Below are 56,201 nucleotides of genomic sequence, written 5' to 3' on the forward strand. Positions count from 1 at the left end.
CCGCGAGACGGTCCGCACAGAGCCGGCGAGGGATCCTGTCCGCCCGGGCAGTGCCCCCGCCCCTTGCCGCCCTCCGGCGACGACCCATCGCCCACGGCGAGACCGCGGCCAGGTCCTTCGTCACCGCCGGTCATCCCCCGAAGGGCCCTCACCCGCGTGGCCGCCGAGAACAGGCCTCCGGCCGTCGCCGCCCGCCAGGATGCGGCCATGGGTATACGCATGCTCCACCGCCGCAAGGCCCACGCACGCGTTCACGCCACGGCCGCCGACGACACCCGGGCCGCACCCGGCACGGCGCCCCGGAAGCGTCCACGCCCCGCCCGCGCGCCCCGCGCCGCCACCCCCCGCCTCCCGAGAACGCCCGCCACTGCTCTGCGCACCCCCGCCAGGATCCTGCGCACGGCCGCCGCGCGACTGCCCCGGCCCGCCCTGGTCCGGCTCGTCCTCGCGCGGCTGCTCCCGCTCGCCCGCCGGGGAGTGCCGAGGAGCGACGCCCTGCGCCGTTGGGCCGAGGCGGTAAGCGGCCGGCTGGCCGCGCCGGCCCGTGCCGTCGTCGGCCGGCTCCTCGGACCCCGCACGACCCGCCACCTCCCCGTCTTCGTCGCGACCGCGCCGCCTCTCACCGAACGTCCGGACGGCTCCGCCGCCCACTGACCGCCTCCGCCTCTGCCTCGCCCTCCGCCGCGGGGTCCGTGTCCGGCCCCGGTCCCGGCCCGGGACCCGTGTCCGGCTGTCCGGCGTACCGGGCCCGGGCGGCCGGCCGCCACAGCCGCACGGCGACGGCGTACAGCAGCACGCCCAGCGCCAGCCCCGCGCCCGCACCGAAGCACAGCGTCGGCACGAGCTCCCACGGCCCGGCCTCGCGCGCGCCCCGGTACTCCCACCAGCGCGTCGCCCGCCGCGCGGCGGCGACCAGCGCACAGCCGCCGATCAGGGCGACCGCCCACCACCGGTCCCGGGCCGAGAGCACCGCCACCCCCGCCGGCTCGCCGTCGGGCGCCCGGCGCAGCGCGTACGTCACGAACGCGGCGATCACGGCCGCGGCCACGGCCGAACCCCCGTACTGCAGGTACCAGTACAGCGGCGACCCGGCGATCCGCTCGCCGAGGACGGGGAACAGGCGCATGCCCCAGCGGTCGAGGTGTGTGAACGCGTCCCACACCACGTGCGTCAGCGCGCCCAGGGCCGCGCAGACGTACCACCGAAGGACGACCGGCGGCCGCACACGCGCGCGTGGCGCGCCGCACCGGGTCAAGGCGGCCACCCGGCCCTGCCGGCCCCGCGGCAGCAGCGCCACCAGCGGTTCGCGCACCAGCAGCCACAGCCCCGCCGACGTCCAGGCGATCAGCACGTCGACCGTGAAGACTCCGGCGAAGGAGTGGGTGACGTCCCCGAACTCCATCGCCCGCGGCAGGACGCTCGCCGCGTAGTAGGTCATGTCCGGAGCGAACGACCCCGCCACCAGGGCGGCCGGTACCAGTCGCCCGCGGCCGGATCCGTCGGCGCGCACGGCGGGCAGCACGGCCGCGGCATGACTCAACGTGAACGGCAACGGTGCTCCCGGGGGCGGACGTTGAGGGCCCGAGCGGCCCGGCGGTCGACGACGTCCAGTATGCGGGGCACGGTTCGGGACGACGGCCCGTGAGCAACCGGTGAAAACGACGCCCGAACGGGTGCCGGTCAAAAAGAAGTTGTCGTAGGGTCACCTGGGTCGCGGTGCCCCGGAAGCGTCTGACAAAGGCGCAAAACCAGGGCAAACCGCTTGCGGATGCAACCTCCGTGGCGGGTGGACCGTCCCATCAGTGGCAACGGCAACCGGCAACGGTGACCAGCGCACCAGCGGCACCACGGCAGTACGGCTACACAGCGACGACAACGGCTCGACGACAAAACCAGAACAACGGCACAGCAGTGCAGGCGAAGACGGGCGTTCGGCGTCCCACGGGAGGGTTTCACTTCATGTCGGCGCATTTCGGCACGAGACTGCGCAAGGGAGCGGTCAACACGACGGTGGCCGCACTGGCCGTCGCGGCTCTGGCCGCGTCCCAGGCATCGGATGTCACGGCCGACAGCCAGGGCAGACAGACCGCCGCCGACACCCCGTCCGCCGAGGCCGGCGCCGGCACCGCGGCCGGCGCCACCGGTAACTCGCCGTACTACACGGACCTCCCGCCGCTGAAGAGCCCCGCCCCGGCGCCGACCGGCGGATCGCCCACCACCCCGGTCGCCACCGGCGCCACCGAGGCGGGCATCCCGGCGACCGTCCTGGACGCCTACAAGAAGGCCGAGGCGGCGCTCGCGCAGGCCAAGCCCGGCTGCAACATGCCCTGGCAGCTCCTCGCCGCCATCGGCAAGGTCGAGTCGGGCCACGCGAGCGGCGGCAACGTCACCGCGGACGGCACGACCGTCACGCCGATCCTCGGTCCGGTCCTCAACGGCGTGGGCTTCGCCGACATCAAGGACACCGACAACGGCGCCTACGACGGCGACAGCACCTACGACCGCGCCGTCGGCCCCCTGCAGTTCATCCCCTCCACCTGGGCATGGGCGGGCCGCGACGGCAACGGCGACGGAAAGAAGGACCCCAACAACATCTACGACGCCGCGCTCGCCGCCGGCCATTACCTGTGCCGTTACGACTGGAACATGGCCACCCCGGCCGGCATGCGCAGCGCGATCCTCAGCTACAACAACTCGACGGACTATCTCAACACCGTCCTGTCGTGGCTGGAGTACTACCGCAAGGGCACGCACGAGATCCCGAACGGCACCGGCGCCGTCCCCGTCGACCGCAGCGACGACTACCCGAACACGCCCACCACGCCGTCCGCCCCGTCGACGCCCGGCGCCCCGACCACGCCCGCCGGGCCGGCCACGCCGACCAAGCCGACGCCGCCGAGCAAGCCGAAGCCCCCCACGACGCCCCCCACGCCCGGCAAGCCCACTCCGCCGGCGCCCACGCCGACCGACACGGTCGACCACCTGGAGGACGCGGGCACCGCCGCCCTCACCGCCATGGCGGGCGACACCTACGCCGAGCGGATCGGCACCCGGGCGGAGACCGCGGCCGGCAAGGCCGTCGCCAAGGTCCGGGTCCGCTTCACCATCGTCGGCGACACCGACGCCGTCTTCGCCGGCGGCGAGAGCGTCGCCGTGGTCGCCACGGACGGCAAGGGCGTCGCCCTCGCGCCGGCGCTCACCGCCGGCGAGAAGACCGGTGAGTTCACCGTCCGCGCCACGCTCGCCGGCCGCACCCTCGCCGCCTTCGACTACCGGGCCACCGTCACCGCGCGCGCCGCCGACGCCCTCGCCCGCACCGGCGACACCGCGCTCACCTGCGTGGCCGGCGGCGAGTTCGCCGACCAGGTCGAGGTCAAGGCCACCTACCGGGGCGCCACCGCGGGCAAGGTCGCGGCCACCGCCACCCTGGTCAAGTCGGCCGACGACCCGACCGCCGCCGACGAGGGTCCCTACTTCAAGGACGCCGCCGGCGCCCCCGTGCGCGCCCTGGACCTCCAGACGGACGCGAAGGGCCTGCTGCACCTGCCCAAGCTCTACGCGGACGACACCGCCGGGACGTACCTGCTGCGCATCACCACCACCGGCGGCGCGACCCTCACCGTCGAACTGACCGTCACGGCCGCCACGACCACGTCCCCGAGCCCCGAGCCCAGCGAGTCGCCCGCCACGGACTCCGACTCGTAACCGTCCTGCGCACCACCGCGACGGCGCCCCCTGCTCGACGGCAGGGGGCGCCGTCGTCGTGCACGACGTGTTCTCATCTCGCGCCCGCGTTGCTACGGTGCCGCACCTGACGACCTGTCAGCTCCGCTGTCGGATCCCTGGCCGGTTCCGACAGTCGATGTCCGTCGCCGTCGCGCAGGGAGGCCCGTATGCGCGCCCTCATCGCCGCCGCGACCGGTCTCGCCGTCGCGCTCGCCCTCGTCCTCACCCTCACCGCGCTGGGCGCCCCGACCGGCGAGACCTCCCCGAAACCCCTGCTGACGACGGTCCCCGCCCACCCCTGACCGGCGTCCCCTGGCCGGCATGCACCCCCTGACCGGCGTGCCCGCCCCTGACCGACGCACCGCCCATGCCCGCCCCGCCCGCCGGAACCGTCCGCCAAGGAGGCCGCGATGCGCCGCACAGCCGGCCTGGTCCTGCTCGCCCTCGCCGTGTTCTTCGCGGCGCTCGCCCCGCTGCTGCGCTGGTACGCCTACCCGCGCCTGGCCAAGATCCCGGCGAACGAGTACCAGACGATGGTGTTGGAGGCGAAGAACGCCACCCTCCTCGACTACGGCACCATGACCGCCCGCACGGTCCCGAAGATCACCGTCGTGCAGACCCTCAAGGGCGACGTGGAGGCCTCCGAGAAGATCGAGAAGACCGCAGGCCGGGACGTCGTCGTCTGGAACGGCCTGTCGTACATCCAGGGGCCCGACGGCAAGATGGTCTCCAAGGTCCCCGAGCGCTACATCTTCGACGCCCACACACAGGAGCCCGTCCACGCCACCGGCGAGATGGTCGACGGCGACCCGGTCCGCCGCACGGGCATCGAGTTCAAGTGGCCCTTCCTCACCCAGAAACGGGACTACGAGTACTTCGACGCCCAGACCCGCACCACCGCCCCCATCCACTACCGGGGAGTCCGCGACTTCCGCGGCCTGAAGGTCTACTACTTCGAACAGACCGTCCCCTGGACCCAGGTCGCCATGCCCAAGACGATGCCCGTCCAGGGCATCACCCCCCGGACCATCGCCAAGACCGGCACCACCCGCTGGTACACCACCGTCCGCAGGTTCTGGGTCGAACCGGTCACCGGAGCGCCCGTCTACGGCGAGGAGATCCACCAGGAGGAACTGCGCGGCGGCACCCTCCTCGGCGGCCGCGCCAAGGTCACCGCGTTCGCCGGACACGTGAAGATGCGCGAGGACTACATCGAGCACACCGTGGCCCTGGTCAAGTCCAACCGCACCCTGGTCCTGCTCCTGACCGCCTACCTGCCCCGGGGCTTCCTCCTGCTCGGCGTCCTGCTGACGTCCCTCGCCCTCTACCTGGAGGCGCGCTCCCGCCGCCCCCGCCGGCCGGCCCCCGCCGAGCCCCCCGAACCCGCCGCACCGCAGTCCGTCACCGCCTGAGTCGCGCGTTGGTGAACCGGGTCGCCTCCGCGCTCGCCGGATCCTCCGGCCAGGGATGCTTCGGATACCGGCCCCGCAGCTCCGCCCGCACCCCCTGGTAGCCGTCCCGCCAGAACGACGCGAGATCGGCCGTGACGGCCACGGGCCGACCGGCGGGGGACAACAGATGCACGACCAGCGCCGCCCCCGCCACCCGCGGCGACTCCTGCAACCCGAACATCTCCTGCAGCTTCACCGCCAGCACCGGCCGTTGCGGATCGGCGTAGTCGATCCGGATCCTCGACCCGCTCGGCACGGTGATCCGCTCGGGGGCCAACTCGTCCAGCCGGCCCGCCTCGCCGGACGCCCACGGCAACAGCCGGCCCAGCGCCTGCCCGGCGTCGATCCGCCCCAGATCGGCCCGCCGCCGGGCGCGGCTCAGCTCCGGCTCCAGCCATTCGTCCACGCGCGCGTGCAGCGACGCGTCACCGACGTCCGGCCACGGATCCCCCAGGCGCGACCGCACGAACGCCAGCCGCTGCCGCAAGGCGTCCGCCGCGGGCGACCACCGCAGCAGCCGCAGCCCCTCCTGGCGAAGCCCTTCCACCAGCGCACCGCGCACGAGCGAGGCGTCGGCGTCCCGCAGCGGACGCACCGTCAACTCCACCGCCCCCAGCCGCTCGACCCGCCGCGCCACCACGTCACCGTCGGCCCAGTGGACCTCGTCGCGCTCCTGGAGCAGCACACCCGCGGCGAGACGGGCCACCATCTCGTCCACGACCGCCGCGAGCTGCACACGCGCGTGCCCCCGACCCACCGGCCGGTCGGCGACCGCCACGGCGAGCCAGGGCGCGCCCCGCAGCCGGGTGCCCGGGCCGGCCTCGGCCCGAGTCCCGGACACCATGAGGTAGGAACCGCCGTCGGCCTTGGCGAGCCGCTCGGGGAACGCCAGGGCGACCACCAGCCCCACGAGAGCCTCGACGTCCCCCTCCGCGTCCCCCTCCGCGTCCCCCTCCACCGCAGCGGGGAGCGACGCGGCCGCCCCGGAGACGTCCCGTGCCCCGACGCCCTTCACCCCCACGCCCTGCGCCGAGACGTCCTGGGCGACGACGGCCCGCAGCCGCCGCACCTCGGCCCGCCACCGCCCGGCATACGCGTCGCCCCCGCGCCGCGCCCGCCGCAGCGCGTCGGCCAGATCGTCCCCGTACTCCCGCGGAGCCTCCTCGCTCAGCAGCGCCACCACCTCGACGGCCCGCTCCAACCCCACCGACGCGGCCCCGTCCAGCAGCGCCCGCCCCAGCCGCGGATGCAGCCCCAGCCGGGCCAGCCGCACCCCGCGCTCGGTGGCCGCGCCGGACGCGTCCACCGCGCCGATCGCCGTCAGCAGCTCCCGGGCCGCCGCCATCGCCCCCGCCGGCGGCCGGTCCGGCAACGCCAGCCCCGACGCCTGCGGATCCCCCCAGCAGGCCGCCTGAAGGGCGAACGAGGACAGATCGGCCACCTTGATCTCCGGCGCCGGAAACAGCGGCAGCCGCACGTCCTCCGCCTCCGCCCAGCACCGGTACACCACCCCCGGCGCCTCGCGCCCGGCCCGCCCCGCCCGCTGCCGGCCCGCCGCCCGCGAAGCCCGCACGGTCGCCAGCGCGCTCAGACCCCGGGCATGATCCACGCGCGGCTCCCGCGCCAGCCCCGAGTCCACGACCACCCGCACCCCCGGCACCGTCAACGACGACTCCGCCACGGACGTCGCGAGCACCACCCGCCGCCGCGCCCCGGGCGCCAGCACCGCGTCCTGCACGGCCGCCGGGGCCCGCCCGTGCACCTGGAGCACGTCCACCCCGGCCGGCGCCCCGAGCAGCCCCGCGACCCGCGCGATCTCCCCGACGCCCGGCAGGAAGCACAGCACGTCCCCCGACCGCTCCGCCAGTGCCCGCCGCACCACCGACGCCACATGCGACAGCAACGCCGGATCCACGCGCATCCCGTGCGGCGGCCGCACGCCACCCGGCGGCGGCGCCCACACCACCTCGACGTCGAAGGCGACGGCCGCGGCCTCCACCACCGGCGCCCCGCCCAGCAGCCGCGACCACCCGGCCGTGTCGGTCGTCGCCGAGGCCGCCACCAGGCGCAGATCGGGCCGCAGCGTCTCGCGCACGTCCCACAGGAACGCCGCTGACGTGTCCGCGTCCAGATGCCGCTCGTGGCACTCGTCCAGCACCACCACGTCCACGCCCGTCAGCTCCTGATCACGCTGAAGACGTTGCAGCAGCACGCCGGTCGTGACGACCTCCACGCGCGTGTGCCGCCCCACGACCCGCTCGCCGCGCACCGTGTAACCGACGGCCTCCCCGGCCCGCTGCCCCAGCAGCCACGCCATCCGCCGGGCCGCCGCCCGCGCCGCGATCCGCCGCGGCTCGGCCACCACCACCCGCCGCGCGGACCCCGCGCCCAGCAGCCCGGCCAGCGCGAGCGGCACCAGCGTCGTCTTGCCCGTGCCGGGCGGCGCGGCGAGCACGGCGGCGCCGTGCCCCTCCAGGGCGTCGTTCAGAGCGGGCAGGGCCGCCCGCACGGGCAGCGCGTCCAGAGCGTCGTCACGGAGAATCACGCCCCCAGTGTCGTACGCCGCCCGGCACGCGCCCCCACAGGCGTGCGTCACCGACCGACGCCGCCGCACACGCGCGTGCCAGGACCCGAGCCCTCGGACGAAACCGGGCCTGGCCGGGCGACAGGCCCCCTGGCCGGCTAGTCCCGCTCGCAGACGAAGACGGCCGTCCCCGGGATCAGGCTGCCGCGCAGCGGCGACCAGCCGCCCCACTCCGAGGAGTTCCAGGCCGGCCACTCCGGCTCGACCAGATCCACCAGCCGGAAACCGCCCGCCACCACGTCGCGGACGCGGTCGCCGAGCGTGCGGTGGTGCTCCACGTACACCGCCCGGCCCTGCTCGTCCTGCTCCACATAGGGCGTGCGGTCGAAGTAGGACGACGACACCGTCAGCCCCTCCGGGCCCGGCTCGTCCGGGAACGCCCACCGGATCGGATGCGTCACGGAGAACACGAAGCGGCCGCCCGGCCGCAGCACCCGCCGCACCTCCTTCAGGACCAGCACCGGATCGGCGACGAAGGGCAGCGCCCCGTACGCCGAACACGCCAGGTCGAAGGAGGCGTCCGCGAACGGCAGCGCGCCCGCGTCGGCGCAGACCAGCGCAAACGGGCCGCCGATGCGCAGCGCGTGCTGGAGCTGGCGGTGGGAGATGTCCAGAGCGACCGGCAGCGCGCCCTGCGCGGCGAGCCAGCGCGCGCACTGGGCCGCGCCGGCGCCGATCTCCAGGACCGCCCTGCCCTTCAGCTCCTCCGGCGGGCCGAGCAGCTCGGCCTCCACCTCGTCCAGACCCTCGGGGCCCCACACGAAGCGGTCGTCGCCGAGGAAGGTGCCGTGCTCGACCTGGTATTCGTCCGCGTTGCGGTCCCACCAGCCCCGGTTGGCCCGGGTGCTCTCGGCGACGTCGGCGTCACGTCGGGTGGCTTGCGGCTCGAAGGCCGTCTCGGACGATGCGGACTCTTGGATGATCGGCTCCCTCGTCGTACTCTTCCGTGCAACCCGCCCGGACGGTGCTGGTCAGGCGTCACCGAAGGGGCTTCCTGCGGCCTGCGTGGCCTCGGGAGAAAGGTTGTGTGCCGGGTATGCGGGGATCCGCCCCGGGTGTGCGCCTTCGCGCATTGACCCTGCCCGGCTGCCCCCGTATGCTACAAGTTGCGCTGCGGGCCTGCGCACCTCAGACCTAGCAGGTTGCGCTCGCATCTGTTGTAGTCCCCTCGGTTCTCGAGGCGTCACCATCGGTTCTCCGGTGTGGCGCTTCCTTGGCTGTCCGGCTTCTTCAGAGCGACACGGGCTCCCGGCGTAGCAGTACCTACGACTTTCTGTCCGTAACCGGAGCCCTTTCCCACATGACGAGCAGCACCGAGACCACCGCCACCACCCCGCAGGTTGCGGTCAACGACATCGGTAACGAGGAAGCTTTCCTCGCCGCGATCGACGAAACGATCAAGTACTTCAACGACGGCGACATCGTCGACGGCGTCATCGTGAAGGTCGACCGGGACGAGGTCCTGCTCGACATCGGTTACAAGACCGAAGGCGTGATCCCGAGCCGCGAACTCTCCATCAAGCACGACGTCGACCCCAACGAGGTCGTCGCCGTGGGCGATGAGATCGAGGCCCTCGTCCTCCAGAAGGAGGACAAGGAAGGCCGTCTCATCCTGTCCAAGAAGCGCGCTCAGTACGAGCGTGCCTGGGGCACGATCGAGAAGATCAAGGAAGAGGACGGGATCGTCACCGGTACCGTCATCGAGGTCGTCAAGGGTGGTCTCATCCTCGACATCGGCCTCCGTGGCTTCCTGCCGGCCTCCCTCGTCGAGATGCGCCGCGTCCGCGACCTCCAGCCCTACGTGGGCAAGGAGCTCGAGGCGAAGATCATCGAGCTGGACAAGAACCGCAACAACGTGGTCCTGTCCCGCCGCGCCTGGCTGGAGCAGACCCAGTCCGAGGTCCGCCAGACGTTCCTCACGACCCTGCAGAAGGGTCAGGTCCGCTCCGGCGTCGTCTCCTCGATCGTCAACTTCGGCGCCTTCGTGGACCTGGGCGGCGTCGACGGTCTCGTCCACGTCTCCGAGCTGTCCTGGAAGCACATCGACCACCCCTCCGAGGTCGTCGAGGTCGGCCAGGAGGTCACGGTCGAGGTCCTCGACGTCGACATGGACCGCGAGCGCGTCTCCCTGTCGCTGAAGGCGACCCAGGAAGACCCGTGGCAGCAGTTCGCCCGCACGCACCAGATCGGCCAGGTCGTCCCCGGCAAGGTCACCAAGCTGGTTCCGTTCGGTGCGTTCGTCCGCGTCGACGAGGGTATCGAGGGCCTGGTCCACATCTCCGAGCTGGCCGAGCGCCACGTGGAGATCCCGGAGCAGGTCGTCCAGGTCAACGACGAGATCTTCGTCAAGGTCATCGACATCGACCTCGAGCGTCGCCGGATCTCGCTGTCCCTCAAGCAGGCCAACGAGTCCTTCGGCTCCGACCCGGCCTCGGTCGAGTTCGACCCGACGCTGTACGGCATGGCCGCGTCGTACGACGACCAGGGCAACTACATCTACCCCGAGGGCTTCGACCCCGAGACCAACGACTGGCTCGAGGGCTACGAGACCCAGCGCGAGGCGTGGGAGGGCCAGTACGCCGAGGCGCAGCAGCGCTTCGAGCAGCACCAGGCCCAGGTCATCAAGTCCCGCGAGGCCGACGAGGCCGCTGCCGCCGAGGGCGGCGAAGCCGCCGGTGCGGCTCCGGCCGCGGGCGGTAGCGGTGGCGGCGGTTCGTACTCCTCCGAGGGCGCCGACACCTCCGGCGCGCTGGCCTCGGACGAGGCGCTCGCCGCGCTCCGCGAGAAGCTGGCCGGCGGCCAGAGCTGACCAGCTGACCTCCCCGGCGGGGTCCCCTCACCGGGGACCCGGCCGCTGAGGCCGGGCAGGCAGTAAGCCGGTTCAAGCAGTAATCGAAGGCCCGCACCTTTCGAGGTGCGGGCCTTCGGCGTCGCTGCCTTCGACGTCATGGCAGGAAGCCGCCCCGCGGTCCCGCGGAGGCCGATCGCAAGAGCCCGCCGATCTTGAGCGTCCGACGGGAATGCCCACGCCGCCCAGCGCGTTCTCCTCCAAGAACACGAGGAGGAGCGGTCCAAGTGCTTGATCCGCAGGGTTTGTACGCATGGGAGCCGAAAGGCCTGGCAGTCGTCGACATGGCGTTGGCCCAGGAATCGGCCGGACTTGTCATGCTCTACCACTTCGACGGATACATCGACGCGGGCGAGACCGGCGACCAGATCGTCGACCGGCTCCTCGACTCGCTGCCCCACCAACTCGTCGCGCGCTTCGACCACGACCGGCTCGTCGACTACCGCGCCCGCCGCCCGTTGCTGACCTTCAAGCGCGACCGGTGGACCGAGTACGAAGAGCCGACCATCGAAGTGCGCCTCGTGCAGGACGCCACCGGAGCCCCGTTCCTGCTGCTCTCCGGCCCCGAACCCGACGTCGAATGGGAACGCTTCGCCGTCGCCGTGAAGCAGATCGTCGAGCGGCTCGGCGTCCGCCTCTCGGTCAACTTCCACGGCATCCCCATGGGCGTCCCCCACACCCGCCCCGTGGGCATCACCCCCCACGGCAACCGCACCGACCTCATGCCCGGCCACCGCAGCCCCTTCGACGAGGCCCAGGTCCCCGGCAGCGCCGAGGCGCTGATCGAATACCGGCTCATGGAGGCCGGCCACGACATCCTCGGCGTCGCGGCACACGTCCCCCACTACATCGCCCGCTCCACCTACCCGGACGCGGCCCTGACCGTCCTGGAAGCGATCACCGCGGCCACCGGACTCGTCCTGCCCGGCGTCGCGCACTCCCTGCGCACCGACGCCCACCGCACGCAGAGCGAGATCGACCGCCAGATCCAGGAAGGCGACGAGGAGCTCACCAGCCTCGTCCAAGGCCTGGAACACCAGTACGACGCGGCGGCCGGCGCCGAGAGCCGCGGCAACATGCTCGCCGAGCCGGTCGACATCCCCTCCGCGGACGAGATCGGCCAGGAATTCGAACGGTTCCTCGCCGAACGCGAGGGAGAGGGCTGACCCGCCCCCGAGGCCCCGCCCCCGAGGCCCCACGACCCCAAGGGCCTGCCGGACGCGATGTCACCGGCAGGCCCTAAGCTTCCCGTCATGCTGAAGGTGGGCCTGACCGGCGGGATCGGCGCCGGCAAGAGCGAAGTGTCCCGACTGCTCGTCGAGCACGGGGCCGTACTGATCGACGCGGACCGCATCGCCCGCGAAGTCGTCGCCCCCGACACCCCGGGCCTCGCGGCCGTCGTCGACGCCTTCGGCGAGGACATCCTCACCGAGGACGGCAGCCTCGACCGGCCCCGGCTCGGCTCCATCGTCTTCGCCGACCCCGGGAAACTCGCCCTCCTCAACTCGATCGTCCACCCCCTGGTCGGCGCCCGCTCCCGCGCCCTGGAGACCTCCGCCCCCGACCACGCCGTCGTCGTCCACGACGTCCCCCTCCTCACCGAGAACGGCCTCGCCCCCCTCTACGACCTCGTCGTCGTCGTGGACGTCCACCCCGACACCCAGCTCGACCGGCTCGTACGCCTGCGCGGTATGACGGAGCAGGACGCCCGCGCCCGCATGGCCGCCCAGGCCACCCGGGAACAACGCCGCGCGATCGCCGACATCGTGATCGACAACGACGTACCCCTCCCCGAACTGCGGCGGCGCGTGCACGACGTGTGGACCGACCTCGCCCGCAGAGCCCGCACACCGCGCGAGACCTCCCCGGAATAGGGCCCCCGGCCACGCGCGTTGAACCCTCCCAGCAAGGGAAGGATTTCGCCGTGCCCGATACCGCAGGTTCGACCGGACGTACTCCGGAGACACACGTCATCGACTTCCGCGCCGCCGAGCGACTGCTCGCCGCACGGGACCCGCGGGGCGCGGTGAAGCTGCTCGACAAAGTCGTCGCCGCGCACCCCGAGAACACCGCCGCCCGCCTGCTGCGCGCTCGCGCCTTCTTCGCCGCCGCGCAACTCCGGCCCGCCGAACTCGAGTTCACCGTGGTCCTGGAACGCGAGCCGGACAACGCGTTCGCCCACTTCGCGCTCGCCCGCACCTACGAACGACAAGGACGCGGCGACCAGGCCAAGCGGCACTTCCGACTGGCCGCGGCACTCGACCCTAACCCGCAGTACCTGAAGGCAGCCCGCTTCGAGACCTGAGGGCGGTGCCCGAACCACACACCCGCCCTGCCCGTCCCTCGGGGGACGCGGACTCCTCTCAGGGGCGCCGCCGGTCCGGCGGCCGGTACGGCGGAATGTCGCGGCCCGGCTGATAGTGAGGGCCCTGCCGGATATGCCGGATCACCAGCGTCAGATCGACGGTGACCACCGCCCCCAGCGCTCCGCACGCCACCGCCCACCCCGGACGCCCCGCCACGGCGAACGCGACCGTCCCGAAGACCGCCCAGGCCAAGCCCCACAAGGCCAGCCCCAGACGCAGCCGCAGCGCACTGCGCGCGGTCGTCGGCTCACTACCCGTACGCATCCCCAAACACCGCTCCTGCCTGAAACGTACTCCTCGCCTCGGACGTTCTCCACAGGGATCCGGCGTCCGACGACCAAGGGGGACCTACAGTGCTGCCGAACACCGACGAACTGGCCGCTGCGTCGCCTGGCACCGGCGATGGCACGGCACCGCCCGTCCGTTCGAAAGGCATGACGCCTCACATGCGAGAGGTTCATCCCGTCACTCGTTCTACGGTGGAGACGTGAACGCCCCCGTCTCTCCCGAGCCCGCGCACATCGGCTCTGCTCTGGTCGAGCTCGACCGGCGGGTCGCGGGGTGCAGGGCGTGTCCTCGCTTGGTGGACTGGCGTGAGGAGGTCGCGCGCACCAAGCGGGCGGCTTTCGCGGACTGGACGTACTGGGGGCGACCCGTGCCCGGGTTCGGTCCGTCCGACGCCCGGCTGCTGATCGTCGGGCTGGCTCCGGCCGCGCACGGAGGGAACCGTACAGGCCGGATGTTCACGGGTGACCGTTCCGGAGACGTGCTGTATCAGGCGTTGTACGACGTGGGCCTGGCTTCGCAGCCGACGTCCGTCTCCGCCGGCGACGGCTTGGAGCTGTACGGGGTGCGCGTCACGGCGCCCGTGCACTGTGCGCCGCCGGCGAACAAACCCACCCCCGGGGAGCGGGACGCCTGCCGGCCCTGGCTGGTGCGGGAGCTTCGGCTGTTGCGGCCGACGCTGCGGTCGGTGGTGGTGCTCGGCGGCTTCGGTTGGCAGGCCGCGCTGCCCGCGTTCGCGGAGGCGGGCTGGAGTGTGCCCCGGCCGCGGCCGGCGTTCGGGCACGGGGTCCGGGTGTCGCTGGACGACCCGGGCGGTGGTGACGGTGTGGACGTCTTCGGCTGCTTCCATGTCAGTCAGCGCAACACCTTCACCGGCCGGCTCACCCCGGCGATGCTGAGGGACGTACTGCGCACGGCTTCCGAGGCCGGCGGAGCCGTGAGGCGGTAATTGCTGCGACGGCGGCGCCGCCGGGGTGCGCGATGGGCCTGTATCCGGTTCAGGTCCTCACACCCGGGTCGTCGTACCCAGGGAAGCGCGCACCCCTGACAACGGCCCTGCGCGGCGGACGACCGGTGGACGGTCCCGGGCTTTTCACGCGGGCCTGGAGCCGGCGCGGAGCGGATAACCATTGGTACGAGGGGAGCCGCCGTTGTTACGGTCCTTCCCGTGGCGAAACTCAATCAGATCATCGCAGTCGAGAAGGGTGTCAAGTCCAAGGCCCACCAGGACCTGACCAGCGCCCAGCACGGCCTGCAGAAGCCCGCGCTGCTGGCCGGCATATCGCGGACCTACCAGCCCAAGGACGAGGAGGGCGAGCAACTGCCGCCCGAGTCGACCCGGGTGCAGGTGCAGGCGGAGGACGTGCTGCGGGAGACCGCGGCCACGCTGACCCGGCTGTTCGACGTGACCGCCACGAAGGACTGGGCCAACTGCACGGCCCGCGCGGACGTGAAGGTGGACGGGCGGGTCCTCGTCGCCGACGTGCCCGTGTCCTACCTGCTCTTCCTGGAGAAGCAACTCGTCGACCTCAGCGCCTTCGTGCGCAAGCTGCCCGTGCTCGACGCCTCCGAGTCCTGGGTGCAGGACCCCTCCACGGACGCGTGGAAGACCGAGCCGGTACGGACGTTGCGCACGAAGAAGGTGCCCCGCAACCACGTGAAGGCGGAGGCGACCGACAAGCACCCGGCGCAGGTCGAGGTCTACTACGAGGACGTGCCGGTCGGTTACTGGACGACCGTGAAGTTCTCCGGCGCCCTTCCCGCCCGCCGCGTCAACGAACTGCTGGCGCGGCTGGAGAAACTGCAGCAGGCGGTGAAGTTCGCCCGGGAGGAGGCGAACGGCGCGGACGTCGTCGACCAGCGCGTCGGAGACGCCGTGTTCGGCTACCTGTTCGGGTAGCCTTCGAGACTCCCCGGTCCCTGGTGACCGGGGTGCGCGAGGAGCGCAGACTGAAGCTGAAGCTTGTCGTGACGAGCGAACCGTACCCGCCGAGTAATCCAGGGACGGACCGCGTTGAATCTCAGACTCTCGCTCCAGATTCAGCATTCGCCGCCGATCGCCGGAGCGACCGGGCCCAGGCCCCCGGACGTCGAATTGCCGGTTCAAGTCCGGCCCGCGCAGCTCGATGCGCGGTGGTCCAAAGGCAGGACGCGACGACATCACGACTGACCTGGGTCCTCAAGTGCACCGGTGTGCGACATGGGCGGCTCGCCAGGGGCCGGGGGCAGGCTACGCCCCCGGTCCCGCTCCCGTTTCCGGGCTCGGGTGGCGCCGATTCGCCTCCGCGTGCCCCGTTTCCGGGATTGCGTTCATAAAGAACCCGGAATTCGGCGGGCTCGTCACCTCGCCGAAACGCGACCGTCCCGTTCCGCACGGGCCCGCCGTCTACCGTGGACACCACAGCCCAGCGCTGTCCGCCCCGGCCACCGTCGCCCGAAGGCGCACCCCGCCCTCGTCACGACAGGAGCTCCGTGTCCCCGCGCCCGCACCTTCCCGCTCGCGCACGCTCCGTCCTGCCGCCCTGGCTCGCCCACGCCCTGCGCGCCCAGCGCGGGCCCGTCCCCTGGGCCGCGGTCACCCGCGGGGCGCTGGCGGCGGGGCCCCTGCTGCTGGTCGCGCTGCTCGTCGACCGCACCTCGCTCGGAGTGGTCGCCGCCATCGCCGCCATGCTCGCCGGGATCAACGACCGGCCCGGCAGCCGACGGGTCTCCGTCCAACGGCTCGGGGCGCCCGCGCTCGCCGGCGCCGCGGGACTGCTGGCCGGGACGTCTGTCGGTGACCGCGTCGGGGCCGTCGCGCTGACCGCCGTCCTCACCGGTCTCGGGCTTCTCGCCGGGAAGATGAGCGCCGTCGGACCGGTCGCCTCAGCCGCGGGCACGCAGCTGCTGGTGGGCGCGGCGATCGGCGCCGGAATGCCGGTCCCCGAGTCCGGCTGGACACGCGCCCTCGCCTTTCTGGCCGGGGCCGGCTGGCTGCTCGCCCTGCGGCTGGCCCTGCCCACGCCCGGCGCGATGACCGGAGACTTCCGGTTCGACGGGGAACGCGACGCGGTGGCCCGCGTGTACGACGCGGTCGCGGAGCTCCTCGACGCGGCCGGCGCCGACGACGCGATCGCCCGCCGCGCCGCGCTCACCGCCGCCCTCGACCACGCCCAGGACGCCCTGGCCGGGCCCCGGCTGCGGCGCTACGCCAGCTCCTCGGCCGAACGCAGGCTGCGCGCCCAGTACGCCGCCGCGCTGCCGCTCGCCGAGGCGGCGACCGCGCTCGCCTGGGCCGGGGAGCCCCTCTCCGCGCGGGCCTCCGCCGGCCCTCGACGGCTCGCCGCCGCGGTGCGCGAGAACACGCACACCGGACCGCTGCCCGCGCCCTCGCGGTCCGCGCCGGCGCTGCGCGCCCTGGACGACGCCCTGCTGCGCGCCGCCGACGCCTTCGACCGGGGCGGCCGAAGCGACCTGCACACCCGCCGGCGCAGCGCACGCGAGCTGGCGCGCGCCGCCTTCGGGGCCGGCGGACGCGAGTACGGACTGCGGGTCGCGCTCTCCTTCGGGGCCGGCTCCGCCGTCGCGCAGGCCCTCTACCACTCCCAGTGGTACGGCCGGCACACCCACTGGTACTGGCTGCCGGCCACGGCCGTCTTCCTGGTCAAGCCCGACCTCGGGCCGCTGGTGTCGCGGGTGCTGTGCCGGGCCGCGGGGACCGTGCTCGGGGCGCTGATCTTCGCCGGCTTCGCCGCCGTGCTGCCCCGGCCCGAGGGCCTGGTGGCGCTGGTGGCGCTGTGCGGGGCGCTCGTCCCGGTGGCGACCCGGCACTTCGCCGCGCAGACCGCCGTCGTCACCGTGCTCGTGCTGTCGCTGGTGATGGTCGGCGGGGAGCCGCAGGCCTCCGCGGCGCGGATCGCCGAAACCCTGCTGGCGTGCGCGATCGTCCTGATCGTCGGACATCTGCCGATGCCGGGGGAGCGGGGCGGGCAGGTGCGCGCCCGTCTCGCCATTGCCGCCGACGCCGCCCACGCCTACCTCGTCCACGTCCTCGACGGCTCAGACGGCTCAATCGGCTCGGACAGTTCAGACGGTTCAGAGGGCTCAATCGGCTCGGAGGGCTCGGAGGGCTCAGACGGGCCTGATGGCTCAGCCGGCTCCAGCGGCTCCGGCGGCTCGGGCGGCTCCGACGACCGCGTCACTCGTTGGACTCTGCGTCGCGAGGCCTACCGCACGCTCGCGGAGGCCCGCACCGCCAGCGCCGTCGCCGCCCATGAGCTGCCCGCTCTGGCCCGGCACTCGGAGGGGACCGACGAGGTCGCCGCCGTCCTCGAACGGCTCGTCGACACGACCACCGCCTGCGCCGTCCACCTCGACGACACCGGGCGGCTCACCGAACGGCACCGGGAGCGGCTCGCGGAACTCCTCGACGAACTCGCCGCGGGCCGGGAACGGGTGGGGCTGGCGGCGCCCGCGCCGAAGTCCGCGTCGGCCGCCGGATGAGGCCGGGCCCGGCGCCGGCCGCACCGCGTCCGCGGCACGCCGTCCGGCAAACGCCCGGCGGCGGCGATGAGTTCCGCGCCGTCCCGAAGTCTGCCCCCGCGAGAGACCGTCGCACAGAAGGGGCAGCCATGGCGTATCCGGAGCTTCCGCAGATCGTCTCGCGCGAGGAGTGGCGCGTCGCACGCGGCGAACTGCGCGACAAGGAGGACGCGGTGGCACGCGCGCGGGACGCCGTGAACGCCGAGCGGCGTGCGCTGCCCATGGTGGAGGTCGACGGTGCATACGTCTTCGAAGGCGGCGACGGCAGGCCGGACTCCTCGACCTGATCCGCGGCCGCCGGCAACTCGTCGTGCACCACTTCATGTTCGCCCCGGAGTGGGAGGCCGGCTGCCGGGGGTGCGCCGCCTTCCTCGACCAGATCGGCCATCCGGCCCACCTGCACGCGCGCGACACGTCGTTCGCCGTCGTCTCCCGGGCGCCGTTCACGAGGATCCTGCCGTTCAAGGCGCGGATGGGGTGGGCGTTGCCCTGGTACTCCTCGTACGAGGACGATTTCAACGACGACTTCGAGGCGACGCCGGCGCAGGACGCCACGCTCGTCGAGAGGGCCGGGATCAGCTGCTTCCTGCGCGAGGGCGTACCGTGTCTTCCATACCTACTCGACCTATGACACATGCGGTGAATACGGCGCACGCAGGTCAGGAGGGACGCAAGGAGCGCGGGAGGCGTGTGCGGGCGGGCTCGGCCGGCTCGGCTCCACCGTCGGTCTGCTGGAGCTGACGGCGCTGGGGGCCGCCCACGACGTACCGGTCGAATATCACGACGAGTACGGCTGCTGACACGCAGCGTGCCCGTCGTGTTCGCAAGGTGACCGGAATCGCACACTCTGCCATCAGTCCGTGTCAACTACGTCTCAGTACCGCAACTGCCCGAGGCGTTCCACCTTCCAAGAGCGTTAACTCCTACAAGCACGATGCTTATCGGAGGTAGGTGGCGAGATGGTGAACGGGCGAACGGTGCTCGAACGCTTTGCCGCGGGCGGGCCGCGCGGTTCATGGCCGGCGGAGGAATTCGCGCATGCCCGGCGCATGGAGGGACTGGCCGCGGAGGTTGTCATGGACCTCACCACGGACACGTTCCTGGTGGTCGTGCGGGGCGCCGACGCCCCGCGGTGAGCGGTCAGCCCGCCTGTGACGGGGCGGGCGCCTGCACCGTGAACTGCTCGGCCTGCAGTGCGTACAGCTCGGCGTAGACACCGCCGCCCGCCAGCAGTTCCTCCGGCGTTCCGGACTCCACCAGTCGGCCCTGATCCAGGACGTGCACCAGGTCCGCGTGCCGGACCGACGCCAGCCGGTGGGTGATCAGGACGACCGTCTGGCCGTTGTCGGCCAACGCGCGGATCTTGTCGAACACCTCCAGTTCGGCCCGCGCGTCCAGGGCCGCCGTCGGCTCGTCCACGATGAGGATGCGCCCGCGCCTGTATGCCGCCCGGGCGATGCCGAGGCGCTGCCACTGACCGCCGGACAGCTCGTGGCCGCCGCTGAAGTGCCGGGCCAGCAGGGTGTCCAGGCCGCGCGGGAGGTCCGTGACCACCTCCTCGGCGCCGGCCTCGGCGATCGAGGCCGCCATCCGCTCCTCGGTGAGCGGCGCGGCGGAACGGCCTATCGCCACGTTGACGCGGGCCGTGAACGGCCACCGCTTGAAGTCCTGCGCCACCATCGCGATCCGCTCGGCCAGCGCGTGCCGGTCGGCGCCCGCCGCGTCCACGTGGTCCCACAGGATCCGCCCCCGGTCCGGCTTGTACAGCCCCGCCAGCAGCTTCACCAGGGTCGTCTTGCCGGAGCCGTTCTCGCCGACGAGCGCGATGATGCGGCCCAGCGGCAGGGAGAGCGTGACGTCGTCGAGGGCGGGGCGCGCCGACTCGCCCGGGTAGCCGAAGGTGACGTGCTCGAAGCGGACCTCGCGCGGATCCTCCGGCAGGGCCTCGCCGCCGGCCGGGATCGCCCGTTCGGCCGCCTCCACGTAGAGCCGTTGCAGGTCACCCACGAACAGCGCCTCCTCGTGCAGCTGGTTCACCTCCAGGACGAGGGTGTTCAGGCTCGCCGAGCCGCTGCGGATCGCGATCACGGCCGTGCCCGCCACCGCCAGCGCCATCGTCCCGGTGAGCAGCAGCCCGCCGAGCGTGGTGTACGTCGCCAGCGTCGCCAGTCCCGTCCAGGTCGCCGCGATCAGGCCGGTGCGGGCGGCGAGCCGGGCCAGCCGGGCCTGCTCCGCCTCCGCGGTCTCCGACATCGCGCGAAAGTGCCGCAGCAGGAACGGCCCGACGCCGTGCACCCGGATCTCGGGCGCGGCCGCCGGCTCGGTGAGCAGACCGGCGATCAGGTGTCCCGCGCGCGCGTGCTGCACCCAGGTGTGGAAGGACTCGTAGCGGCGCCTGGCGTTCGTCAGGGCGCTCCACGCGCTCGGCAGCGTCATCGTCACCAGCAGCGGCAGCAGCAGCGGGTGCAACACGGTGAGCACGCCGGCCGACGCGGCCAGCGAGATCATCGCGTTCACCACGCGCGTGCCATGGCTGATCATGTAGCGGCTGGACCGCGCCCCGTACTGGGCGGTGTCCAGCAGCTTGTGGAAGGCGTGGTCCTCGATGGCGGCGAGTTCCACCGCGGCCGCCCGCTCCAGGTACAGCTCGGTCGCCACCCGCTCGACCTTGGGCTCCAGCCGGCCGGTGGCGTACGTCGAGGCGGCCCGCAGCAGCGTGCCGGCCAGGAGGACGGCGGCCATCACCGCCAGGGCGGGGACGGCGCCGCGCAGCCGCTCGTCGATCGGGCCGCCGGTGATGAGCCGGCCCAGCACGGAGTTCATCGCGAGCAGGCTGACGGCCTGCGTCACGCCCCGGGCGATCTCGGCGCACAGGACGATCCGGGCGGCTGCCGGGTCGGCCTGGCGGGCCAGCCGGAGGCTCGCGGTGAGCAGGGACGGCAGCCGGGTCACCATCGCGCGGAAGTTCAGCTCCAGGAACGCGTCCGTGTGCTGGTTCCAGCCCATGTCGTAGCGCAGCGGGCCGCCGAACAGCAGGTACTCCGACTCGGACACGTCGCGCTCGTCGCCGTCGAGCGTCCCGTCTGCCTTCCCCGCCCGCGGAGCCCCGCCTGCCTTCCCCGCCTGCGGAGCCCCGCGCGCCTTCCCCTGCTGCCGTGCCTGTCGCCGCTGCCGTGCCTGCCCCACCGTCGTCCTCCCCCGGTCGCGTAGCCGGACGACGGCCACTATCGCGGGAGGAGCCGGGCGAGGGCAGGGCGCAGGAGGGGAGAGCGGGGAACGCGCGGGCGTGCGCCGGGCCGGCGCCGCCGATCGCCCGGGGAAGCACGGGTCGGACGCCGGTCGCCCGGGGCGGCGCGGGTCAGGCGCTGATCGGTCGTGACCAGGTGGGAGTCGCCCCGGTGAGGCGGCACAGGGTCAGGTACAGGGGGATCGGCGGGGTGTACGGAAGGGTGCCGTCCGGTCGGTGGATCAGCTCGGGGGCGCGCGAGGCGTCCGGGAGGATCGCGCCCGTGGCGTACTGCGCGGGCGCGGGCCATTCGAGGGCGTAGTCGGAGTCGGAGGGGACCAGCCACCACCAGTGCGTCCGGTCGGCGTAGACGCAGCCCATGCGCGGCAGCCGCGGCATGAGCAGGGGGCCGAGGCGGGCGGGGACCGAGACGGCGTCGCAGCCCAGGGGGGCCGTCATGCCCTCGGGTACGGCCAGCCGGCGCGGTGGTCCGGCGGCGGGGTCACCGCTCAGTTCTCGCCTCAGGCGTACGAGGGAGTCGAGGGTGAGCAACGGCGCCCGACCGGGCCCGCTGCTCATATTCGTCCCCGCTCGCGGCCCGACTCGAGAGCGAGAGGCAGGACGCGTGCGGGGTGGCCGGACGCCCACAGGGCGCGGCCGTCGTGTCCGGCGGGACCGTCGTGTCCGCCGTGGCCGGGGGCGCGGTGCCGCTGGGGCGCCACGCGCGGGAGCGGAGCGGCCGAGGTCGGGGGACCGGCCGGGGCGGCGAGGTGCGGCCGAGGCACGGCCGCGTCGCTCACGCCCTGGCTCCGCTGTTCGGGGCGGTCGTCCTCGTCGTCCGGGCCGTCGGCGGGGCCGGGCTTCGGGCGGGCCGCCCAGCCGAGGTCGTCGCGGGGCTCGTCCGGGACGCTGTGCGGCTCGGCGGGGACGTCGGTGAACTCGTCCAGGGTGTCGAGCAGCTCCTCGAGACCGGTGTGGTGCGACTCGGCGACGGGCGCGAGGCCGACGCCCGTGCCGTTGCGGGGCTCGGCGCTCTCGCGCAGGGCGTCCGCCTCGCGCGGCAGGTCGGCCCAGACCAGCAGGCCGAGGCCGTGCTCCTGGGCGCCCCAGGCGTGACAGAGGGCCTCGACGAGCAGCAGCCCCCTGCCGTGCTCCTCCTCGGGACGCTGCGGGGAGGGGTGGGGCTCGTCGGGCGAGCAGCCCTGGTCCCGCACGGCTATGCGCACGAGATCGTCGCCGTCGTGCAGCTCGCAGACGACGACGTCGCTCGCGGTGTGCACGATCGCGTTGGTGACCAGCTCGGAGACGACCAGGGCGGCGGTGTCACAGGTGTCCTCGCACACCGACCAGCCGGTCAGCCGGGCCCTCGTCAGGCGTCTGGCCTGGGCGGGGGAACCCGGATGGGCGGCCAGTTCGAATCGGAACCGGCGCTCGGCAGCGGCCTGGTCGGGGCCTGCTCCCGCGCTGGCACCGAGACCTTGGGGGCGGCCTGCGGCGGCGTCTGTTCCTAAGGGCGCGGACGGAATCACGCTTGCCACTATCGCCCCGCCATGAACACTTGGCAAGTGTCACTCTGAAAAATGCAGAGTGTTGTGTGACGCGGTTGAGGGCCGTGGCACACTGCACGCAACAGCACGTTGAACGGCGCCAGTCGGGATCGACGGAGATCCGTGCTCACTCGCACGGATCGTCCCCCGGATCCTCGAAGGGCGCCGTAGGGCTGTCGGGATTCTTTTCGTGACCGGCCAGGTCGGGGCTCGTGAAGCCCCCGCGCGCGGCCGGCCGGGCTCTTCGGGGAGGTGGAGCGTGAGCGAACCGCGGTCCGCGCCGACGGTCGGACAGGTCGTCCTCGGTCGGCGTCTGTTGGACCTGCGGGAACGCGCCGGGCTCAAGCGCGAGGAAGCCGCCCGCATCCTGCGTGTCGCGCCCGCCACGGTCCGCCGTATGGAGATGGCCGAGGTCAGCCTCAAGATCCCCTACCTGCAGCTGCTGCTGAAGGCCTACGGGGTCACCGACGAGGAGGCCGAGGGCTTCGTCCGGCTGGCCGAGGAGGCGAACCTGCCCGGCTGGTGGCAGCGGTTCCACGACGTCCTGCCGGGCTGGTTCTCCCTGCACGTCAGCCTCGAGGGCGCCGCCGCCCTCATCCGCCAGTATGAGCCCCACTTCGTCCCCGGCCTGCTGCAGACCGAGGACTACGCGCGCGCTGTGCTCAAGTCCGGCGCCATCGGCCAGACCCGGCCGGAGGACATCGAGCGCCTGGTCGACCTGCGCATACAGCGCCAGGGTCTGCTCGCCCGCGAGGACGCGCCGAGGTTGTGGGTCGTCATGGACGAGACGGTGCTGCGCCGCCCGGTCGGCCCCCCGGAGGTGATGCGCGCGCAGATCGACAAACTGCTCGACGCAGCGAAGCTGCCCCATGTGACGCTCCAGGTCGCCCCGTTCGCCAACGGGCCGCATCCGGGCACCTACGGGCCCTTCGTGCTGTTCCGATTCGCCATGCCGGAGCTACCGGACATGGTCTACAGCGAGTACCTGACCGGCGCCGTATACCTCGACGCCCGCACCGAGGTGGCGACCCACCTCGAGGTCATGGACCGCATGGCGGCGCAGGCCGCTACAGCACATCGCACGAAGGAGATCCTCCGGGATCTCCGCAAGGAGTGGTGAATGGACCGCATCAAGACCCAGTCCAGGCCGCGGGTCCGCGCTCAGCGGATCTACAACGGCATGCCCGCCCGGGACCTGGGCAGCGAGGGCTGGCACAAGCCGTGGAGCGGCGGCAACGGAGGCAACTGCCTGGAGGCCATGAAGCTCGCCGACGGCCGGATCGCCGTCCGCCAGTCCACCGACCCCGACGGACCGGCGCTGATCTACACCTCCGACGAGATGACGGCCTTCATCCAGGGGGCCAAGGCGGGGGAGGCGGACTTCCTGCTCTCCTGAACGAACCGGACCGGCCCCTTCGGAGTCCGGCCGCTTTTTCTCCGCACCCCTTCCCTTTTTATCGCCTTGTCCCTTTCTCTCTGCTTTTCGCTGACTTGCTTGATTTGGCACTGACTTGATCACTCATCGCGTCACCTGCTCGCCGAGCGGCTCATGACCGGGCAGGGGCTCGCCGACGCCGTCGACCGCCCGGTCGGCGAGTGGGGGCGCCGCTCACGTCCGTGAGGCAGCAGGGGAGGGCGGGCAGTCGCCCGCCCCCCTCTGCCCCCGGGTGCGCGTCCACCCGAGGACGAGGCCCGCTCCACCGCGGCCTCCGGCTCGGTGGAGCGGGCCGCGGCCGCCGAGCCGTTCAAGGGACGGACGACGGACGACGGACGAGAGACGAAGGACGGCGGACGACGGGCGGCGAGCGTCACGCTCGCCCTGTACGTTCGCGAAGAGGTCGCCGACCTCGCCTCACCCGGAGACGGCGCCAGGCCGCAGGTCGGGCGGCAGCACCCGGCACAGGGCCTCCAGCGCCGCGCCGTAGGCGTGCTCCGACGGCGTCGCGTACCCCACGACCAGACCCTCCTGCGCCGCCATGTCCGTCGCCGGATGCCGGAACGCGGCCAGCCCGTCCAGCGCGACCCCCTGCCAGGCGGCCGCCTTGAGCACGGAGCGCTCGGTGCCGGACGGCAGCCGCAGCACCGCGTGCAGCCCGGCCGCGACGCCGGTGACCTGGACGTGCGGCGCCTGGGCGGCCAGCGCCTCGACCAGCCGGTCCCGGCGTGCGCGGTACCGCTGCCGCATGCGCCGCACATGACGGTCGTACGCCCCCGAGGCGATGAGGTCGGCCAGGCTCAGCTGGTCCAGGACGCTCGCCCAGGCCTCCCGCTCGCCCTTGGCGGCCAGGACGCCGTCGACGTACCGCTCGGGCAGCACCATCCAGCCCAGGCGCACCGCGGGCGACAGGCTCTTGCTGACCGAGCCGACGTAGATCACCCGCTCCGGATCGAGCCCCTGCACCGACCCGACGGGCTTGCGGTCGTAACGGAACTCCCCGTCGTAGTCGTCCTCGACGATCACGCCGCCGCGCGCGCGTGCCCAGTCGACGACGGTGGTCCGGCGACTCGCGTGCAGGGGGCCGCCGGTCGGGAACTGGTGGGCGGGCGTGAGCAGGACGGCCCGCTCGCGCCCCAGGCGGTCGACGCGCGCCCCGTCCTCGTCCAGGGGCAGCGGAACGGTGCGCACACCCGCCGCCGCCAGCAGCTCGCGGTGGAAGCCCAGCCCGTACGCCTCCACGGCCAGCGGGCCGCGCAGCACCGCGCGGCCCGGGGCGAACAGCAGACGCAGCGCGTGGGCGAAGCCCGAGCAGATCACGATGCGTCCGGGCTCGGTGCGCACACCCCGCGCGCGGGCGAGGTACTCCGTCAGAGCCTCGCGGAGCTCCCGGCGGCCGGCGGGGTCACCGGGCCCGAACACCTCGTTGGGCGCCTGCTGCAGGGCCCGCCGGTAGGAGGCCAGCCACGCCGCGCGCGGGAACGACGACGCGTCCGGGGTCCCCTGCGTCAGGTCGTGCCGGGGGCCACGCGCGCGTGCGGGCGCCTTGACGGGTGAGCGCTCGGCGCGTCGCAAGGGGGCGGCGCGGTCGGCGACCCGGGTGCCGGATCCCTGTCGGGCGGTCAGCCAGCCCTCCGCGACCAGTTCCGCGTAGGCGTCGGCCACCGTGTTGCGGGCCACGCCGAGGTCGGCGGCGAGCGAACGGTACGGCGGCAGCCGGGTCCCCGGAGCGAGCCGTCCGCTGTGCACCGCCTCGCGCAGCGCCCGGATGAGGGCGGCGCGCCGCCCTCCCGGCCCGGCCAGCTCCAGGTGCAGGTCGGCACCGATGCGCTCCGCCGAATTGACCCACGAATCCACCATGGCAATGCACCCTACAGGCGGTCTTTCGGGACCTTAGATTGAGGCGCACGACCACGGCGACAACCGTGTTGACGGCGATCACGGCAACGGTGACAACGGTGAGGGCGGGGCACGATGACGGAGACGGCGAGTGTGACGAAGGCCGAGCCGGGGGCGACGGCAGGTGCGGGGACAGGTCCGGCGGTCGGGGGCGCCCGCGTCGATTTCGGGAAGGCCGCCCCCAAGGCGTTCCGCGCCCTGGTCGGCTTCGACGCCGCCGCCCGCGACGGCCTCGACCCGGCCCTGGTCGAACTGATCCAGATCCGCGCCTCCCACGTCAACCACTGCGCGTACTGCCTGCACCTGCACACGGGCGACGCGCGCAGGGCGGGCGAGAACGAGGAGCGACTGCACATGATCGCCGTCTGGCGGGAGGCGCGCCACTTCTTCACCGAGAGGGAACAGGCGGCCCTGGCCCTCACGGAGGCGGTCACGCTGGTGGCCGGCCGAGGCGTGGCGGACGACGTCTACGCCGAGGCCGCCGCCCGTTTCGACGAGCGCGAGCTGGCCCAGGTGCTGGCCCTGATCTGCGCGATCAACGTCTGGAACCGGGTGGCCCTGGCGACGAAGAAGCAGGCGGGCACGGACGAACGCTGAAGCGGTGAGCGGTGAGCGGTGAGCGGTGAGGGGTGAGCGGTGAGCGGTGAGGGGTGAGCGGTGAGCGGTGAGGGGCGAGCGGTGAGGGGTGAGGGGTGAGGGGTGAGCTGAGGGGGTGGAGAGTGGAGGGTGAGGGGTGGAGAGTGGAGGGTGCGGCGTGAGGGGTGAGGGGTGGAGGGTGCGGCGTGAGGGGTGGAGGGTGCGGCGTGAGGGGTGGAGGGTGCGGCGTGAGGGGTGAGGCAGGGTGTGTGGAGTGGCCCGCGGCGTGTCCGGCACCGACGGCGCCCGGCCGGTCCGGCCTGCCGGCTCTCCCACCGACCCGGCGTCTCCCGCCTGTCCGGCCCGGCGGACGTTAGACGCCCATCGGCCGGTCGTACGGTCCGATCGGCATCGGCAGTCGTGAACTGCCCGCCAGATGACGGTCGACGGCGGCCGCCACGGCCCGTCCCTCCGCGATCGCCCACACGATCAGCGACTGCCCGCGCGCCGCGTCCCCCGCGGCGAACACCCCGGGGACGTTGGTTTCGAAGTCGCCGCCCCGCGCGATCGTGCCACGCGGCTCCAGCGCCAACCCGAGCTGCTCGACGAGCCCGTCCTCCCGGTCGGGCCCGGAGAACCCGAGGGCGAGCAGCACGAGATCGGCGGGAAGGGCCCGCGCGGTGCCCTCCACCGGCCTTCGCCGCGCGTCCACCTCGACGAGGTGCAGCGACCGCACATGCCCGGTCGCGTCCCCGGTGAAGCGGAGTGTGGACGCCGCGAACAGCCGCGCGTCCGCGTCCGCCGCCGGCGCGGACCCCAGATCGCGCGCCTCCTCGTGCGCCGCCGAGAGCCGGTAGACCTTCGGATACGTCGGCCAGGGATCGGCGTCCTCGTCGCGCTCGGCGCCGGGTCGCGCGTAGATGTCCAACTGGGTCACCGACGCGGCGCCCTCGCGCACCGCGGTGCCCAGACAGTCGGCCCCGGTGTCGCCACCGCCGACGATGACGACGTGCTTGCCCGCGGCGGACATCGGAGAGGCCTCCAGATCCCCCGCACACACCCGGTTGGCCAGCGGCAAGTACTCCATCGCCTGCTGGATGCCGGTCAACTCACGTCCGGGCACGTGCAGTTCCCGCCACTCGGTCGCACCGGTGGCGATGACGACGGCGTCGTAGCGCGTCCGCAGATCCGCCGCCATGACGTCCCGCCCGACGGTCGTCGACGTACGGAACTTCGTGCCCTCCGCCCGCATCTGCTCGATCCGCCGCTCCAGATGGCGCTTCTCCATCTTGAACTCGGGGATGCCGTACCGCATCAGCCCGCCGATGCGGTCGTCCTTCTCGTAGACGGCGACGGTGTGACCGGCCCGCGTCAACTGCTGTGCCGCGGCCAGTCCCGTGGGCCCGGAACCGATCACGGCGACCGTCTTCCCCGACAGCCGGTCCGGCGGCCGCGGCGGAGTGAACCCGTCGGCCCAGGCCCGGTCGGCTATGGCCGCCTCGACGTTCTTGATGGTGACCGCCGGCTGGTTGATGGCGAGCACACACCCGGCCTCGCACGGCGCAGGACACAACCTGCCCGTGAACTCGGGGAAGTTGTTCGTCGCGTGCAGTCTGTCGCTGGCCGCCCGCCAGTCCTCCCGCGAGACCAGGTCGTTCCACTCGGGGATCAGGTTGCCGAGCGGACAGGCCTCGTGGCAGAACGGGATCCCGCAGTCCATGCAGCGGTCGGCCTGCTTGCTGATCAGGGGCAGCAGCGCCCCGGGGACGTACACCTCGTCCCAGTCCCGTACCCGCTCCTCGACCGGCCGGCGCGGCCAGTCCTGGCGGGGTGTCGTCATGAATCCCTTGGGATCGGCCATGGGCGTGTTCCTCGCGTACGCGTACGGCAGGCCGAGCGTCATCGGGCGGCACTCTTCCGGCCACGATACGTGCCGCGGGCGGCCCGCGCAGAGGGGCGGGACAGGCCCGTTTCGGCTCAGACGAGGGCGAGGGCGTAGACGAGCGCCGCGGCCGCGGAGGCCACCGCGCGCACGTGGTTCCATCGCGCCCACTCGCGCAGATAAACCGGCCAGTAGGCGACGGCCTCCGAGGCGCCGGGCGCCGGCTTCGCCAGCGCCTCGTTGCGCGGCACGTTCGCCATCACCGTCACGCCGAACGCACCGCACAGATACAGCGCGCTGCCGAGCAGCAGGTACACCGCGCCGTGGTCCGGCCACAGCACGAACGTCACGACGGCGATCACCGCGCACAGGGCCGCCACGCCCAGGAAGAGGACCATGAAGACGGGCGTCGTCGCCGAGGAGTTGATCGCGTTCATCGCCGCCACGCCCTGCGCGGCCGGCAACGCGGCGAGCCCGCGCATCACCAGGACCGAGAAGGCGCAGAAGATCCCGGCCATCAACCCCGTCGTCAGCGCGCCCAGCATCGCGAGCACCGGATAAGGCCCATCGATCACCACAACGTCAACTCCCACCCGTCGAGCGGAGATCCTGCCCGGTACGCTCCGCCGCCTCAAGTGAAATCCTGTCCATGATCGACGATCATGGCCGAGATGCGCGCGGGCACTCGCGCCCGTCAGGCCGCCCGCGCGTCAGCGGGCCGCCGCCCGCCCCCCCACAACCGTCGCCCTCCGGCCGCTCCGGCCGCTCCGACCGCTTCGACTGATCCGGTTATTTCGGCTGTCCCATCTGGTTCGGCCGCTCCCGCGTCTCCTCCGCGTGCTCCTCCCCGGACACCACGCGTGTCTGTGACCCCTCCCGCCACGTCCGCAACCGTGCTTCCACGTCCGCGGCGATCTGCCGACGTGCCTCGTACCGCGACAACCCGCTCATCAGCAGCCGGTCGTACGGCGTGTCGAGATGCCGTACGGACGCCACGACCGCCGAGCCGACGGCCCCCTCGGACAACGCCCGGCCGGCCGCGCTGCGCCCGACCCGACCGCTGCCCCGGAGCGAGGCGTGCTCGGCGATCCCACGCGCCCGGTCCTGCGGGCAGCCGGGGAACAACCGTCGGATCTCCGCCGCGAACGCCTCGGCGAACCGCGCGTCCTGCGCCGCCCGGCGCCCGGCGTCCCGGATCCGCCGCCGCCTCCGTGCCTCGACGTCCGCCAGACACCGCTCCTCCGCCCGGACGAGCGCGCCCTCCTCGACAAGGACGCCCTGCCGCTCGTAACGGCCCTTGCGCCGGTTGAACCGGACCACGACCGCCGACAGCCCGCTTTCCTCCCGGGCTCTGCGCGTCAGTGCCGTGTCGCCGCGCGGCAGGAACACCAGGTGTCCGAGATCCGCGCAGTCGAGACAGCGGGGCGCGGCGTCCTCCAGGACCACCATCGCCAGCGGCCCGCGACGACACCCTGCGCACAGCTTCCGTCGAAGGGGCTGGACGACGACGAACCGGTTGTGCGGCGCGGAGACCGTAGAGGCTGCGGGGACCGTGAAGGCTGCGGGGACCATACGGGCTTCATTCCCCCTGGTGGACACGGTGGCACCCGCCGCTGACCACTGCTCTGCACATCGCCCGCTGCTCCGCCCGGCCGCCTTGCCTGCTCGCCGCGCAGGCCTTTCGACGCATGCCGCCCGGTACCTGACGCATCATGGGCCGTGTGCGACTCGAAGCGATCACCTGGGACCGGCTCGGCGACGTTCTCGCCGAGCGGCTGCTCGAACTGAAGCCGGACGACGGGAGCCCCTGGCCGCGCATCGCCTTCGACGGAGCCCCGGCGGCCCGCCCCGGAGATCTCGCGTCGCGTGTCGCCGAGGCGCTGCGCACCCGCGGCCGTCCCTCCCAGCTCCTGGACACGCACGGTTTTCTGCGCCCCGCCTCTCTCCGTCTGGAGTACGGCCATCACGACGTCGAGGCCTACTACGACGGCTGGTTCGACACCGGCGCGCTGTGGCGTGAGGTCTTCAACCCCCTCGAGGCGGACGGCGACGGACGGATCCTGCCCGACCTCCGGGACCCTGTCACCGACCGCGCCACCCGCAGCCCCTACGTCCCGCTCGCGCCCGGCGGCCTCCTGTTGCTGCACGGTCCCTTCCTGCTGCGGCACTGGTTCCCCTTCGATCTGAGCGTTCATGTACTCCTCTCCCCGGCGGCCCTGCGCCGGCGCACCCCCGAAACCGACCACTGGACCCTGCCCGCCTTCGAGCGCTACGCCCAGGAGACCGATCCGGGAGCGACGGCCGACGTCCTCGTTCGCGCGGACGACCCTCGCCATCCGGCATGGAGTGGCTGATGTGCGCCCCAGCGTCCCCGTCCAACCCCTTTTAAATGCACGCGCATGTAACTAGGGTGGCGTCATGTCGATCTCCGAAGGCTCGTCTCACGCAGCTGCGTCCGCCGTCCCCGCGGGCTCCTCCGGCCCCGCCGCCGCCGCCCCGCCCCCGTCGCCTTCGCCGAGTCCGTTCGCGCGCTGCTCGACGGCAAGAACTTCGCCAGTGTCGCCACCCTCGGCCCCGGCGGCGCACCGCAGAACTCGGTGGTCTGGATCAGGCGCGAGGGCGACACGGTCCTCTTCTCCTCGACGGAGGGCCGTCAGAAGGTGCGCAACCTCCGTCGTGACGCCCGGGTCAGCCTCTCCGTCTTCGACCTCGCCGACCCTTACACCTCGGTCGAGATCCGTGGCGTCGCCGAGATCCTGCCGGATCCCGGCAAGCGGCTCCCGCGCGAGCTGTCGCACAAGTACCTCGGCATCGACCCGCCCGCCGAGAAGGACGACGAGGTCCGCCTGATCATCCGCGTCGTCCGCGAAAAGTCGTGGCTTCTCCGCCTCCGCCTGAGGCGGCTCAGAGCCAGCCGTTGCGCCGGAAGCCGCGGTGCAGAACCCAGCAGGCGACGGATATCACGCCGATGACCAGGCCGTAGCCGAATCTCCAGTGGAGCTCCGGCATGTTGTCGAAGTTCATGCCATACACCCCGCAGACCATCGTCGGCACCGCGATCACCGCGGCCCATGCCGTGATCTTGCGCATGTCCTCGTTCTGCGCGACCGTGACCTGCGCCAGGTGCGCCTGCAGGATCGAGTTGAGCAGTTCGTCGAAGGCCGCGATCTGCTCCGTGGCCCGCAGCAGGTGGTCGGAGACGTCACGGAAGTAGGCCTGTATCTCCGGGTCCACCACCCGTACCGGCCGGTCCGCCAGGTCCAGCAGCGGGCGGCCGAGCGGCACCACCGCCCGCTTCAGCTCCAGGAGTTCACGCTTGAGCTGATAGATGCGCCCGGGATCCGCCCGTGCGCCGTTCTCCGCGAACACGTCCGTCTCGACCTGGTCGATGTCCGCCTGCACCGCGTCGACGACGTTGAGGTAGTCATCGACCACATGGTCCGCGACAGCGTGCAGCACCGCCGACGGGCCCTTGGCCAACTGAGCCGTGTCGGACTCCAGCGCCTCGCGCAGCGGGCCCAGCGAGCCGTGCCGTCCATGGCGCACCGTGATGACGAAGTCCTGGCCGACGAACATCATGATCTCCCCGGTGTCGACCACCTCGCTCGTCGCTGTGAGCTCCTCGTGCTCGACGTAGCAGACCGTCTTGAACACCGCGAACAGCGTCTCGCCGTAGCGCTCGACCTTCGGCCGCTGATGCGCCTCCACGGCGGCCGCGACCGCCAGCGGGTGCAGGTCGAAGAGCTCGGCGATGCCCGCGAACTCGTCGTTGGTCGGCTCGTGCAGACCGAGCCACACGAAACCATGACCGCTCTTGCGCACACGTTCCACCGTGTCGACGAGATCCCCGCCGTGCGGGGCCCGCACGCCGTCCCGATAGGTCACGCAGTTCACCACCGACGACCCCAACGGGGAGCGCGCATGGTGGCTCAGGTCGACCCGCGGGCGCCGTCGGGCCAGCCGTGCCACCTTGCGCAGACCGCCGACCTTGCCGAAGTCGGCGACCTTCCGCAGATTCCCCGTCATGGTCATCTGGGTCTCCTCGTGTGAATCTCCCCGTGCCGCATTCCTGCGCCCTGGCGCGCCAGTCTGCCAGGCCCGCGTATGCCGTGCGTAAGCCTGTGGAAAGGGGTGGTTCCGTTTTGTTCCCGCCTGTGGACGACGGGACTTCGGAGGCTGCGGGCGGGCGGGATTCCGCTGCTTCGCGAGGGTGGCGCCGGTTTCTCCGGGGGGCCGGGCGCCCCGCCGCGTCGACCGCGTTCGGCACACCGGAAAACTGTGATGATCGTCGCATGACGCGGTCCGACCGGTACCTCCTCGACAACCGGCAGCCGGAGGCGGGGGAACGCTTCGACGCCTTCGCCGCCCTCTTCGATCCCACGACCTTCCGTCATCTCGAAGGACTCGGGACCGGGCCCGGCTGGCGCTGCTGGGAGGCGGGCGCCGGCGGCGTCTCGGTGGTGTCCTGGCTGGCGAAGAAGGTCGGTCCGACGGGCAAGGTCCTCGCGACGGACATCGACACCTCCAGGCTGAGGTCCGTCGCCCGTCAGCCGGTGGAGGTCCGCGTCCACGACCTCGGCCTCGACGAGCCGCCGACGGAGGACCTCGACCTGGTGCACGCCCGGCTCGTCCTGGTCCACGTGGCGGACCGGGAACGTGCGTTGCGTTCGATGGTCAGGGCCCTTCGCCCCGGTGGACGGCTCCTGATCGAGGACGCCGACCCCGCCCTGCAGCCGCTGCTCCGCCCCGACGAGCACGGCCCCGAGCAGCAGTTGGCCAACCGTCTGCGACACGGCTTCCGCCAGCTCCTCGCCGGCCGGGGCGCCGACCTCGCCTACGGTCGCAAGCTCCCGCGTCTGCTCCGCGAGGCCGGGCTGGTCCGTGTCGAGGCGGACGCCTACTTCCCCCTCACCTCGCCGGCCTGCACCGTCCTGGAGTCCGCGACGGTCCGCCAGATCCGTGGCGAGCTCGTGACCGCGGGCCTCGCGACCGACGAGGAGATCGACCAGCACCTGGCGAACGTCGCCGCCGGCAGCATGGACCTGGCGACCGCCCCGATGATCTCGGCCTGGGGCCGTAGGGCATAGCACTGCTTACGGCTCTACTGTTCTACGGCTCTACGGCTCTACTGCTCTACGGCTGGGACCACCCGGCGGACGCGTGTGCGCGCGTGCGCACGCGCCGTTTCGCGATGCGCGGTTCAGGCCCGGCTGTCGCGCCGCGCGCCGGGTGCCGCGTCGCAGCGCGGGCGGCTCACCCGGGTGCCGCTTCGGTGGTCGCTGCTGCCCTCAGTGGGCGGAGGCGGTAGGAGACGTGGTCGGCGTGGTGCTGTCGCCGGGGACGGGCGGTCTGCCGCCGACGAGTTCCACCGCCAGGGCGCCCGCCCGGCAGCCTTCCGAGGCGGCCGCCACCGCGTCGGCCCCTGCGAGCAGCGCGGCGAGGAACGCCCCGGTGAAGGCGTCGCCGGCGCCCGTGGTGTCCCTCGGGGTCGCCGCGACGGCGGGGACCCGGGCGAGGAGCGCGCCGTTCCGGGCCACCAGCGCGCCGTCCGCGCCCTGCTTGGCCACGACCAGCGGGACCCGGCGGCTCAGCTCGGCCGCGGCCTTCGCTCCGTCGGACGACCCGGTCAGCAGGCCGGCCTCGTCGCGGCTGGGCAGCAGCACGTCCACCCCCTCGACCAGGGTCAGGAAGCGGTCGACGCCCAGTTCCGTCAGGAAACCCGCCGACGCGGGATCGAGGCTCACCGGCACCCCGCGCGCGCGTGCCGAGGCCGCCGCCGTGCGCACCAGCGCCCGCCCCGTCCGCGAGAACAGCAGGTAGCCCGACAGGTGCAGTCGGCCGACCCCGTCGAGCAGGGCGTCCGACCAGTCGCCGGGGTCGAGCCGCAGCGACGCGCCGCTGTCGGTGAGAAACGTTCGCTCGGCCGCGGCGTCCGCGTCCACCAGGCAGATCACCGTCCCGGTGGCCGCCTGCGGATCGACGACGAGACGGGGCCGTACCCCGCGGGCGGCCAGTTCCCGTTCGTGCCAGGCCGCCGACTCCGCGCCCACCCGCCCGAGCAGCCGTACGTCCGGACACCCCCGATGCGCCGCCCAGCAGGCCACGTTGGCGCCGGCGCCGCCCGGCAGCGTCCGGATGACGCAGGCCGTGTCCGTGCCCGGGGCCAGTGGTCCACGGTGGCGGGCGATGACGTCCGTCACGACGTCCCCGACGACCAGCAGCGCCCCGCCGCCTCCGGCCCGGGACCCCGTCCCCGTGCCCGGCAGCGAAGCCGTCGCCGTCGCCGTCGCCGAACCTCCTCCCGTGCCCCGTCCCCGGCCTTCCTCTCCACAGCCCCTGTCTCGCCCTCCGCGCTCCGGGCCCGCACCGGTGTCCCGGGCCGCGTCGGCCTGGTCGTGGTCCGTGCCGCCCGGTCGGCCGGTCATGCCTCGGACCACGCGGTCGCGATCCGTGCCGCCAGCCGCACATTGCCGCGCACCGCCGCCAGGTTGGCGCGCAGGGACGCCCCGTCGGTGTGGCGGACCAGATAGTCGAGGAGGAACGGCGTGACGCCCTGACCGGTCACGCCCGCCTCCTCGCACGCGTGCAGCGCGTCGGCCAGCACGCGCGTGTGCAGCCCGGGATCCAGCTGTTCCTCCTCGGGGACCGGGTTGGCGACGATCAGCGCCGACTGCGGCATGCCCAACGCGTCCTGAGCCCGCATCACCTCGGCCGCCTGCCGCGGGGTCTCCAGCGTCCAGTCGACGGGATGACCCGAGTCGGAGAGGTAGAAGCCGGGGAAGCGGTCGGTGCCGTACCCGGCCACGGCGACGCCCAGCGTCTCCAGCCGCTGCAGCGTCGCCGGCACGTCCAGGATCGACTTGACGCCCGCGCACACCACCGTGATCCGGGTGCTCGCCAGCAGTCCCAGGTCGGCCGACTCGTCCTGGGTGACCGTCCACTCCCGGTGCACCCCGCCGAGCCCGCCCGTCGCGAACACCCGCACCCCCGCGAGCGCCGCCAGAAGGGCCGTCGCCGACACCGTGGTCGCCCCGCTCGCCCCTGACGCGATCGCGAGCGGCAGGTCACGATGGCCCAGCTTGCGGAAGCCGTCCTCGTTGGCGACCCGCTCCAACTGCCCCTTGTCCAGGCCCACATGGGGGCGACCGTCCAGCACGGCGATCGTCGCCGGCACGGCGCCCTCCGCGCGGACGACTGCCTCCAGCTCCAGCGCCACCTGCAGATTGCGCGGGCGGGGCAGCCCGTGCGAGATGATCGTGGACTCCAGGGCCACCACGGGTCGACGCGCGTCGACCGCGTCCCGCACCTCTTGCGACACCACCAGCACCACGCGCCCGCCTCCTGTCGTCGGTCTCCTCCTCATCTCTGGCGAGCGGCACGACCGGTCAAACCCTTGCGGCCTGTGGGTCAGGACACCAGCCTGGAACGTATGACGGACCACATGACCCGCCTCGACCACGTCGTGCTCTGGGTGCACGATCCGATCGCCGCCGCCGGCTTCTACGAGAAGGCCGTCGGTCTGGAGCCCGTGCGCCTCGCCGAGTTCGCCGAGGGCAGAGAGCCGTTCCCCTCCGTACGCGTCAGCGAGGAGACACTCCTCGACCTCATGCCCATGTCGATGGCGGAGCGCATGACGATGCTCCCCGGCGCCGTCGCCGGCGCGGGGCACCCGCTGAACCACGTGTGCCTCGCCCTGCCGTCCGCCCGGTTCGACGAACTCCGCGCCCGTCTGGAGGAGAGCGCGGTCCCCGTCTCGGCCGTCTCGCGGGGTTCCTTCGGCGCACGCGGCGAGGCCACGCGAAGCTTCTACTTCCGCGACCCCGACGGCAACGTCATCGAAGCCCGCCACTACGACTGACGCCGGCACCGCCCCCGGGGGTGCAGCGTCGTCGGCCCCGCCTCAGAACAGCGGCTCGGGCAGGACGCCTTCCAGGGCGAGCAGTTTCCGCTTGGTCTCCAGGCCGCCGCCGAACCCGCCGAGCCCGCCGTCGCTCTCGACCACCCGGTGGCAGGGCACGACGACCGGCAGGGGATTGGAACCCATCGCCACCCCCACCGCCTGCGCCGCCCCCGGCTGCCCCACCCGCCTGGCCAGATCGCCGTAGCCGACGACCGCCCCGTAGGGAACGCCGGTGGCGAGTTCGCGCAGCACCTGTCCGTGGAAACCCGAGATCAAGGACCAGTCCAAGGGCAGCTCGAAATCGCGCCGCTCACCGGCGAAGTACGCCTTGACCTGCCGTATCGGTTCCGCCAGCAGCGGAGAGCCGGGCGCCTCGACGGGCTGCGCGCCCATGCGGCCCGCCAGCCGGTCCAGCGCCTTGTCCCGCACCGCGTCGGTGGCATGGAACACGACGGTGAGCAGGCCCGCGCCGGTCGCGGCCAGCAACAGCGGACCGATGTCGGTGCCGACGACGGTCCACACCATCTGCTGCTCGTACTGCCCGTGGCTGTCCATGCCCTCACCGTACGACCCGCCACTGACAACGCCCCCGGGGCGTCGCCGCCGGCCCGGCTAGTACCAGTACAGGGCGCGCCGCACCACGTCCGCCTTGTCGGTGATGACGCCGTCGACGCCGTACCGGGCGACGGTGCGAGCGGTCGCGGCGTCGTCGACGGTCCAGGCGAAGACCCTCATCGGCGTGCCGTGCGGTCCGGTCAGCGCGTGCACGGCGTCGACGTACGCCGGGGTCAGAGCGGTGTGCGACGGGTTGATCAGATCGGCGTAGCCCGCGTACCGCCGCAGGTCCCGGGCGGCCGGCGTGCCGAGCAGCCCGGTTCGCACCCCCGGCTTCAGCTCGTGCACGGTGCGCAGGCCGGCGGCGCTGAAGCTCTGCACGACGAGCCGGTTGGTGAGATGACGGCGGTCCAGCCAGCCCTCGTCGCCCAGCAGTTTGAGCGTCTGCCGCTCGATGCCCGGGTACAGCTCGGGATTCTTGATCTCCAGGAGCAGCTTCTGGTGGTTGTGCTCGACGCGGTCGACGTAGGCCTCCAGCGTCGGTACGCGCGTGCCCTTGTACGCGGCGCCGAACCAGCTGCCCGCGTCGAGCCGCGCGATCTCGGCCGCGGTGAAGTCCTTCACCTTCCAGGGGGCGCGGCCGGGGAAGACCCGCTCGGCGTCGGTCGTGCGCCGAAGGGTGTCGTCGTGGATCACCACGAGCCGGCCGTCCCTGGTGCGCTGGACGTCGTTCTCCACCCACGCGACGCCCATCGAGGCGGCCTTGTCGACGGCCTGGAGGGTGTTCTCGGGGGCGTAGGCGGACGCGCCCCGGTGGGCGATCACCAAGGGCCGGACGGCCACGCCCGCCCGGACGTCGTGAACGGGCGGCAGCAGGGCGACGGAGCCCAGGACCGCGGTGGCCGTGACGGCCACAACGCGCGCGTGCATGCGTACTCCTCGCGTCGAGCGATCACCTACAGCACCACTGTGACAGCACAGCGTCGACGGCGGGGGAGCGCAGGACGAGCCCGGGAGGCCGACGGACGTCCGGGGCCGCTCACCACTGCCGCACATGTGCGGCCAGGCCGTGTTTCTTTGCCGGAGAATCGTTCGACCATTCCGGGGGGAGTCATACTCTCTCTCAGCCTTGACCGCGCTGCGCGGTCGTGGCGGGGGCGCGTTTTCGAAGATCAAGCAACAGGGCGAAGGGCAACCGCGCATGCAAGGCACGGTCGACGGTTTCAGCTACGGACTCGTCACACCACTGGTGGCCTACCTCATGGCCTGCCTCGGTGGTGCTCTCGGTCTGCGCTGCACCACCAGAGCCATGCTCGTCGCCCACTCCTGGCGCCCGGGATGGCTGGCCCTCGGCTCCGCGGCCATCGGCTCCGGCATCTGGACCATGCACTTCATCGCGATGATCGGCTTCACGGTCGAAGGCGCCCCGATCCACTACGACAAGCCGACGACCTACGCCAGCCTGGGCGTCGCCATCCTCATGGTGGGTGTAGGGATCTTCATAGTCGGCTACAAGGGCGCGACGGGGACCGCGCTCTTCACCGGAGGCACCATCACCGGCCTGGGCATCGCCTCGATGCACTACCTGGGCATGGCGGGGATGCGCTTCAACGGCGACTTCGAGTACAACACGCTCACCGTGGGCGCCTCCGTCGTCATAGCGATGGCCGCCGCCACCGCCGCCCTGTGGGCCGCGGGGCAGGTCAGGGGCTTTCTGTGGAGCGTGGGCGCCAGCCTCGTCATGGGCCTGGCCGTCACCGGCATGCACTACACCGGCATGAGCGCCCTCAGCGTCCACCTGCACACCGCCGAGACGCCGACCGCGGGCGACTCGCCGGCCGCCCTCCTCGCGCCGATGCTGATCGGCCCCCTCGCGTTCCTCTGCCTCGCCGGCGTCGTCATGATGTTCGACCCGCTGATGGTGATGGGCAAGCCCGACTGGACCCCCGCCGAGCACAAGCCCGGCGTGCCCGCGCACCAGCCCGCCCCGCGTCCCTCGCGCCGCCCTCGGCTGCGCAGCCGCCGGAACGTGACGTACCGCCCATCCCGCACCCCGCAGAACCGGTGAGGTCCGGGTTCGCCGGGGCGGGCCGAAAGCCGCGGAAGCCCTGATCGGACCCGGTTGTCAGTGGGGGGTCGTACGGTGGATGGCATGCGGCCCGTTTCCCACATCGAACGCACGGTGGCGCCTTTCGAGGTCGTCAGCCCCTACCAGCCCAGCGGCGACCAGCCGGCGGCCATCGCCGAGCTGGCCAAGCGCGTCGAGGCAGGTGAGAAGGACGTCGTCCTGCTCGGCGCGACCGGCACCGGAAAGTCCGCGACCACCGCGTGGATGATCGAGAAGCTCCAGCGCCCCACCCTGGTGATGGCGCCGAACAAGACCCTGGCCGCCCAGCTGGCGAACGAGTTCCGCGAACTGCTGCCGAACAACGCGGTCGAGTACTTCGTCTCGTACTACGACTACTACCAGCCCGAGGCGTACGTACCGCAGTCGGACACCTACATCGAGAAGGACTCCTCGATCAACGAGGAGGTCGAGCGCCTGCGGCACTCCGCGACCAACTCGCTGCTCACCCGGCGCGACGTCGTCGTGGTCGCCTCGGTCTCCTGCATCTACGGCCTCGGCACCCCGCAGGAGTACGTGGACCGGATGGTCCCGCTGCGCGTCGGCGACGAACTGGACCGGGACGGGCTGCTGCGGCGCTTCGTCGACATCCAGTACACGCGCAACGACCTGGCCTTCACCCGCGGCACCTTCCGGGTGCGCGGCGACACCATCGAGATCTTCCCGGTCTACGAGGAGCTCGCCGTCCGCATCGAGATGTTCGGCGACGAGATCGAGGCCCTGTCCACCCTGCACCCGCTCACCGGCGAGATCATCAGCGACGACGAGCAGCTGTACATCTTCCCGGCCACCCACTACGTCGCCGGCCCCGAGCGCCTGGAGCGGGCCGCGAACGACATCGAGAAGGAACTGGGCGAGCGCCTGGCCGAACTGGAGAAGCAGGGCAAGCTGCTGGAGGCCCAGCGGCTGCGGATGCGCACCACGTACGACCTGGAGATGCTCCGCCAGATCGGCTCCTGCTCCGGCGTCGAGAACTACTCGATGCACTTCGACGGCCGCCTGCCCGGCTCCCCGCCCAACACCCTGCTCGACTACTTCCCGGACGACTTCCTGCTCGTCATCGACGAATCCCACGTCACCGTGCCGCAGATCGGCGCCATGTACGAGGGCGACGCATCCCGCAAGCGCACCCTCGTCGACCACGGCTTCCGGCTGCCCTCCGCCCTCGACAACCGTCCCCTGAAGTGGGAGGAGTTCCAGGAGCGCATCGGGCAGACCGTCTACCTGTCGGCGACGCCCGGCAAGTACGAGCTCTCCCGCGGGGACGGCGTCGTGGAGCAGATCATCCGGCCCACCGGCCTCATCGATCCGGAAGTCGTCGTCAAGCCCACCGAGGGCCAGATCGACGACCTGGTGCACGAGATCCGCACGCGCGTGGAGAAGGACGAGCGCGTCCTGGTCACCACGCTCACCAAGAAGATGGCCGAGGACCTCACGGACTACTTCCTGGAACTCGGCATCCAGGTCCGCTACCTGCACAGTGACGTCGACACGCTGCGCCGGATCGAGCTGCTGCGCGAACTGCGCGCGGGCGAGTTCGACGTCCTGGTCGGCATCAACCTGCTGCGCGAGGGACTGGACCTGCCCGAGGTGTCCCTGGTGGCGATCCTCGACGCCGACAAGGAGGGCTTCCTGCGCTCGGGCACCTCGCTGATCCAGACCATCGGCCGCGCGGCGCGCAACGTCTCCGGCCAGGTCCACATGTACGCCGACAAGATCACCCCGGGCATGGAGCGGGCCATCGAGGAGACCAACCGCCGCCGGGAGAAGCAGGTCGCCTACAACACCGCGCGCGGCATCGACCCGCAGCCGCTGCGCAAGAAGATCAACGACATCGTCGCCCAGATCGCCCGCGAGGAGGTCGACACCGAGCAGCTGCTCGGCTCCGGCTACCGGGCGAAGAAGGACGGCGGCGGCACGAAGGCCCCGGTGCCCTCCCTCGGCGACAAGGCGGCCAAGGGTACGAAGGCCAAGGCGGCCAGGGGCAAGACCAAGGAGACGGTCCCGACCGACCGGCCGGCGGCCGAACTCGCCGGGCAGATCGAGGAGATGACCGAGCGCATGCGGGCCGCGGCAGCGGACCTCCAGTTCGAGGTCGCCGCCCGGATCCGCGACGAGGTCTCGGAGATGAAGAAGGAACTGCGCCAGATGAGGGAGGCCGGACTGGCCTGACGGGAAGGGGCCGGACCGGCAATGCGGGGCCGGTGCGGCCGCTGTGGCCGGGCCGGGCATGCGCTGTGTTGCAAGAACGACACAAAGCGCGGGCCTGGCTACGGCACTGTCAGTGCCTTTGCGTAGTGTTTCGGTCAACCGCGGGGGCCGCGGCAACAGGGGACAGCCGAGAGGGGAATCAGCGCGTGACCGTCAATATGACCAAAGGTCAGGCCATCAGTCTGCAGAAGAACGACGGGGGCAGCCTGACCGCGGTGCGCATGGGTCTCGGCTGGCAGGCGGCCCCGAGGCGCGGCCTGTTCGGCTCGCGCACCCGGGAGATCGACCTCGACGCCTCGGCCGTTCTGTTCGCGGACAAGCAGCCGGTCGACGTCGTCTTCTTCCGTCACCTGGTGAGCGACGACGGCTCCGTCCGTCACACCGGCGACAACCTCGTCGGCGGCGTGGGCCAGGGCGGTGACGACGAGGCGATCTTGGTGGACCTCGCGCGCGTGCCGGTCCACATCGACCAGATCATCTTCACGGTGAACTCCTTCACCGGCCAGACGTTCCAGGAAGTGCAGAACGCCTTCTGCCGTCTGGTCGACGAGACCAACGGCCAGGAGCTCGCGCGCTACACGCTCGCGGGCGGCGGCGCCTACACGGCCCAGATCATGGCGAAGGTGCACCGCGTGGGCGGTGGCTGGAACATGACGGCCCTCGGCACGCCGGCCAACGGCCGCACCTTCCAGGACCTGATGCCCGCGATCCTGCCGGCGCTGTAACAGGCTCCGTCGAGCGGCACGACGACACCACACGCGATGCAGGGGGGACGACAGGCGATGGTGGCCGAGCTGGTGCGGGGGCAGAACCACCCGCTCTCCCAGGTCCGGCTCGAGATCCGGGTCTCGGCCGGCCGGCCGGTCGTGGCGGCTGCCACGCTCGGGGACGAGAGCGGCAGGATCCACGGCGTGGAGTGGGTGGCCCATCCGGGGGCGCCCACGCTGCCCGGCCTGGAGGTCTCCCGGCAGGCGGCCGCCGACCATCGCCTCGCGGTTGACCTGGACGCTATGCCGGCGACCGTGCACCGGCTCGACGTCCTGCTCGCGCTGCCTCCGGGGGTCGGCGGGCCGGTCAGCTTCGGGTCCCTCTCGGCCCCCTTCGTCGCGGTCACCGGACTCGACGGCGCCGAGGTCGCCTCGTACACCATCACCGGCCTGGACGCGGAGTCCGCGGTGGTCGCGCTGGAGCTGTACCGGCGGCAGGGCGCCTGGAAGGTGCGCGCCGTCGGGCAGGGGTACGCGGGCGGCCTCGCGGAACTCCTCACCGACCAGGGGCTGCCACAGGCGCATCAGCTGGCGGCCGCGATCGACGAGGCCGTCTCCCAGGGCCTGGCCCGCTCGATCCCCGCGCCGCCCCGCGCGGCCGACGCCGACCGCTCCCGGCAGGCGGCCGCGTCCGCGCTCGGCCCGGACCAGAGCGGCTCGCCCCACGGCGCGCAGCAGGGCGGGCAGAGCCCGGTCGGCCCCGGCCCGTACGGGGCGGACCCGAACCCGCAGGGAGCCACCGGGCCGGGCCGCCGGACGGATCCCCCGTCCGTGGACCCGGGCGCTGCTCAGCCGACGCCGACGGCGCCCACCGGCGGCCCGGTCGACTACAGCCACCCGCGTCGGCAGAACACGGCTCCGCCCCCGCCTCCGCCCGCCGCGCCCCCGGCGCAGCCCGGGCAGCCGGCCCGGCCCGTCGCGGGTGACGCGACCGGCTGGTCGATGGAGGAGCGCCTCTACAACCAGGTCTGGGGCATGTTCGAGGACCTGGCCCGCACCACGGCCGCGTACCGCAGCGCCGTCGACTTCGCCGACGCGCGGAGGGAGAAGGAGCTCGACCAGGTCCTGTCCGATCCGCGCAGCAGGATCGGCGGGCAGGGCGACGCGGCGCGGGAAGCGGCCCAGGCCAAGCACGTCCAGCTCGTCGACCGGGCCCGGGAGGCGCTGGAGCGCGATCTCGTCCAGCTCGCGGCCGAGGCCGACGTGGTCGAACCGGCGCTGCCGGCGGCGTTCGCGCGCTGGGACACCCCCGTCTGGCAGGCCTACCGGGTCCCCATGGAGATGCCCATGGCACTGCGGCTGGGCGACCTGCACCTGCCCGAGAGCGACCCGCTGCGCATCCCGATGCTGGTCCGGCTCCCGCTGGAACGCGGCCTGTGGATCGACAGCGGCCGGCCGGGCTCGTTCGACGGGGCGTTCGTCGACCCGCACGAGCTGCGCCGCCTCGCGATGGAGTCCGCGGTGGCGCACGTCGCCCGGCTGCTGGCGGTGCATCCGGCGGACGAGTTCACCGTGCACGTCGTCGATCCGGCCGGCTCCGGCGCCCGGGAGCTCGCACCGCTGGTGCGGAGCGGGGTGCTCGCGGCCCCGCCCGCGGCGGGTGCGGCAGGCGTCGCGGCCGTCCTCGGGCAGCTGACCGAGCGGGTCGACCTGCTGCAGATGGCGGTGCGCGGGGGTGTGGCCGACTCGCTGCCGCCCGGCTTCGACACCGCCCAGCAACTCCTGGTCGTCAACGACTTCCCGCACGGGTTCGACGACCGGGCCGTGACCCAGCTGCGCTACCTCGCGGACGAGGGGCCCGCCGTCGGCGTGCACCTGATGATGGTCGCCGACCGGGAGGACGCCGGCGGTTACGGTCCGTTGCTGGACCCGCTGTGGCGCGGGCTGCTGCGGCTGACTCCGGTGGCCGAGGATCACCTCGCCGACCCGTGGGTCGGTCATGCCTGGACCTTCGAACCGGCGCTCGTGCCCCCCGGGAGCCAGGTGCTTCAGCGGGTCCTCGCGCAGGTCGCCATGGCGCGTACCAAGTACTCGTAAAGGCTCGTGACCAGGGGACTTGGTTCTTCTTTTGCCAAGCGCTTTACTCTTTCTTGGTAGTTGGGGTACTGTTTTCCTCACGGAGGGGAGTACTCCCGCTGCGGCGTACCCGTCAATACGGATCACCGACGATCCCGGGGCGCCGGCCCGTTCCTGAGCGGAACGGGTGGAAGAGACCTCCGGCAGCGCAACGACGCTGATCACCTGCCGTTACGTACTGCCGGAGGCGCAGTGGATGTTTCCATGACCCTATGGGTCCTCACCATCGTGGGCCTTGCCGCCCTCATCGCGGTCGACTTCTTCATCGGCCGCAAGCCGCACGACGTGTCCATCAAGGAAGCCGGGATCTGGACCGTCGTCTGGATCGCCCTCGCCGGGCTCTTCGGGGTCGGGCTGCTCCTCTTCGGAGGCGGCGAGCCCGCCGGGGAGTTCTTCGCCGGCTTCATCACCGAGAAGTCGCTCAGCGTCGACAACCTCTTCGTCTTCGTCCTGATCATGGCGAAGTTCTCGGTCCCCTCGCAGTACCAGCAGAGGGTTCTGCTCGTCGGCGTGCTCATAGCACTGGTCCTGCGGGCGATCTTCATCGCCGCCGGCGCCGCGATCCTCGCCAGCTTCGCCTGGGTGTTCTACCTCTTCGGCGCCTTCCTGATCTGGACCGCCTGGAAGCTCATCCAGGAGGCCCGGGCCGACGAGGAGGACGAGGAGTTCGAGGAGAACAAGCTCCTGAAGGCCGTGGAGAAGCGCTTCGGCGTGGCCGACCGCTACCACGGCACGAAGCTGTGGATCCAGCAGAACGGCAAGCGGGTCATGACCCCGATGCTGGTCGTCATGCTCGCGATCGGCACGACCGACGTGCTCTTCGCCCTCGACTCCATCCCCGCGATCTTCGGCCTGACCCAGGACCCGTACATCGTCTTCACCGCCAACGCGTTCGCCCTGATGGGCCTGCGGCAGCTGTACTTCCTCATCGGCGGCCTGCTGAGGAAGCTGGTCCACCTCAGCTACGGCCTGTCCGTGATCCTCGGCTTCATCGGCGTGAAGCTGGTCCTGCACGCGCTGCACGAGTCCGGGGTGCACGTCCCCGAGATCAGCATTCCGGTGTCGCTGGGCGTGATCTGCTCCGTCCTGATCGTCACCACGCTCACCAGCCTGCACGCCTCGAAGAAGAAGGTGGCGGACGACGCGGCGCACACCGCGAGCGAGGGCGCTCCGAAGGACGGCATCGAGGCCTGACCACGGACGACGTGGGAACAACCGCCCCCGGGAGCGGTGCGCGGCGAATTGCCGAGCACCGCTCCCGGTGCTTCGTTGGGAGCTGGACGTTCCCCACCCGGGGGCGCCGGATCCGGCGGAGGCGCCATGAACACACCGCAGAGGTTCGTGCAGATCCTGGAATTCGAGACCGACAGCATCGACGACCTGCGGGCGCTCGCCGAGGAAGGGGACCGGCGTCTCGCCGGCCTACCGGACGGCCCGGCCCGACGCCTCGTCCTCAAGGACAGGAGCCGCCCGAACCGCTACCTGGTGGTGGTCGAGTTCGACTCCTACGAGGAGGCCGTGCGCAACAGCGACGACCCGCAGACCGGCAAGTTCGCACACGCGATGGCCGCACTGTGCACCACACCTCCGTCCTTCACCGACTGCGACGTGGTGGACACCGCCGAGTACAGGTGACGTCGGCCGCGACCTGATCGCGACCGGCCGTCCCCGGCACACCGGCCCATGGCTCCGACGGCCCGCGCAGACCGCCTCACCGGCACACAAGCCACAGGGGCCGTCGGGCCGTACGGGCCGCCATGCGAAGCCTGTACGGCTCTGCGACGATCACCGCATGATCGCTCGGCTCACGTCGGAAGCGGCCCGGTGGACGTCCCTCGCACCCGCGTCGGCAGCCGTCCTGCTCGCCTTGACCTGGGGCCGTGAGCTGCCCGGCGCGGTCGTGGCCCTGGTGACGCTGGTCCTCGCCGGAGCAGTTCTGGCGGCCGTGCACCACGCGGAGGCCGTCGCCCACCAGGGAGACGTGATCACCCCGGACGACCACGCCGGCGTCCCGACCTCATGGGCGGCGCTGATCAGCCTCGGACTGCTCGGCCTGGCCCTGATCGGCGTCGTGGGGCCCCGCCAAGGGCGTCTCGCCCACGATCGAATCGGCGGTGCAGAGCGCCGGCCTCCACCACGCCGTCGCCGGCGTGATCATCGCGCTGGTGGTGCTGCTCCCCGACCATCGCCGCGCCGCGCTCCGCCCGCCGCGACCGGGTGCGGACCAGCCTCAACCTCGCGCTCGGCTCCGCGATGGCCGGCATCGGACCGACCGTCCCCGCCGTCGCCCTGGCCGCCTTCTGGCTCTGCGGACCTCTCGTCCTCGGCCTCGGCTCCGCGTACACGGTGCTGCTCGCGCTGACCGTCGTGGTCAGCTCGCTCAGCGTGCTCCCGGGCCGGGCCACGCCACTGCGGGGCGGCGTCCACCTCGTGCTGTTCGCGGCCCACCTGGAGCCGGCGATCAATCCGCGACCGGCTGCACGGCGACCACCGGCGCCGGACGGGTCTCCGGGAGCAGCGCGAAACAGCCCAGGCTGAGCAGCGCGATCCCCGTCAGATAGGCGCCCACGCCCCACGGCACCGGGCCCGACCGCTCCGCGAGCGCCGTCGCCACGATCGGAGTGAGGGCGCCTCCCAGGACACCGCCCAGGTTGTAGCCGACCGACGCGCCGGTACAGCGCACCCGCGGCGGGTAGAGCTCCGGCAGGTAGGCCGCGATCACCGCGAACATCGTGACGAACGCGACCAGCGCGCCCAGGAGCCCCAGGAACATCGGCAGGGGCTCACCCGTGGCCAGCAGCGCGACCATCGGCAGCATCCACAGCGCGGCCCCCGCGCATCCGGCCAGACACAGCGGCCTGCGGCCGAAGCGGTCGCCGAGCAGCGCCATCACCGGCGTCAGCGCCCCCTTCACCACCACGGCGGCCATGATGCAGGTCAGCATCACCGTGCGCCCCACTCCCAGTCGTCCGGTCGCGTAGGCCAGGGACCAGGTCGTGACGGCGTAGAAGATCGCGTATCCGACGGCGAGCGCGCCGGCGGTCAGCAGGACGAGCCGCCAGTGCTCGCGCACGACCTCGGCGAGCGGCACGCGCGCGTGGTCGTCGATCTCCAGGAACCGGGGACTCTCCGGCAGCGACGTCCGCAGCCGCAGTCCGCCCACGGCGAGGGCTCCGGCGGCCCAGAACGGCACCCGCCACCCCCACTGCGCGAACTGCGCCTCGGTCAACGTGGCCGACAGGGCCAGCACCACCCCGTTGGCGAGCAGGAACCCCACGGCCGGGCCGACCTGCGGAAAGCTCGACCACAGCGCGCGCCGCTCGGCGGGCGCGTGCTCCGCGGTCAGCAGCACCGCGCCGCCCCACTCCCCGCCGAGACCCAGCCCCTGAAGGAAACGCAGTCCGAGCAGCAGCAACGGGGCGGCCGCCCCGATCGTGCCGTAGGCCGGCACACAGCCCACCGCGACCGTCGAGGCGCCGGTCAGCAGCAGGGAGACGACGAGGACCGGCCGCCGCCCGTGCCGGTCCCCGACGTGCCCGAACAGCACCGCGCCCAGCGGCCGGGCGACGAAGCCCACGCCGAACGTCGCGAACGCGGCCAGCGTCCCCGCCAGCGGCGAGAACGTCGGGAAGAACAGCGGCCCGAGGACCAGTGCGGCCGCGGTCCCGTAGACGAAGAAGTCGTAGAACTCGATGGCCGTCCCGGCGAGCGAGGCGGCCGCGAGCCGGGCCAAGGGGGGCGCCTTCACGGTGCGTACGTCGTGCATGCCGCGTCAACCACCCGCGGTGATCCCTGGTTACGGGGTCGTGCGGGGAAGCCGGCCGTCGCGCGGCGCTCAGGAGGTGACGGGTGGCGCCGGGCAGCTCCTCTCGACCGGCTCCGGGTCGGCACCTCGCCCAGCCGTTCCGGGCCCGGGTCACCAGGGCGCGGGAAGAGCCCGGCAGGCCCGGGCAGGGCGGGACGACGGCTGCGCGGTCGCCGGGTGAGGGCTCGGGAGGGCACGTGGGCGCCGGCCCGGCGGGGGACACGGGCTGCTGCGCCTCGCTTTCACCGTGATAGACCGGTCCGGACGGCGGTCCCGAAAGGCCGCTCCCGAACGGACCGGAGGAACCGTGCCCCGCACCCTGGCCAACGCCCCGATCATGATCCTCAACGGCCCCAACCTGAACCTGCTGGGCCGGCGCCAGCCGGAGATCTACGGGACCGACACGCTCGCCGACGTCGAGGCGATGTGCGTCAAGGCGGCGGCCGCGCACGGCGGCACGGTGGACTTCCGCCAGTCCAACCACGAGGGCGAACTCGTCGACTGGATCCACGAGGCGCGGCTGAACCACTGCGGCGTCGTGATCAATCCGGGCGCCTACTCCCACACCTCGGTGGCGATCCTGGACGCGCTCAACGCCTGCGACGGCCTTCCGGTGCTGGAGGTGCACATCTCCAACATCCATCGGCGCGAGTCGTTCCGGCACCACTCCTACGTCTCGCTGCGCGCCGACGGCGTCATCGCCGGCTGCGGGGTGCAGGGGTACGTGTTCGCGGTGGAGCGCGTCGCCGCGCTGGCGGGCACGGGGAAGGCCGACGCATGACGAGCGCCGTCCAGGACGACGGGTAAGGACCGGCGTTCAGGACTACGCGCCTTACCCGGCCCTTCTCACAGACGTCCGGCCTTGACGATCCGCCGCAGGAAGCGCTGGGTGCGCTCCTGCTGCGGGTCGGCGAAGACCTGCTCGGCGGTGCCGCGCTCCAGCACGACGCCCGCGTCCAGGAAGCACACCTGGTCGGCCACCTCGCGCGCGAAGCCCATCTCATGGGTGGCCAGCACCATGGTCATGCCGTCGCCCTTCAGATCGCGGACGACGTCGAGGACCTCGCCCACCAGCTCCGGGTCGAGGGCCGCGGTGATCTCGTCGAGGAGCAGCAGCCGGGGACGCACGGCGAGGGCGCGCACGATGGCCACCCGTTGCTGCTGGCCGCCGCTGAGCCGGTCGGGGTACTCGCCCGCCCGGCCGCCCAGCCCGAGCCGCTCCAGAAGCTCCCTGGCGTGCTCCTCGGCCTGCGCGCGCGGGACGCCGTGCACCCGGCGCGGGGCGAGCGTGACGTTCTCCAGCACCGTCATGTGCGGGAACAGGTTGTACGCCTGGAAGACGACGCCGATCCGTCGGCGCACCGCGTCCTGGTCCGCGCGCGGGTCGGTGATCTCCTCGCCGTCCAGAAAGATCGCGCCGTCGTCGACGTCCTCCAGCAGGTTGGCGCACCGCAGCAGGGTGGACTTGCCGGAGCCGGAGGCGCCGATCAGCGCGGTCACCGTGTGCGGGGCGACGTCCAGGTCGACGTCGCGCAGCACGACGGAGTCGCCGAAGGTCTTGCGGACGGACTCCATCCGCAGCACCGGGGCATCGCTCATGTCGTTCCTCCCTGGGTGCGCCGACGGTCCATCCGTGCCGTCACCCAGTCCGTGAAGCGCGTCATCGGAAGGGTGAGGGCGACGAAGACCAGGCCCGCCACGATGTACGGCGTGTAGTTGAGGCTGCGGCCCACGATGATGTCCGCCGCGCGTACGGCGTCGATCGCGCCGCCGATCGAGACGAGACCGGTGTCCTTCTGCAGCGACACCAGGTCGTTCAGCAGTGGCGGCACCTGGCGGCGGACCGCCTGGGGGAGCACCACGTACCGCAGCGCCTGCCGGTTGGACAGGCCCAGCGAGCGGGCCGCCGCGCGCTGCGAGGGATGCACGGACTCGATGCCGGCGCGGAACACCTCGGCGACGTACGCGGAGTAGGTCAGCGTCAGCGCGGTACCGCCCAGCCACACCGGGTCGACCGTCACGCCCTGCAGACGCAGCGCCGGGACGCCCAGGACCACGATCATCAGGTTGATGATCAGGGGCAGGCCGCGGAAGAAGTCCGTGTACGCCGCCGCCAGTGCCCGCAGCGGGAAGAACACGGGGCCGCGCAGGGTGCGGGCCACCGCGATGAGCATGCCGAGCACCAGCACGGCGACGCCGCAGACCAGCAGGAGCCGGACGTTCAGCCACAGCCCTTCGAGGACCTTGGGGAGCGCCTCGCGCGCGTAGTGCGCGTTGAAGAAGGTCTCCTTGGTGCGCGGCCAGCCGGGCGCGCTGACGACGACGAGGTAGAGCACGACGCCCGTGACGAGGGTCGACAGCGCGGCGATCGCCGTGGCGCGGCGGGCCCGCGCGCGCCGGTGGCGCTCACGCTCCAGGCGTCGCGGCGACGGCGTGTAGGCCGGGTCGCCGGCCCCCGGCATGTCGCCCTCGTCGTCCGACCCTTGCGGTCCGGACTCCTTTTGCGTGACCGTCACTTGAGCACCGGGGCGTCGACGGCGTCGGAGAGCCACTGCTGTTCGAGCTTCGCCAGGGCGCCGTTCTTGCGGAGCGCGTCCACGGCGGCGGTCACACAGGGCGTGAGGGCGCTGCCCTTGTCGAGCACCAGCCCGAACTGCTCGGGGGCGGCGCCCTGGTTCTCGAACTGGCCGACGATCTCGGCGTCGGTGACCTCCGCGGCCGTGATGTAGAAGGCCGTCGGCAGGTCGACCACGATGGCGTCGACCTGCCCGTTCTTGAGCGCCGACTTGGCCTGGTCGTTCTTGGCGTAGACGGCGGCGTCCCGGGTCGGCTTCACCACGTCGTCGATGTAGTCGAGGCTCGTCGTGCCGACCTGGGCGCCGAGCTTCAGGCCCTTGAGGTCCGCTATGGTCGTCGCCTTCGCGGCCTTGGTGCCCTTGAGGGCGATGACGGCCTGACGCACGTCGTAGTAGCCGGAGGAGAAGTCCACGGCCTTTTTGCGCTCGTCGCTGATCGAGACCTGGTTGACGTCGAAGTCGAAGGTCTTCGCGCCGGGCGCGAAGGCCTTGTTGAACGGCACGCTCTGCCAGACCACCGCGCTCTTGTCGTAACCGAGCTGCTGGGCGACCGCGTACGCCACCGCCGACTCGAAGCCCTTGCCGTTGGAGGGCTTGTCGTCCTTGAACCACGGCTCGTACGCGGGTTCGTCGGTGGCGATCGTCAGCTTTCCCGAGGTCTCGGTGGCCAGCTTGCCCTGGGCGCAGGCGCTCGCGCTCGAACCGGAAGGCGTGGAAGCCGCCTTCTCCTCCGGCTGCGGAGCGCAGCCGACGGCGGTGGCGAGGAGGGCCACGGTGGCGCCGGCGACGGCGCGGCGCAGTACACGAGGGGCGAGGTGCATGGCCGGAGAGTGGCAGCGAAACGCCTGTTTGTCGAGGTCACGACGTCATCTGTCCGCATTCTGGGAACGGGTGTTGCGTTCTCGTGAACAGGGCGGACAAGAGGGCCCGGGCCGCCGGCCGAGGGCGGGGATGGTGGCCGGCGGCCCCTTCCGCGCCGGAGCCGTCATCCCGCGCGGGGCTGCCACCAGTTGACCGCGCAACCACGTGTACGGGGAGAGCGCGGAAGGGGTCGGCGCGTGCGCGCCGTTCACACGGGGCGCGCGTGGCGCATCGCGCGCCCCGCCGTCCGTCCGGCGGGACTCACCACCCGCGCGCGTGCCACTCCGGAAGCTGCGGCCGCTCGGCGCCCAGCGTGGTGTCGTCGCCGTGCCCCGGGTACACCCAGGTCTCGTCCGGCAGCACGTCGAAGATCTTCGTCTCGACGTCGTGGATCAGACGGGCGAACGCCTCCGGGTCCTCGCGGGTGTTGCCCACGCCTCCGGGGAAGAGACAGTCGCCGGTGAACACATGGGGGTGGCCGTGCGGGTCGTCGTAGACCAGGGCGATCGAGCCGGGTGTGTGCCCGACCAGACGGCGCGCGGTGAGCTCGACGTTCCCCACCCGGATGACGTCGCCGTCGTCGACCGGGACGTCGGTCGGCACCGGGATGCCCTCGGCGTCCTCGCGGCCGGCGTAGGTACGTGCGCGGGTGGCCGCCACGACCTCGGCGAGCGCCTGCCAGTGGTCGCCGTGCCGATGGGTGGTGACGACGGACGCGATGCCGTCGTCACCGATCGTGCCGAGCAGGGCGTGCGCGTCGTTCGCCGCGTCGATCAGCAACTGCTCGTCGGTGGCCCGGCAGCGCAGCAGATAGGCGTTGTTGTTCATCGGTCCGACCGCGATCTTGGTGATCATCAGGTCCTTGAGCTCGTGCACGTCCGCCGGGCCGCCGACCGTCACCTGTCCGCTGTACGTCATGGCCGCAGCCTATAGCGGGGGCAGCGCCGGCAGCGGTCCGCCGTCGGCCGTCAGAGCCGATCCGTCGCGGCGCCCGGCGAGCCAGCCCAGAAGGTCCGCGGGGGCGCCGGCGACGGTCACCTCGGGCCCGTCGGCCTTGCGGCCGGTGCGCCACGCGCGCGTGCCGTCCGTCACACGGGTCGGCGGCACCTCGGGATGTCCGTCGAACCGGTCGGTGAGGAACTCGGTCTCCCGGACGACGAACTCCTGCGGCAGGTCCTCCAGCTCGTAGCCGACGCCGAGGTCCACGTGGTGCAGCTCGACCTCCGCCCACCGCCGGAAGGGCACCCGGGCCGCCGCGTCGACGACCCCGTTGCGCAGCTCTACCGTGCGCGACCAGTCGGCGGGCGCGTCCCCCACGGCCTGGAAACGGGCCGCGCTCTCGCGCAGGTCGGCGAGCTGGACGGCCGGCGGACGCGGGGCGTCACGCTCGATGTCGGCGTCGCGGACCTGCGCGTCGGCGTACATGGGGCGGCCTTCGAGGACGTTCACGAGCGCGTCGGCGTTGCGGGCGATGTGCGCCAGGACATGGCCGCGGCTCCAGCCTGGCAGGCGTGACGGCTCGGCCGCGGACGCGTTGTCCAGTGCGGCGACTGCGGTGAGCAGCCGCGCGGTCGCCTCCCGTACAGACTCCAGGTCATGAGCGTGATCAATCATGCTGCCGACCCTAGCCCCGCCACCCCTTCGGGTGAAGGTGGTCGACGGAGCCCGCTATTCGAATGGGCGTGCTATATGGTCGGTTGCGGCGTCGGGCATGCTGGAAGCCCGGGGATTGTTGTGAACCGGTGCAGGCCGGATCCATCCCGACCGGCGTTGTCAGTGGCTCCCCCTAGTCTGGGAAAGACGGGGGCCTCGCCCCTGTCACTTCTCTCAAGAAAGGTGCGGACCGGCGTGGCCGACCGTCTCATCGTCCGTGGCGCGCGCGAGCACAATCTCAAGAATGTCTCGCTCGACCTGCCACGCGACTCGCTCATCGTCTTCACGGGCCTGTCGGGGTCGGGCAAGTCCTCGCTGGCCTTCGACACCATCTTCGCCGAGGGCCAGCGGCGCTACGTCGAGTCGCTCTCCTCGTACGCCCGCCAGTTCCTCGGGCAGATGGACAAGCCGGACGTCGACTTCATCGAGGGCCTCTCCCCGGCCGTCTCGATCGACCAGAAGTCGACCTCGCGCAACCCGCGCTCCACGGTCGGCACCATCACCGAGGTCTACGACTACCTGCGTCTGCTCTTCGCGCGCATCGGCAAGCCGCACTGTCCCGAGTGCGGTCGGCCGATCACACGCCAGTCGCCGCAGGCCATCGTCGACAGGGTCCTGGAGCTGCCCGAGGGCAGCCGCTTCCAGGTGCTGTCGCCGCTGGTTCGCGAGCGCAAGGGAGAGTTCGTCGACCTGTTCGCCGACCTCCAGACCAAGGGCTACTCCCGCGCGCGGGTCGACGGCGAGACGATCCAGCTGTCCAGCCCGCCCACGCTGAAGAAGCAGGAGAAGCACACCATCGAGGTGGTCATCGACCGCCTCACGGTGAAGGACACCGCCAAGCGTCGTCTCACCGACTCCGTGGAGACGGCCCTCGGGCTGTCCGGGGGCATGGTCGTGCTCGACTTCGTCGACCTCCCCGAGGACGACCCCGAGCGCGAGCGGATGTACTCCGAGCACCTGTACTGCCCGTACGACGACCTCTCCTTCGAGGAGCTGGAGCCCCGCTCCTTCTCCTTCAACTCGCCCTTCGGCGCCTGCCCCGAGTGCACCGGCATCGGCACGCGCATGGAGGTCGACCCGGAGCTGATCGTCCCGGACGAGGACAAGTCCCTGGACGAGGGCGCCATCCACCCCTGGTCGCACGGCCACACCAAGGACTACTTCAGCCGCCTGATCGGCGCCCTCGCCGACGCGCTCGGGTTCCGCACCGACATCCCCTTCGCGGGCCTGCCGCAGCGCGCCCGCAAGGCGCTGCTGTACGGCCACAAGACGCAGATCGAGGTCCGCTATCGCAACCGGTACGGCCGCGAGCGCGTCTACACGACCCCCTTCGAGGGCGCCGTGCCGTTCGTCAAGCGTCGGCACAGCGAGGCCGAGAGCGACGCCGGCCGGGAGCGCTTCGAGGGCTACATGCGCGAGGTGCCCTGTCCCACGTGTGAGGGCACCCGCCTCAAGCCGCTGGTCCTCGCGGTCACCGTCATGGGCAAGTCCATCGCCGAGGTCTCCGGCATGTCCATCAGCGACTGCGCGGACTTCCTGGGCGAGCTGAAGCTCAACGCCCGCGACAAGAAGATCGCCGAGCGGGTGCTGAAGGAGGTCAACGAGCGGCTGCGGTTCCTGGTCGACGTCGGCCTGGACTACCTCTCGCTCAACCGGGCGGCCGGCACGCTCTCCGGCGGCGAGGCCCAGCGCATCCGGCTGGCCACCCAGATCGGCTCCGGCCTCGTCGGCGTCCTGTACGTCCTCGACGAGCCGTCCATCGGTCTGCACCAGCGCGACAACCACCGGCTGATCGAGACCCTCGTCCGGCTGCGCGACATGGGCAACACGCTCATCGTCGTCGAGCACGACGAGGACACCATCAAGGTCGCCGACTGGATCGTCGACATCGGCCCCGGCGCCGGCGAGCACGGCGGCAAGGTCGTGCACAGCGGCTCCCTGAAGGAACTGCTCGCCAACGACGAGTCGCAGACCGGGCAGTACCTGTCCGGCAAGAAGGCGATCCCGCTGCCCGACGTCCGGCGCCCGCAGGACCCCTCCCGCCGGCTCACCGTCCGCGGCGCCCGCGAGAACAATCTGCAGGACATCGACGTCTCGTTCCCGCTGGGCGTGTTCACCGCGGTCACCGGCGTGTCCGGCTCCGGCAAGTCGACGCTGGTCAACGACATCCTGTACACGCACCTGGCCCGCGAGCTGAACGGCGCGAGGAACGTCCCGGGACGGCACACCCGCGTGGACGGCGACGACCTCGTCGACAAGGTCGTGCACGTCGACCAGTCGCCCATCGGCCGCACCCCGCGCTCGAACCCGGCCACCTACACCGGTGTCTTCGACCACGTCCGCAAGCTGTTCGCGGAGACGACCGAGGCGAAGGTCCGCGGCTATCTGCCTGGCCGCTTCTCCTTCAACGTCAAGGGCGGCCGCTGCGAGAACTGCGCGGGCGACGGCACCATCAAGATCGAGATGAACTTCCTCCCGGACGTCTACGTCCCGTGCGAGGTCTGCCACGGCGCCCGCTACAACCGGGAGACCCTGGAGGTCCACTACAAGGGCAAGTCCATCGCCGACGTCCTGAACATGCCGATCGAGGAGGCGACGGAGTTCTTCGAGGCCGTCCCCTCGATCGCCCGGCACCTCAACACCCTGAAGGACGTCGGCCTCGGCTACGTCCGGCTCGGCCAGTCCGCGACCACCCTGTCCGGCGGTGAGGCGCAGCGCGTCAAGCTCGCGAGCGAGCTCCAGCGCCGCTCCACCGGCCGCACGGTCTACGTTCTGGACGAGCCGACCACGGGCCTGCACTTCGAGGACATCAGCAAGCTGCTCACGGTCCTCTCCGGCCTCGTCGACAAGGGCAACACGGTCATCGTCATCGAGCACAACCTCGACGTGATCAAGACCGCGGACTGGGTCGTCGACATGGGTCCCGAGGGCGGCGCCGGCGGCGGTCTCGTCATCGCCGAGGGCACGCCGGAGGAGGTCGCAGGCGTCTCGACCAGCCACACCGGCAAGTTCCTGCGTGAGATCCTCGACGCCGACCGGATCAGCGACGCGGCCTCCACCCAGGCCACCCGCCGGACGGCGCCGAAGAAGTCGGCCGCCGCCAAGAAGGCGGTCGCGGCGAAGACGGTCACCCGCAAGACGGCGACCGCGACCACCACCTCGGCCAGGACCACGACCGCCAAGACCACGGCCGCCAAGAAGGCGAGCGCGACCGACGGCACGGCGGCGAAGAAGTCAGCCGGGTCGGCCAAGGAGGCTCCCGCGAAGAAGACGACGCGGGCCCGCAAGGCCTGAGGACGGTCGCGACGGCGGCGCCCACGGGGACC

At 72.3% G+C, this 56,201-nt stretch carries 48 protein-coding genes and 3 pseudogenes; 29 read left to right on the forward strand and 22 right to left on the reverse strand.

Annotated elements, in window-relative coordinates; translation table 11 throughout:
• Nucleotides 1–207: 207 nt before the first annotated feature.
• A complete protein-coding gene (locus ACFVYK_RS24290; RefSeq protein ID WP_389777593.1) occupies nt 208–654 on the forward strand; it encodes a hypothetical protein in 447 nt (148 codons plus the stop codon).
• On the opposite strand, the gene ACFVYK_RS24295 is transcribed toward ACFVYK_RS24290, so the two are convergent.
• Nucleotides 620–1,552: a DUF4184 family protein gene (locus ACFVYK_RS24295; protein ID WP_389777596.1), complete on the reverse strand. Its 933-nt coding sequence runs from the start codon at nt 1,550–1,552 to the stop codon at nt 620–622. The two genes, ACFVYK_RS24290 and ACFVYK_RS24295, sit on opposite strands and share 35 nt — an antisense overlap.
• A 407-nt stretch (nt 1,553–1,959) precedes the next feature.
• On the opposite strand from ACFVYK_RS24295, the gene ACFVYK_RS24300 reads away from it, so the two are divergent.
• From ACFVYK_RS24300 to ACFVYK_RS24310, 3 genes are all read left to right on the forward strand, one after another.
• Nucleotides 1,960–3,705, forward strand: coding sequence for a lytic transglycosylase domain-containing protein (locus tag ACFVYK_RS24300; RefSeq protein ID WP_389777598.1), 1,746 nt, complete (start codon nt 1,960–1,962; stop codon nt 3,703–3,705).
• Between the two features lie 188 nt (nt 3,706–3,893).
• The gene (locus tag ACFVYK_RS24305) at nt 3,894–4,028 is read left to right on the forward strand and encodes an SPW_0924 family protein (RefSeq protein ID WP_389777601.1); all 135 of its coding nucleotides are present in this window, start codon (nt 3,894–3,896) and stop codon (nt 4,026–4,028) included.
• A 108-nt stretch (nt 4,029–4,136) separates the two neighbouring features.
• On the forward strand, nt 4,137–5,138 hold the full coding sequence (locus ACFVYK_RS24310) for a DUF3068 domain-containing protein (protein ID WP_389777602.1): 1,002 nt from the start codon (nt 4,137–4,139) through the stop codon (nt 5,136–5,138).
• Here ACFVYK_RS24310 and hrpB read toward each other — a convergent pair.
• Together hrpB and ACFVYK_RS24320 are read right to left on the reverse strand one after the other, a co-directional pair.
• The gene (hrpB, locus tag ACFVYK_RS24315) at nt 5,128–7,719 is read right to left on the reverse strand and encodes an ATP-dependent helicase HrpB (protein ID WP_389777685.1); all 2,592 of its coding nucleotides are present in this window, start codon (nt 7,717–7,719) and stop codon (nt 5,128–5,130) included. The genes ACFVYK_RS24310 and hrpB overlap by 11 nt on opposite strands.
• Before the next feature lie 140 nt (nt 7,720–7,859).
• Entirely contained in the window at nt 7,860–8,684 is an 825-nt protein-coding gene (locus ACFVYK_RS24320; RefSeq protein ID WP_389777687.1) for a class I SAM-dependent methyltransferase, read from the reverse strand.
• A gap of 377 nt (nt 8,685–9,061) precedes the next feature.
• Between ACFVYK_RS24320 and rpsA the strand changes: the two genes are divergently transcribed.
• The 4 genes from rpsA (at nt 9,062) to ACFVYK_RS24340 (ending at nt 12,914) form a co-directional block, all read left to right on the forward strand.
• Complete coding sequence (rpsA, locus tag ACFVYK_RS24325) at nt 9,062–10,570, forward strand: 30S ribosomal protein S1 (RefSeq protein ID WP_389777605.1); 1,509 nt, start codon at nt 9,062–9,064, stop codon at nt 10,568–10,570.
• Nucleotides 10,571–10,836: 266 nt separating this feature from the next.
• A complete protein-coding gene (locus ACFVYK_RS24330; protein ID WP_389777608.1) occupies nt 10,837–11,775 on the forward strand; it encodes a PAC2 family protein in 939 nt (312 codons plus the stop codon).
• An 87-nt stretch (nt 11,776–11,862) separates the two neighbouring features.
• Nucleotides 11,863–12,483 carry a dephospho-CoA kinase gene (gene coaE / locus ACFVYK_RS24335; RefSeq protein ID WP_389777610.1) on the forward strand — a complete coding sequence of 207 codons (621 nt, stop codon included), beginning with the start codon at nt 11,863–11,865 and terminating at the stop codon, nt 12,481–12,483.
• 50 nt (nt 12,484–12,533) lie between these two features.
• Nucleotides 12,534–12,914 carry a tetratricopeptide repeat protein gene (locus ACFVYK_RS24340; protein WP_389777612.1) on the forward strand — a complete coding sequence of 127 codons (381 nt, stop codon included), beginning with the start codon at nt 12,534–12,536 and terminating at the stop codon, nt 12,912–12,914.
• Nucleotides 12,915–12,972: 58 nt separating this feature from the next.
• Here ACFVYK_RS24340 and ACFVYK_RS24345 read toward each other — a convergent pair whose 3' ends face one another.
• Nucleotides 12,973–13,239: a DUF6343 family protein gene (locus ACFVYK_RS24345; protein WP_389777614.1), complete on the reverse strand. Its 267-nt coding sequence runs from the start codon at nt 13,237–13,239 to the stop codon at nt 12,973–12,975.
• Nucleotides 13,240–13,462: 223 nt separating this feature from the next.
• Here ACFVYK_RS24345 and ACFVYK_RS24350 point away from each other — a divergent pair, with 223 nt between their 5' ends.
• From ACFVYK_RS24350 to ACFVYK_RS24370, 5 genes and pseudogenes are all read left to right on the forward strand, one after another.
• Nucleotides 13,463–14,209 (forward strand): uracil-DNA glycosylase, encoded by a 747-nt coding sequence (locus tag ACFVYK_RS24350; RefSeq protein WP_389777616.1) that lies wholly within the window; start codon nt 13,463–13,465, stop codon nt 14,207–14,209.
• A gap of 219 nt (nt 14,210–14,428) precedes the next feature.
• Nucleotides 14,429–15,160 carry a hypothetical protein gene (locus tag ACFVYK_RS24355; RefSeq protein ID WP_389777618.1) on the forward strand — a complete coding sequence of 244 codons (732 nt, stop codon included), beginning with the start codon at nt 14,429–14,431 and terminating at the stop codon, nt 15,158–15,160.
• A gap of 572 nt (nt 15,161–15,732) precedes the next feature.
• Nucleotides 15,733–17,742 carry an FUSC family protein gene (locus ACFVYK_RS24360; RefSeq protein ID WP_389777621.1) on the forward strand — a complete coding sequence of 670 codons (2,010 nt, stop codon included), beginning with the start codon at nt 15,733–15,735 and terminating at the stop codon, nt 17,740–17,742.
• Between the two features lie 128 nt (nt 17,743–17,870).
• Nucleotides 17,871–18,581 (forward strand): annotated as a pseudogene (locus ACFVYK_RS24365) (DUF899 domain-containing protein).
• Between the two features lie 159 nt (nt 18,582–18,740).
• Nucleotides 18,741–18,917, forward strand: coding sequence for a hypothetical protein (locus ACFVYK_RS24370; RefSeq protein WP_389777624.1), 177 nt, complete (start codon nt 18,741–18,743; stop codon nt 18,915–18,917).
• Between the two features lie 4 nt (nt 18,918–18,921).
• Here the strand turns inward: ACFVYK_RS24370 and ACFVYK_RS24375 are convergent, their stop codons facing one another.
• The 3 genes from ACFVYK_RS24375 to ACFVYK_RS24385 form a co-directional block, all read right to left on the reverse strand.
• Nucleotides 18,922–20,787, reverse strand: a complete 1,866-nt coding sequence (locus ACFVYK_RS24375; protein ID WP_389777688.1) for an ABC transporter ATP-binding protein — start codon at nt 20,785–20,787, stop codon at nt 18,922–18,924.
• A gap of 352 nt (nt 20,788–21,139) precedes the next feature.
• Nucleotides 21,140–21,586: a hypothetical protein gene (locus ACFVYK_RS24380; RefSeq protein WP_389777627.1), complete on the reverse strand. Its 447-nt coding sequence runs from the start codon at nt 21,584–21,586 to the stop codon at nt 21,140–21,142.
• Nucleotides 21,583–22,545 (reverse strand): ATP-binding protein, encoded by a 963-nt coding sequence (locus tag ACFVYK_RS24385; RefSeq protein ID WP_389777630.1) that lies wholly within the window; start codon nt 22,543–22,545, stop codon nt 21,583–21,585. Before ACFVYK_RS24385 ends, ACFVYK_RS24380 begins: the two co-directional genes overlap by 4 nt.
• A 268-nt stretch (nt 22,546–22,813) precedes the next feature.
• Here ACFVYK_RS24385 and ACFVYK_RS24390 point away from each other — a divergent pair, with 268 nt between their 5' ends.
• Complete coding sequence (locus ACFVYK_RS24390) at nt 22,814–23,674, forward strand: helix-turn-helix transcriptional regulator (RefSeq protein ID WP_389777632.1); 861 nt, start codon at nt 22,814–22,816, stop codon at nt 23,672–23,674.
• Nucleotides 23,675–23,950 (forward strand): DUF397 domain-containing protein, encoded by a 276-nt coding sequence (locus ACFVYK_RS24395; RefSeq protein ID WP_069770159.1) that lies wholly within the window; start codon nt 23,675–23,677, stop codon nt 23,948–23,950.
• 456 nt (nt 23,951–24,406) lie between these two features.
• Here the strand turns inward: ACFVYK_RS24395 and ACFVYK_RS24400 are convergent, their stop codons facing one another.
• On the reverse strand, nt 24,407–25,849 hold the full coding sequence (locus tag ACFVYK_RS24400) for a PLP-dependent aminotransferase family protein (protein WP_389777635.1): 1,443 nt from the start codon (nt 25,847–25,849) through the stop codon (nt 24,407–24,409).
• 114 nt (nt 25,850–25,963) lie between these two features.
• Here ACFVYK_RS24400 and ACFVYK_RS24405 point away from each other — a divergent pair, with 114 nt between their 5' ends.
• Nucleotides 25,964–26,485: a carboxymuconolactone decarboxylase family protein gene (locus ACFVYK_RS24405; RefSeq protein ID WP_389777638.1), complete on the forward strand. Its 522-nt coding sequence runs from the start codon at nt 25,964–25,966 to the stop codon at nt 26,483–26,485.
• Nucleotides 26,486–26,837: 352 nt separating this feature from the next.
• Here ACFVYK_RS24405 and ACFVYK_RS24410 read toward each other — a convergent pair whose 3' ends face one another.
• The 3 genes from ACFVYK_RS24410 to ACFVYK_RS24420 form a co-directional block, all read right to left on the reverse strand.
• Nucleotides 26,838–28,325, reverse strand: a complete 1,488-nt coding sequence (locus ACFVYK_RS24410; RefSeq protein ID WP_389777641.1) for a glutamate synthase subunit beta — start codon at nt 28,323–28,325, stop codon at nt 26,838–26,840.
• Between the two features lie 116 nt (nt 28,326–28,441).
• Entirely contained in the window at nt 28,442–28,921 is a 480-nt protein-coding gene (locus tag ACFVYK_RS24415; protein ID WP_389777644.1) for a DUF1772 domain-containing protein, read from the reverse strand.
• 214 nt (nt 28,922–29,135) lie between these two features.
• Nucleotides 29,136–29,918, reverse strand: a complete 783-nt coding sequence (locus ACFVYK_RS24420; RefSeq protein WP_389777646.1) for a DUF2293 domain-containing protein — start codon at nt 29,916–29,918, stop codon at nt 29,136–29,138.
• A 140-nt stretch (nt 29,919–30,058) separates the two neighbouring features.
• On the opposite strand from ACFVYK_RS24420, the gene ACFVYK_RS24425 reads away from it, so the two are divergent.
• Together ACFVYK_RS24425 and ACFVYK_RS24430 are read left to right on the forward strand one after the other, a co-directional pair.
• The gene (locus tag ACFVYK_RS24425; RefSeq protein ID WP_389777649.1) at nt 30,059–30,700 is read left to right on the forward strand and encodes a uridine kinase; all 642 of its coding nucleotides are present in this window, start codon (nt 30,059–30,061) and stop codon (nt 30,698–30,700) included.
• Nucleotides 30,701–30,874: 174 nt separating this feature from the next.
• Nucleotides 30,875–31,318, forward strand: a pseudogene (locus ACFVYK_RS24430) (PPOX class F420-dependent oxidoreductase); the annotation flags it as partial.
• Here the strand turns inward: ACFVYK_RS24430 and ACFVYK_RS24435 are convergent.
• Nucleotides 31,251–32,378, reverse strand: coding sequence for a magnesium and cobalt transport protein CorA (locus ACFVYK_RS24435; protein WP_389777650.1), 1,128 nt, complete (start codon nt 32,376–32,378; stop codon nt 31,251–31,253). The pseudogene ACFVYK_RS24430 and the gene ACFVYK_RS24435 overlap by 68 nt on opposite strands.
• 260 nt (nt 32,379–32,638) lie before the next feature.
• Between ACFVYK_RS24435 and ACFVYK_RS24440 the strand changes: the two genes are divergently transcribed.
• Nucleotides 32,639–33,433, forward strand: a complete 795-nt coding sequence (locus ACFVYK_RS24440; protein ID WP_389777652.1) for a class I SAM-dependent methyltransferase — start codon at nt 32,639–32,641, stop codon at nt 33,431–33,433.
• Between the two features lie 201 nt (nt 33,434–33,634).
• Here ACFVYK_RS24440 and ACFVYK_RS24445 read toward each other — a convergent pair whose 3' ends face one another.
• Both ACFVYK_RS24445 and ACFVYK_RS24450 read right to left on the reverse strand, forming a co-directional pair.
• Nucleotides 33,635–34,771 carry a carbohydrate kinase family protein gene (locus tag ACFVYK_RS24445; protein ID WP_389777654.1) on the reverse strand — a complete coding sequence of 379 codons (1,137 nt, stop codon included), beginning with the start codon at nt 34,769–34,771 and terminating at the stop codon, nt 33,635–33,637.
• Nucleotides 34,768–35,673 carry a pseudouridine-5'-phosphate glycosidase gene (locus ACFVYK_RS24450; RefSeq protein WP_389777689.1) on the reverse strand — a complete coding sequence of 302 codons (906 nt, stop codon included), beginning with the start codon at nt 35,671–35,673 and terminating at the stop codon, nt 34,768–34,770. The genes ACFVYK_RS24445 and ACFVYK_RS24450 overlap by 4 nt, the downstream gene beginning before the upstream one ends.
• Before the next feature lie 102 nt (nt 35,674–35,775).
• Between ACFVYK_RS24450 and ACFVYK_RS24455 the strand changes: the two genes are divergently transcribed.
• The gene (locus tag ACFVYK_RS24455) at nt 35,776–36,204 is read left to right on the forward strand and encodes a VOC family protein (RefSeq protein ID WP_389777656.1); all 429 of its coding nucleotides are present in this window, start codon (nt 35,776–35,778) and stop codon (nt 36,202–36,204) included.
• Nucleotides 36,205–36,246: 42 nt separating this feature from the next.
• Here ACFVYK_RS24455 and ACFVYK_RS24460 read toward each other — a convergent pair whose 3' ends face one another.
• Entirely contained in the window at nt 36,247–36,801 is a 555-nt protein-coding gene (locus tag ACFVYK_RS24460; RefSeq protein ID WP_389777658.1) for a methylated-DNA--[protein]-cysteine S-methyltransferase, read from the reverse strand.
• A 57-nt stretch (nt 36,802–36,858) separates the two neighbouring features.
• Nucleotides 36,859–37,731 carry a glycerophosphodiester phosphodiesterase gene (locus tag ACFVYK_RS24465; protein WP_389777660.1) on the reverse strand — a complete coding sequence of 291 codons (873 nt, stop codon included), beginning with the start codon at nt 37,729–37,731 and terminating at the stop codon, nt 36,859–36,861.
• Nucleotides 37,732–38,002: 271 nt separating this feature from the next.
• On the opposite strand from ACFVYK_RS24465, the gene ACFVYK_RS24470 reads away from it, so the two are divergent.
• From ACFVYK_RS24470 to ACFVYK_RS24500, 7 genes and pseudogenes are all read left to right on the forward strand, one after another.
• Nucleotides 38,003–38,869, forward strand: a complete 867-nt coding sequence (locus ACFVYK_RS24470; protein WP_389777662.1) for an MHYT domain-containing protein — start codon at nt 38,003–38,005, stop codon at nt 38,867–38,869.
• An 84-nt stretch (nt 38,870–38,953) separates the two neighbouring features.
• On the forward strand, nt 38,954–41,098 hold the full coding sequence (gene uvrB / locus ACFVYK_RS24475; RefSeq protein ID WP_389777664.1) for an excinuclease ABC subunit UvrB: 2,145 nt from the start codon (nt 38,954–38,956) through the stop codon (nt 41,096–41,098).
• Nucleotides 41,099–41,283: 185 nt separating this feature from the next.
• The gene (locus tag ACFVYK_RS24480) at nt 41,284–41,862 is read left to right on the forward strand and encodes a TerD family protein (RefSeq protein WP_079663041.1); all 579 of its coding nucleotides are present in this window, start codon (nt 41,284–41,286) and stop codon (nt 41,860–41,862) included.
• Between the two features lie 57 nt (nt 41,863–41,919).
• Nucleotides 41,920–43,941 carry a TerD family protein gene (locus ACFVYK_RS24485; protein WP_389777691.1) on the forward strand — a complete coding sequence of 674 codons (2,022 nt, stop codon included), beginning with the start codon at nt 41,920–41,922 and terminating at the stop codon, nt 43,939–43,941.
• A 231-nt stretch (nt 43,942–44,172) separates the two neighbouring features.
• Nucleotides 44,173–45,174, forward strand: coding sequence for a TerC/Alx family metal homeostasis membrane protein (locus ACFVYK_RS24490; RefSeq protein ID WP_389777667.1), 1,002 nt, complete (start codon nt 44,173–44,175; stop codon nt 45,172–45,174).
• A 126-nt stretch (nt 45,175–45,300) separates the two neighbouring features.
• Nucleotides 45,301–45,615 (forward strand): hypothetical protein, encoded by a 315-nt coding sequence (locus tag ACFVYK_RS24495; protein ID WP_389777669.1) that lies wholly within the window; start codon nt 45,301–45,303, stop codon nt 45,613–45,615.
• A 157-nt stretch (nt 45,616–45,772) separates the two neighbouring features.
• A pseudogene (locus tag ACFVYK_RS24500) lies at nt 45,773–46,449 on the forward strand (ionic transporter y4hA); the annotation flags it as partial.
• Here the strand turns inward: ACFVYK_RS24500 and ACFVYK_RS24505 are convergent.
• Complete coding sequence (locus ACFVYK_RS24505) at nt 46,442–47,746, reverse strand: MFS transporter (RefSeq protein ID WP_389777671.1); 1,305 nt, start codon at nt 47,744–47,746, stop codon at nt 46,442–46,444. The pseudogene ACFVYK_RS24500 and the gene ACFVYK_RS24505 overlap by 8 nt on opposite strands.
• Before the next feature lie 346 nt (nt 47,747–48,092).
• Here ACFVYK_RS24505 and aroQ point away from each other — a divergent pair, with 346 nt between their 5' ends.
• Nucleotides 48,093–48,566, forward strand: a complete 474-nt coding sequence (gene aroQ / locus ACFVYK_RS24510; protein ID WP_389777673.1) for a type II 3-dehydroquinate dehydratase — start codon at nt 48,093–48,095, stop codon at nt 48,564–48,566.
• Between the two features lie 65 nt (nt 48,567–48,631).
• On the opposite strand, the gene ACFVYK_RS24515 is transcribed toward aroQ, so the two are convergent.
• The 5 genes from ACFVYK_RS24515 to ACFVYK_RS24535 all read right to left on the reverse strand — a co-directional run bounded on the left by ACFVYK_RS24515 (nt 48,632) and on the right by ACFVYK_RS24535 (nt 52,836).
• Entirely contained in the window at nt 48,632–49,384 is a 753-nt protein-coding gene (locus ACFVYK_RS24515) for an amino acid ABC transporter ATP-binding protein (protein ID WP_389777675.1), read from the reverse strand.
• Nucleotides 49,381–50,301: an amino acid ABC transporter permease gene (locus ACFVYK_RS24520; protein WP_389777677.1), complete on the reverse strand. Its 921-nt coding sequence runs from the start codon at nt 50,299–50,301 to the stop codon at nt 49,381–49,383. Before ACFVYK_RS24520 ends, ACFVYK_RS24515 begins: the two co-directional genes overlap by 4 nt.
• Complete coding sequence (locus tag ACFVYK_RS24525) at nt 50,298–51,182, reverse strand: ABC transporter substrate-binding protein (protein WP_389777679.1); 885 nt, start codon at nt 51,180–51,182, stop codon at nt 50,298–50,300. The genes ACFVYK_RS24520 and ACFVYK_RS24525 overlap by 4 nt, the downstream gene beginning before the upstream one ends.
• 301 nt (nt 51,183–51,483) lie before the next feature.
• The gene (locus tag ACFVYK_RS24530) at nt 51,484–52,140 is read right to left on the reverse strand and encodes an MBL fold metallo-hydrolase (protein WP_389777680.1); all 657 of its coding nucleotides are present in this window, start codon (nt 52,138–52,140) and stop codon (nt 51,484–51,486) included.
• Nucleotides 52,141–52,149: 9 nt separating this feature from the next.
• The gene (locus ACFVYK_RS24535; protein WP_389777682.1) at nt 52,150–52,836 is read right to left on the reverse strand and encodes a maleylpyruvate isomerase family mycothiol-dependent enzyme; all 687 of its coding nucleotides are present in this window, start codon (nt 52,834–52,836) and stop codon (nt 52,150–52,152) included.
• Between the two features lie 234 nt (nt 52,837–53,070).
• On the opposite strand from ACFVYK_RS24535, the gene uvrA reads away from it, so the two are divergent.
• Nucleotides 53,071–56,169: an excinuclease ABC subunit UvrA gene (gene uvrA, locus ACFVYK_RS24540; protein ID WP_389777683.1), complete on the forward strand. Its 3,099-nt coding sequence runs from the start codon at nt 53,071–53,073 to the stop codon at nt 56,167–56,169.
• The last annotated feature ends 32 nt before the right edge of the window (nt 56,170–56,201 follow it).

The sequence above is a fragment of the Streptomyces sp. NPDC058291 genome (assembly GCF_042880855.1).
Lineage (GTDB): Bacteria > Actinomycetota > Actinomycetes > Streptomycetales > Streptomycetaceae > Streptomyces.

Excerpts from the sequence above, each read along its gene's own strand:
- ACFVYK_RS24290 (WP_389777593.1), top strand. The coding sequence starts at position 208 with ATGGGTATACGCATGCTCCACCGCCGCAAGGCCCACGCACGCGTTCAC.
- ACFVYK_RS24375 (WP_389777688.1), bottom strand. The coding sequence starts at position 20,787 with ATGGGCTGGAACCAGCACACGGACGCGTTCCTGGAGCTGAACTTCCGC.
- ACFVYK_RS24445 (WP_389777654.1), bottom strand. The coding sequence starts at position 34,771 with ATGACCGGCCGACCGGGCGGCACGGACCACGACCAGGCCGACGCGGCC.
- ACFVYK_RS24380 (WP_389777627.1), bottom strand. The coding sequence starts at position 21,586 with ATGAGCAGCGGGCCCGGTCGGGCGCCGTTGCTCACCCTCGACTCCCTC.
- ACFVYK_RS24345 (WP_389777614.1), bottom strand. The coding sequence starts at position 13,239 with ATGCGTACGGGTAGTGAGCCGACGACCGCGCGCAGTGCGCTGCGGCTG.
- coaE (WP_389777610.1), top strand. The coding sequence starts at position 11,863 with ATGCTGAAGGTGGGCCTGACCGGCGGGATCGGCGCCGGCAAGAGCGAA.
- ACFVYK_RS24455 (WP_389777656.1), top strand. The coding sequence starts at position 35,776 with ATGACGGACCACATGACCCGCCTCGACCACGTCGTGCTCTGGGTGCAC.
- ACFVYK_RS24300 (WP_389777598.1), top strand. The coding sequence starts at position 1,960 with ATGTCGGCGCATTTCGGCACGAGACTGCGCAAGGGAGCGGTCAACACG.
- ACFVYK_RS24310 (WP_389777602.1), top strand. The coding sequence starts at position 4,137 with ATGCGCCGCACAGCCGGCCTGGTCCTGCTCGCCCTCGCCGTGTTCTTC.
- ACFVYK_RS24405 (WP_389777638.1), top strand. The coding sequence starts at position 25,964 with ATGACGGAGACGGCGAGTGTGACGAAGGCCGAGCCGGGGGCGACGGCA.
- ACFVYK_RS24465 (WP_389777660.1), bottom strand. The coding sequence starts at position 37,731 with ATGCACGCGCGCGTTGTGGCCGTCACGGCCACCGCGGTCCTGGGCTCC.
- ACFVYK_RS24425 (WP_389777649.1), top strand. The coding sequence starts at position 30,059 with ATGGGCCGTGTGCGACTCGAAGCGATCACCTGGGACCGGCTCGGCGAC.
- ACFVYK_RS24410 (WP_389777641.1), bottom strand. The coding sequence starts at position 28,325 with ATGGCCGATCCCAAGGGATTCATGACGACACCCCGCCAGGACTGGCCG.
- uvrB (WP_389777664.1), top strand. The coding sequence starts at position 38,954 with ATGCGGCCCGTTTCCCACATCGAACGCACGGTGGCGCCTTTCGAGGTC.
- ACFVYK_RS24515 (WP_389777675.1), bottom strand. The coding sequence starts at position 49,384 with ATGAGCGATGCCCCGGTGCTGCGGATGGAGTCCGTCCGCAAGACCTTC.
- ACFVYK_RS24420 (WP_389777646.1), bottom strand. The coding sequence starts at position 29,918 with ATGGTCCCCGCAGCCTTCACGGTCCCCGCAGCCTCTACGGTCTCCGCG.
- ACFVYK_RS24495 (WP_389777669.1), top strand. The coding sequence starts at position 45,301 with ATGAACACACCGCAGAGGTTCGTGCAGATCCTGGAATTCGAGACCGAC.
- ACFVYK_RS24440 (WP_389777652.1), top strand. The coding sequence starts at position 32,639 with ATGACGCGGTCCGACCGGTACCTCCTCGACAACCGGCAGCCGGAGGCG.
- ACFVYK_RS24395 (WP_069770159.1), top strand. The coding sequence starts at position 23,675 with ATGGACCGCATCAAGACCCAGTCCAGGCCGCGGGTCCGCGCTCAGCGG.
- ACFVYK_RS24400 (WP_389777635.1), bottom strand. The coding sequence starts at position 25,849 with ATGGTGGATTCGTGGGTCAATTCGGCGGAGCGCATCGGTGCCGACCTG.
- ACFVYK_RS24470 (WP_389777662.1), top strand. The coding sequence starts at position 38,003 with ATGCAAGGCACGGTCGACGGTTTCAGCTACGGACTCGTCACACCACTG.
- ACFVYK_RS24525 (WP_389777679.1), bottom strand. The coding sequence starts at position 51,182 with ATGCACCTCGCCCCTCGTGTACTGCGCCGCGCCGTCGCCGGCGCCACC.
- ACFVYK_RS24485 (WP_389777691.1), top strand. The coding sequence starts at position 41,920 with ATGGTGGCCGAGCTGGTGCGGGGGCAGAACCACCCGCTCTCCCAGGTC.
- ACFVYK_RS24370 (WP_389777624.1), top strand. The coding sequence starts at position 18,741 with ATGGTGAACGGGCGAACGGTGCTCGAACGCTTTGCCGCGGGCGGGCCG.
- ACFVYK_RS24460 (WP_389777658.1), bottom strand. The coding sequence starts at position 36,801 with ATGGACAGCCACGGGCAGTACGAGCAGCAGATGGTGTGGACCGTCGTC.
- rpsA (WP_389777605.1), top strand. The coding sequence starts at position 9,062 with ATGACGAGCAGCACCGAGACCACCGCCACCACCCCGCAGGTTGCGGTC.
- ACFVYK_RS24530 (WP_389777680.1), bottom strand. The coding sequence starts at position 52,140 with ATGACGTACAGCGGACAGGTGACGGTCGGCGGCCCGGCGGACGTGCAC.
- ACFVYK_RS24305 (WP_389777601.1), top strand. The coding sequence starts at position 3,894 with ATGCGCGCCCTCATCGCCGCCGCGACCGGTCTCGCCGTCGCGCTCGCC.
- ACFVYK_RS24435 (WP_389777650.1), bottom strand. The coding sequence starts at position 32,378 with ATGACCATGACGGGGAATCTGCGGAAGGTCGCCGACTTCGGCAAGGTC.
- ACFVYK_RS24535 (WP_389777682.1), bottom strand. The coding sequence starts at position 52,836 with ATGATTGATCACGCTCATGACCTGGAGTCTGTACGGGAGGCGACCGCG.
- ACFVYK_RS24505 (WP_389777671.1), bottom strand. The coding sequence starts at position 47,746 with ATGCACGACGTACGCACCGTGAAGGCGCCCCCCTTGGCCCGGCTCGCG.